41 protein-coding genes (2 of these 41 cut by a window edge) are annotated in these 57671 nt (G+C 40.1%); 5 read left to right on the top strand and 36 right to left on the bottom strand.

The window, feature by feature from the left end; genetic code table 11:
* From CBG49_RS00280 to CBG49_RS00460, 36 genes are all read right to left on the bottom strand, one after another.
* Window positions 1–349: the 5' end (the start) of a triple tyrosine motif-containing protein gene (locus CBG49_RS00280; RefSeq protein ID WP_088595223.1), read on the bottom strand. 2456 nt of this gene lie to the left of the window's left edge; the window shows 349 of its 2805 coding nt (coding positions 1–349); its start codon is at window positions 347–349; its stop codon lies beyond the left edge, outside the window.
* Window positions 350–703: 354 nt separating this feature from the next.
* Entirely contained in the window at window positions 704–1240 is a 537-nt protein-coding gene (locus CBG49_RS00285; RefSeq protein WP_157668332.1) for a hypothetical protein, read from the bottom strand.
* Between the two features lie 227 nt (window positions 1241–1467).
* Entirely contained in the window at window positions 1468–2055 is a 588-nt protein-coding gene (locus CBG49_RS00290) for a hypothetical protein (protein ID WP_157668333.1), read from the bottom strand.
* A 620-nt stretch (window positions 2056–2675) separates the two neighbouring features.
* A complete protein-coding gene (locus CBG49_RS00300; RefSeq protein WP_088592873.1) occupies window positions 2676–4034 on the bottom strand; it encodes a hypothetical protein in 1359 nt (452 codons plus the stop codon).
* A 3-nt stretch (window positions 4035–4037) separates the two neighbouring features.
* Window positions 4038–4496, bottom strand: coding sequence for a hypothetical protein (locus CBG49_RS00305; RefSeq protein ID WP_088592874.1), 459 nt, complete (start codon window positions 4494–4496; stop codon window positions 4038–4040).
* A 240-nt stretch (window positions 4497–4736) separates the two neighbouring features.
* A complete protein-coding gene (locus CBG49_RS00310; RefSeq protein WP_088592875.1) occupies window positions 4737–5216 on the bottom strand; it encodes a hypothetical protein in 480 nt (159 codons plus the stop codon).
* A gap of 230 nt (window positions 5217–5446) precedes the next feature.
* Window positions 5447–6832 (bottom strand): glucoamylase family protein, encoded by a 1386-nt coding sequence (locus CBG49_RS00315; RefSeq protein ID WP_088592876.1) that lies wholly within the window; start codon window positions 6830–6832, stop codon window positions 5447–5449.
* A 342-nt stretch (window positions 6833–7174) separates the two neighbouring features.
* On the bottom strand, window positions 7175–8047 hold the full coding sequence (locus CBG49_RS00320; RefSeq protein ID WP_088592877.1) for a carboxylesterase family protein: 873 nt from the start codon (window positions 8045–8047) through the stop codon (window positions 7175–7177).
* Window positions 8040–8864: a LamG domain-containing protein gene (locus CBG49_RS00325; RefSeq protein ID WP_088592878.1), complete on the bottom strand. Its 825-nt coding sequence runs from the start codon at window positions 8862–8864 to the stop codon at window positions 8040–8042. Before CBG49_RS00325 ends, CBG49_RS00320 begins: the two co-directional genes overlap by 8 nt.
* 88 nt (window positions 8865–8952) lie before the next feature.
* On the bottom strand, window positions 8953–10491 hold the full coding sequence (locus CBG49_RS00330) for a RagB/SusD family nutrient uptake outer membrane protein (protein WP_088592879.1): 1539 nt from the start codon (window positions 10489–10491) through the stop codon (window positions 8953–8955).
* A 23-nt stretch (window positions 10492–10514) separates the two neighbouring features.
* The gene (locus tag CBG49_RS00335; RefSeq protein ID WP_088592880.1) at window positions 10515–13526 is read right to left on the bottom strand and encodes a SusC/RagA family TonB-linked outer membrane protein; all 3012 of its coding nucleotides are present in this window, start codon (window positions 13524–13526) and stop codon (window positions 10515–10517) included.
* Window positions 13527–13737: 211 nt separating this feature from the next.
* On the bottom strand, window positions 13738–16569 hold the full coding sequence (locus CBG49_RS00340; protein ID WP_088592881.1) for a triple tyrosine motif-containing protein: 2832 nt from the start codon (window positions 16567–16569) through the stop codon (window positions 13738–13740).
* 155 nt (window positions 16570–16724) lie between these two features.
* The gene (locus tag CBG49_RS00345) at window positions 16725–17579 is read right to left on the bottom strand and encodes a hypothetical protein (protein ID WP_088592882.1); all 855 of its coding nucleotides are present in this window, start codon (window positions 17577–17579) and stop codon (window positions 16725–16727) included.
* A 69-nt stretch (window positions 17580–17648) separates the two neighbouring features.
* Window positions 17649–18560, bottom strand: coding sequence for a hypothetical protein (locus tag CBG49_RS00350; protein WP_088592883.1), 912 nt, complete (start codon window positions 18558–18560; stop codon window positions 17649–17651).
* Between the two features lie 124 nt (window positions 18561–18684).
* Window positions 18685–19629, bottom strand: coding sequence for a hypothetical protein (locus tag CBG49_RS00355; protein ID WP_088592884.1), 945 nt, complete (start codon window positions 19627–19629; stop codon window positions 18685–18687).
* 172 nt (window positions 19630–19801) lie between these two features.
* Window positions 19802–21547: a TonB-dependent receptor gene (locus tag CBG49_RS00360; RefSeq protein ID WP_088592885.1), complete on the bottom strand. Its 1746-nt coding sequence runs from the start codon at window positions 21545–21547 to the stop codon at window positions 19802–19804.
* A 64-nt stretch (window positions 21548–21611) separates the two neighbouring features.
* A complete protein-coding gene (locus tag CBG49_RS00365) occupies window positions 21612–24614 on the bottom strand; it encodes a tetratricopeptide repeat protein (RefSeq protein ID WP_088592886.1) in 3003 nt (1000 codons plus the stop codon).
* A 90-nt stretch (window positions 24615–24704) separates the two neighbouring features.
* Entirely contained in the window at window positions 24705–28556 is a 3852-nt protein-coding gene (locus tag CBG49_RS00370) for a glycoside hydrolase family 2 TIM barrel-domain containing protein (protein WP_088592887.1), read from the bottom strand.
* Window positions 28557–29133: 577 nt separating this feature from the next.
* Window positions 29134–30543: an alpha-amylase gene (locus CBG49_RS00375; protein WP_088592888.1), complete on the bottom strand. Its 1410-nt coding sequence runs from the start codon at window positions 30541–30543 to the stop codon at window positions 29134–29136.
* 171 nt (window positions 30544–30714) lie between these two features.
* Window positions 30715–31758, bottom strand: coding sequence for a SusE domain-containing protein (locus CBG49_RS00380; protein WP_088592889.1), 1044 nt, complete (start codon window positions 31756–31758; stop codon window positions 30715–30717).
* A gap of 12 nt (window positions 31759–31770) precedes the next feature.
* A complete protein-coding gene (locus CBG49_RS00385; protein WP_088595224.1) occupies window positions 31771–33393 on the bottom strand; it encodes a RagB/SusD family nutrient uptake outer membrane protein in 1623 nt (540 codons plus the stop codon).
* A gap of 12 nt (window positions 33394–33405) precedes the next feature.
* Window positions 33406–36339 (bottom strand): SusC/RagA family TonB-linked outer membrane protein, encoded by a 2934-nt coding sequence (locus CBG49_RS00390; protein WP_088592890.1) that lies wholly within the window; start codon window positions 36337–36339, stop codon window positions 33406–33408.
* A gap of 68 nt (window positions 36340–36407) precedes the next feature.
* Window positions 36408–36761: a four helix bundle protein gene (locus CBG49_RS00395; protein ID WP_088592891.1), complete on the bottom strand. Its 354-nt coding sequence runs from the start codon at window positions 36759–36761 to the stop codon at window positions 36408–36410.
* Between the two features lie 30 nt (window positions 36762–36791).
* A complete protein-coding gene (locus CBG49_RS00400; RefSeq protein WP_088592892.1) occupies window positions 36792–38900 on the bottom strand; it encodes a glycoside hydrolase family 97 protein in 2109 nt (702 codons plus the stop codon).
* A 129-nt stretch (window positions 38901–39029) separates the two neighbouring features.
* A complete protein-coding gene (locus tag CBG49_RS00405) occupies window positions 39030–40133 on the bottom strand; it encodes a beta-ketoacyl synthase N-terminal-like domain-containing protein (protein WP_088592893.1) in 1104 nt (367 codons plus the stop codon).
* A 27-nt stretch (window positions 40134–40160) separates the two neighbouring features.
* Entirely contained in the window at window positions 40161–41114 is a 954-nt protein-coding gene (locus tag CBG49_RS00410; protein ID WP_193433071.1) for an ABC transporter ATP-binding protein, read from the bottom strand.
* Complete coding sequence (locus CBG49_RS00415; RefSeq protein WP_088592894.1) at window positions 41104–41388, bottom strand: virulence protein; 285 nt, start codon at window positions 41386–41388, stop codon at window positions 41104–41106. Before CBG49_RS00415 ends, CBG49_RS00410 begins: the two co-directional genes overlap by 11 nt.
* A 1-nt stretch (window position 41389) precedes the next feature.
* Entirely contained in the window at window positions 41390–41602 is a 213-nt protein-coding gene (locus CBG49_RS00420) for a hypothetical protein (protein WP_009412850.1), read from the bottom strand.
* A 17-nt stretch (window positions 41603–41619) separates the two neighbouring features.
* Window positions 41620–42642 carry a phenylalanine--tRNA ligase subunit alpha gene (gene pheS / locus CBG49_RS00425; RefSeq protein ID WP_088595226.1) on the bottom strand — a complete coding sequence of 341 codons (1023 nt, stop codon included), beginning with the start codon at window positions 42640–42642 and terminating at the stop codon, window positions 41620–41622.
* Window positions 42643–42855: 213 nt separating this feature from the next.
* Window positions 42856–45111: an aconitate hydratase gene (locus CBG49_RS00430; RefSeq protein WP_088592895.1), complete on the bottom strand. Its 2256-nt coding sequence runs from the start codon at window positions 45109–45111 to the stop codon at window positions 42856–42858.
* Window positions 45112–45118: 7 nt separating this feature from the next.
* Window positions 45119–47332, bottom strand: a complete 2214-nt coding sequence (locus CBG49_RS00435) for an NADP-dependent isocitrate dehydrogenase (protein WP_088592896.1) — start codon at window positions 47330–47332, stop codon at window positions 45119–45121.
* A gap of 2 nt (window positions 47333–47334) precedes the next feature.
* Window positions 47335–48618, bottom strand: a complete 1284-nt coding sequence (locus CBG49_RS00440) for a citrate synthase (protein ID WP_088592897.1) — start codon at window positions 48616–48618, stop codon at window positions 47335–47337.
* Between the two features lie 382 nt (window positions 48619–49000).
* Window positions 49001–49933 carry a hypothetical protein gene (locus CBG49_RS00445; RefSeq protein ID WP_088592898.1) on the bottom strand — a complete coding sequence of 311 codons (933 nt, stop codon included), beginning with the start codon at window positions 49931–49933 and terminating at the stop codon, window positions 49001–49003.
* Between the two features lie 66 nt (window positions 49934–49999).
* Entirely contained in the window at window positions 50000–50752 is a 753-nt protein-coding gene (locus CBG49_RS00450; protein WP_009412857.1) for a patatin-like phospholipase family protein, read from the bottom strand.
* 70 nt (window positions 50753–50822) lie between these two features.
* A complete protein-coding gene (feoB, locus tag CBG49_RS00455) occupies window positions 50823–52820 on the bottom strand; it encodes a ferrous iron transport protein B (protein ID WP_088592899.1) in 1998 nt (665 codons plus the stop codon).
* A gap of 154 nt (window positions 52821–52974) precedes the next feature.
* Window positions 52975–53229, bottom strand: a complete 255-nt coding sequence (locus CBG49_RS00460) for a FeoA family protein (protein ID WP_088592900.1) — start codon at window positions 53227–53229, stop codon at window positions 52975–52977.
* Between the two features lie 135 nt (window positions 53230–53364).
* Here CBG49_RS00460 and CBG49_RS00465 point away from each other — a divergent pair, with 135 nt between their 5' ends.
* The 5 genes from CBG49_RS00465 to CBG49_RS00485 all read left to right on the top strand — a co-directional run.
* Window positions 53365–54618: a sigma-54 interaction domain-containing protein gene (locus tag CBG49_RS00465; protein ID WP_088592901.1), complete on the top strand. Its 1254-nt coding sequence runs from the start codon at window positions 53365–53367 to the stop codon at window positions 54616–54618.
* A 93-nt stretch (window positions 54619–54711) separates the two neighbouring features.
* Window positions 54712–55644 (top strand): YqhG/Tai3 family protein, encoded by a 933-nt coding sequence (locus tag CBG49_RS00470; RefSeq protein ID WP_088592902.1) that lies wholly within the window; start codon window positions 54712–54714, stop codon window positions 55642–55644.
* 89 nt (window positions 55645–55733) lie between these two features.
* Window positions 55734–56372 carry a hypothetical protein gene (locus tag CBG49_RS00475; protein WP_088592903.1) on the top strand — a complete coding sequence of 213 codons (639 nt, stop codon included), beginning with the start codon at window positions 55734–55736 and terminating at the stop codon, window positions 56370–56372.
* Between the two features lie 29 nt (window positions 56373–56401).
* Complete coding sequence (locus CBG49_RS00480) at window positions 56402–57403, top strand: hypothetical protein (RefSeq protein ID WP_088592904.1); 1002 nt, start codon at window positions 56402–56404, stop codon at window positions 57401–57403.
* Window positions 57404–57406: 3 nt separating this feature from the next.
* On the top strand, window positions 57407–57671 hold the beginning of the coding sequence (locus CBG49_RS00485) for an ankyrin repeat domain-containing protein (RefSeq protein ID WP_088592905.1). The gene runs 863 nt beyond the window's last position; only the first 265 of its 1128 coding nucleotides appear in the window; it begins with the start codon at window positions 57407–57409; its stop codon lies off the right edge, out of view.

Genomic DNA, 57671 nt, shown 5'->3' on the forward strand with positions numbered 1-57671 from the left:
TTAATTGGCTGCTTAAAGAGGTGTATTGCAGTTCGTTGAATTTGTTAGGTTGCCAATAGCCAAATTCGGCAAAACCACCGGTATAAAGGGTGTTGCCTTTGGCACTTACTGCACGAGCAATGGCTCCGTTGGGCAAAGGGTAACGCTGCCACACTACCCCATTGAACTCCAAGAGACCTATGTTATTAGCAAAATATATCTTCTTGTTGTCAGCTTGACATATTTTCCAATTTTGGCTTTCCCCCTTGTATTCTGAGGGGGTATAGTTATAGATAGGAGGTAACAATTGTGCGTGTATCATCATTCCCCACCAACCTATCAAAATACATAGAAAAACACGCATACGCATCATAGTTGTTGGTTTTTAATATTTTTAGTTTCCCGCGGATTGTGATGTTTTTTAGGGTTATTGTTAGTTATAGGACAAGGCAGACTTGGCTGACCTGTCTGAGTTGCAATAGTTTATTGCTAATTTAACGTGAGTTTGACGTAAGAAATATTTAATAATCTCCCACGAATTTCACGAATTTTCACGAAATTATGAATGCATAAAAGTCTTTATTTTTTTATTATCTCACGAATTTTCACCTGACGGTGAATTGTTCTGTGAATATATTATGATATAAAGCTGTAAAACGGTGTTTGTTATATTGAACTGACTTTAATTTAAGTGATATTCTTTTCATAATTAGCTACGCAAAAATCACAAACACAATTCATTAGAAAGGAAAATAAACTTTTGTTTTTTATACTTCCACTTAATTTTATTTTTCTTCTTACTCTGCTTCATTTTTATGGAAGAGACTAAAGAATCATCGTATATATATTTCTTTTTTACATCTATCTTTTTTAAATTACAATCAAAATTCTCTACAGAATAGTAATACAATCTTGTAAAAGAGAGCGGTAGAAAAACGTCTAATTTATATAGCTTATTATTTTTGTAATATCTAATAAAATTGAAATTATCGGCTTCATTCAAAGATTTTGAACCTTGCTGAAAATACAGTGTATAAAAACAATGCTTCTCTATAATTACCTTATAAAAACCATTTAGTGGTTGGTTCGTCTGTTTTGAAATATATTTTTTAATCAAATCATAACCCCCTCGGACATCTTGATGATTATAGATTTGTTTTTTTACAATTTCTATATCAGATTGATTTATAGTAATCGTATCTTTTTGTGAATATACAAGATGAGTCAAGAGTAAAATGCATATTGCCATAAGATATTTCATTCCCATTCTTTTTCTATATTTAACGTGAGTTCATCGTAAGTAATTATTTAACAATCAGCAAAATATTTTTAATCTCACACGAATTACACGAATTTTCACGAAATTGAGACACTTTTTAGGGTTAACGTTAGTTATAGGACAAGGCGGACTTGGCTGACCTGTCTGAGTTGCAATGGTATATTGCTAATTTATAATTGTAAATTAGGGTGGTATTATAATAAAAGTTTTTATTTCTTTACTTCTACACCATTTTTGTAATAGACTTTATCAATAACTTGTTCTTCTTGTCCTTTTTCATTGATGATTTTCATATCCTCATTCTTTATTATCCAAAGTCCGTGTTTTTTGCCGTGTTTGTATTTTCCTTTTGCTGTAATAAAGGGGGTATATTCTTTCCATATTCCGTGTTTTTGACCATTTCTATATCTTCCTTCCTCACCTTCCCCCATATCATTACCATACGACCAAAAACCGTGCTTTCTACCATTTTTATAAATTCCTGCTGAATCTATAGAATTATCATTACTTGAGTAAAAACCATCTAATCTATTATTTTTGTAATTTTCAATTTTCACTAAACGCAATATTTTTCCATTAGGTCGAAAGGTCAATAAAACATATTTTTTCTTGCCTTTCATTGTTTTAACATAGAACTTTTCCATTGAGTCTTTCTTCAGTACAAAACCATATTGATTGGTATTAGATTTTATATTTTCTCCAAACTCAAGGTGGTATAATTCCCATTTGTTTTTCAAACTATTGCAAGAACAAGTGAAGACTAAAATGAGTATTAATTTAAGTAATATTCTTTTCATAATTAGCTGTGGTATTTTTTAAGTTCTTCTCTCATTACAAGCCATTGCCAATGATAAAAAAGACTTTTTAGAGTTTTCCACATTGTATAAACAATAAAAGTGATGACATCTATAAAAAAATAAGTTTCTTTTTATATTGGCGCATTCTAAAAAATAATAGGAATAAAAGCACTATTGGAATAAGTACACACATTGGGATAACACCTATCATAGGGTGATATATTAGTATTATAAAAGTGTATAACAAAAATATTGAAAGAATAATACTATCAATAACTATAAATATTTTCTTTTGATTTATTTTTTTGAACAATATTGTTATAGCGGGTAGCGCAATATAGCAAGTAAATAGTACACTCAATAATTCGAACAATGCAGAAAGTCTGTCATCTCTATATATGTAGGGTAAAAAGATGTCTTTAATATTTGTTGGTCCATATTCCATATAATCGGAAAAACTGAAAGATTTTTGTTGTAACCAATATTCTATGACTCCTGTTCTTAATTTTTGCCAATATAATTTTTCCTCCCAATAATATTCAAAAACACTTACATTTATATATAATAAGTGCAATGATAAAAAAAATACGAGAGAAAAAAAGAAATTGTGTTTTATAACTTTATTTATATATAACTTCACTAGAATTAATTTTAATAGTTTTTACAAAATGATTACTTTCCTTAATTAACCTTATTCCTTTTATATGGAAATCTTTTCCGATTTTGGTTTTGCTTCTAAAGGAATTGAATGTACTATTGCTAATATTCAATCTATCATCAGAAGGATTTATATTTTTATAAGAGCCTACTTCATCATAATATTTAAAAATTGATTTACTCCAAACTCCTAAAGGTTGGCTTATCATACTTTTAGGTTTATCGAACCGAAATTCTTCATCTTTAAAATCAAAAGAATCATTTATTTCTTCCCAAATTTTTGTTATATAAATTTCTTCCTTTTCCTTATTGTATTTCCCTTCTAATAAATAGCCTATCCCTAATGTTCCAAAAGAAGCAACATAAGGAGTATTAATATTATCAAAAAAACCAATATTAATACTAAAACGAGAAAAATTTGTGGATTTACTATCAAACTTTCTATCTATAAGAAACTCTTCTTCCTCTCTTTTTTGTAATTCATTTTTTAAATCATTCAGAGCGTATAAACGAAAATCATTTTCTTTTACCTCCTTCAGAATTGGTTTGTTTTTGTATTTTTTAATAAACTTATCAAATTCATTCCTTTTTTCTTTTAGTTCTTTCCAATTGTCTAAGAAAGTATACAAATCATTATCCATAATAATATCTCCTCCTTCCATAAACCAATTAAACATAAAAATACTTCCATATTCCCATTTTTTACTCCACATAATCAGAGGTAAATCCAAAAGAAGTTGCTCATTTTCATTTAATTTATTGTAATTTTTATTTTTAATCAGATCAGCTTTTATTCTTTCTAAATCATTATATAATAATTTGTAGGAATATTCTTTCTTCTTCTCTATAGATACTTTATTCTGTGATATGTAGGGATGTTTTTCCTTATTCTCTATAGATGTTCGGTTCTGTGGTATATATCCAAAATTTTCTTCAGTCAAAAAATCAAATAATACATCTCTATCATCTACTGAAAGACAATTTATAAAGCCTAATTTTCCTATTTGAATTTGGTACATTTGTTTGTTATAATATTTAGAATACTTTTCATCTTTCTCAAAAGAAAAGTTTTGAAGAACTCCTGATTCTTTATAAAATATAGTTATTTTATCTTTAGTTTTATAATTAAAAAAATAAAAACCTTTTTCTAATTCTCCTTCGCTATTTTTCTCTATTTCTATATTGATTTTATGTCTATAACATAATCTTAAAAATCGTAAAGATTCTGGAACGTTAAATCGAATCCCTCCTCTATTAGCAACCCATAGTCTGGCTATGGATTGTTGTCCTGTTTCTTTTAGTGTTATTCTTATCCCTGCCATAGTTTAGTTGTTTTTTTGTTCTATTATTTTTAGTTTGATGTGCTCTATTTCATTATTTTGAAAAATGTATCCTTTGAGAATATCATTCTTTAAATGTTCACCATTATATTCAAAATCTATTTCATTATCAGTTAGGTCTAAATCTGCTTCTTTTCCTGCAAGATTTCTACCTTCTATCACTAAATAGACTTCCTCTCCTATCTTCCCTCTATTTCCCAAAATTTTATCATTGAGGTCTGTAAAATAACTCATAATAATTTTAGGTTCTTCTTTATCAACTGTGCCATATTGTACACCTCCATTTAAACCTTGCATTATTACTTTTTGGGCACTTATCAAGTTTATTTCATCAGTAGCTCTGATTGTTATTTCTTCAGCTTCTTCATAAGAAGTACCACTGCTTATAGTATAAGTGTCACGGACTGTGATGTATATGTTATTAGCTTTCTTAAAAATTCCCATAGTTTCTTTTTTAGATATAATCAAATAAAATTAGATAGCGAATAAATAAAACTACTCAGTGTAAATATTCTTTCAATGGACAAAGTTACGATATTATTCTGAATTTAACAATTTTTTGAGTTTCTCGGAGCTTTTGAAATTCTCGAACTATAGGGCTCTTTCTAATAATTAACTTTGCCAAAGGTGCGAGCCGCACGGGCAAGTGTTTTGCTATACCGAACTAACATTATTTTTATCAAGTTATTCTTTTTTGTAAGGAATAGCTAAGTTTTTGTCAAAATGAATAACGTGAGCTTCTTTTGGAGAAAGTTTTATATGGTTTACCTTATATGATTTAACGCCCTTATAATGAACTTTTGCCAGCATTGCCCTTTTATAAAAACTAATCATATCCATTTCTTGAATATTGTATTGTAAAGAGTCTGATATAATTAATTTATAATTCCTATCTGGGCATAAAGGTGTTTTCAGAAAGATTCTCATCGAACCACAATAGTTGGGGTCAGTTGTTTTATTGTACACCCTTATTTCATTTATATCTATCGTTTTTAGAAAGACATTAAGAGTGTCGTATTCATACAAAATAAAATTCTTTTTGTCTGTTTCATTTGTCCCCCAATGAGTTATCTCGATGATGTTATAAGGGCTACAGTTACTTGTTTTTATTGTTTTACAAGAGGATAATAAGGCAATTATACTTAATAAATACACATACTTCATAGTTATTTCATTTTATATAACTTGAGTTTTGAGAGCTAAATAAGTTGCTGATTTACAAAAAAAATAATACAATTTATTAGCTTACGCGACAAAAGTGCGAGCCGCACGGGCAATTAAGGGTGTGAGCCGCACGGGCAATTAAGAGTGCGAGCCGCACGGGCAATTAAGGGTGCGAGCCGCACGGGCTATTAAGGACTTTGACAAAGGCTATAGTGTGTAAGAAGTTGTGGTTATTGTACCTTAAAATTTAGTTTTTTAAGTCCTTGTTGTACTTCGGAGCAACTCATAAACAGTTTCCATAGGAAGCCTGTACGGTGGTTTTCTATCATTGGGGCAATAGTGAGTTGGTCGATTGCTAAATAACGCTTAGGATACCAAACTGCTTGCTCGCTGAAAGCGTCGTAAAAGCCGTATTTACCCCAAATAGTATCACCCAAATCGTAATAGAAATGCTTGAGGGCTGCCATAGATTCTTGGGGTGTATAAGGGAAGCTGGAAAGGGCGGCAGTAGGCACAATTACCCCTAAATCGTTAGTTGGTTGGTGGGCTGAGTAGCCTTTTACTGAATAGCTGGCGGTAAGTCCCCAGCAGTTCGCCCCATAACCTTTATAACCTTTGGGGTTTTCTAGGCAATATTTGTAGTTGATAAGGGTGTGATTGCGATTTAAATCCCAATAATTGGCATAATCATCACTGAGTCCTTTGGGGTTCAACCCTATGTACGAATAGTGTGCCCAAAATAGCGGACCTCCGTATTGTTCTGCTCCGTTGTGTTTGAGAATCAATGGCAGATTATAAGTTACCTGAGAGCTTTTGATAGCTCCTCCACGTGCCCAACCGTTGTGATAAGCCGAAGCAGGAATGGTGTGGGTTGGCGAAGATGCTGCCAAAATGTAGGTAATCAGGCATTCGTTATAACCTTTGAGCGGGAAATTCATCTGCCAATCGTAATTGGGACTCCAATGCCAATAGAGCACATCTTGTCCGTTGAGATACCAGTCCCATTCCATTTCGCGCCACAGTTTATCAATGCGCTGAGCTAAGGCTTTTTCGGCATCATTGCCATCCTTAAAATACTGACGTACACAGAGCAAGCCCTCCATCAAGAAGGCACTTTCCACGAGGTCGCCACCATTGTCTTTTTGTCCGAAAGGTTTGGTTTTACCCGTACGACCGTCAATCCAGTGCGACCATACACCGTGATAACGGTCGGCTTTCTCCAAGAAAGTTATGATTTTTGTAAATCTTTCTACTGCCTCAGCACGAGGGATAAAACCGCGTTCTACCCCTACTAATAGTCCTGCAATACCAAAGCCCGAACCTCCCGTAGTGATGATATGAGCATCATCGGAAGGGACATCTATATGATTGCGTTCAGGGGCTAAACCCGAATTAGGTTCTGCTCCCTCCCACATATAGTTGAGGTGCGCACGCTGGATATAATCTAAGAAAGCCTCATCGGAAGCAAATTCCATTGGGCGGTTCTTTTCGGTAGGCGACTGAGGAGTAGGTTTTTCTACCACCTTTTTATTGTCCTTACTACAACCGCAAGAAACGAAGAGCAGGAGGAAAGCTAAAAGTGAAAAGTGAATCGTGAAAAGTTTGTTTTTGTTCATAATAATATTTTTAAGATTTTAGTAAAAAACTTGTTTTTTGTAAAGAAAGTACCTGAAAAAGTTATATTTGTATGGGCATTTGCAACATACCCATCCATCACTGACTTTCCTACATAACACACTCCAAGAATAATTGATTATCACGACTACAAAGAAGGTGTCCGAAAAGTTTTATTTATGTGGGCGTTTGCAAAACGCCCCTACATAACATACTTCAAAAATTATTAATAATCAGAGTAGTCAACTTTGCCAAAGGTACGAGCCGTACGGGCAAGAAACTTTGGCAAAGTGTAGCGACAGATTTTAGTGAATCGTGAAAAGTTTATTTTTTCTATAAGGATATTATTTCTTTTTAAAAGTCCATTGCAAAAAGTCTGGAGTATTGAAAGCGGGGTGCCAAGCGTTGTGATTTGCTCCGTAAAACTCTATATATTCAGCTTTTTTGCCGGTAGTTTTCAGGGCTTTATAGGCTTCACGCGAGTAGGTTACAGGAATTACATCATCTATATCACCGTGATAGAAACGGAATTGAGTTTTTCCTTTGAACTCACGCATACGCTCTATATTAGTCGCCCCACATATCGATACAGCTTTAGCAAAGGTATCGGGGAAGCGATACACCATATCCAAAGTAGCAATCGCACCCATCGAAATGCCCATAATATACACTCGTTTAGGGTCGATAGGGTAAGTAGCCAAAGTCTCGTCTAAAAGTTCCTTCACCAAGCGTAAGTGTTTAGTGATAGGTACTTCTTTAGGCAGCGGATTAGCCGTATTCTTATACCCTTGGTCGGGGCGTTTTTCAAGCGACCAATACGCACCCTCAGGGCACTGCGGAAAGAGTACAAAGCAAGGGTATTTATCTCGGTTCGCAGGATTGCTAAACACTGTACCCCCATTGCGCAACTGACTCTCATTATCGTTCCCTCTTTCGCCTGCTCCGTGTAAGAAGAGCACTAAAGGGTATTTCTTGCCTTCTTTTAGTTGCTCGGGCTGCAAGAAACGATAAGGCATTGTATCTTGTTGCGCCGTGATGTAGCGCTTTTTAGCAAAGACTTCATTTTGAGCAGAAAGAGGTAACGAAAGAAAGAAAAGTAATAAGCATAGCCCTAAAAGTTTTGTATTCAGTCCCCGAACCTCCAAAGAGGGATAAGCCATAAAGGAGATTGAAGAAAAAGGGTTATTTTTTATGTAAATATCATTCTTCTTATTCATTATACAAGGCTTTTATCTGTTCATCGGTAAGGGCTTGATTATAGAAAGCAAAGTTGTCTAACTTGCCAGGGAAGGACTGTGCCCAAACTTGTGCTTTAGTAGACGATTGAGGAGGGTCGGTTTGGAAAGCATAAGTACCTAACACCAAATCGCCCGTATCGCTGTAAACAATTCTCCCCCAACCTGTAAGGGCACGCGTAAAGACAATTTCTCCATTTTTGAAAATGTGTAACATTTCCGTTTTGTGGTTGTAACGGAAGGTCATAAACACCCAATCACCAATAGTACCAGGAATTTTGGTCTCTACCCAATTTTCTTTAGTACCATTGAAGAGGTGCATTTTAAAACGTCCTTCGCCAGCAGTACTGTTGCCATCTAAGAAAATATCGAGGTTACCCCAGAACTTTTTAGTATTAGGAATTGAAAAGATACCTGTACCTTTATTTACTTGAGGGGAGTTCATCCAGAAAGCTACTGTAAAACTACCAAGGTTAGCTATTGTATCTTTCAGAGATATATCGCCTGCAAAACGCGCTGTGCGAGGGGAGATAAAAACATAAGTACCTTCACCCCCTTGGTAGGCTTTGCCTTTTTTGCCGTCTGTATAGGTGACATTGCCCTTAGGGAGCGTAGGAATCTTGTAAGTACTCACATTTTTTGCATTGCCCTCAAAGGTAAACAAGAGCTTTTGAGGGTTGTACTGAGGTATTACCTCCTCAGGATAATCGAAAGGCGGGTCTTGGTCTAAATCTTGATAACAGTTAGTAAAAGCTGTAAGACCTGCCATAAAGCTGATATAAAATATATATTTTTTCATTTTTAGATAAGAGATAAGAGGTAAAAGGTAAAAGATGACGTGATGTTACCTGACAGCTGACACCTAATACCTGACACCTGTTAGCTAATTAATAATTAGGATTTTGGATAAGTACTCCGTTGGAACGGTCGATTTGCGCTTGAGGTAAGGGCAAAAGGCGGTGTTTGGTTTGATAAGCGGTTTTGCCCGCGTTGTGCAGGGTTTCCACATCAATATTCCAACGCACTAAATCGTAGAAACGATCGAATTCCATAGCGAGCTCTATACGGCGTTCGTGACGAATAGCGTCGCGCAAATCGCTTTGAACGGTGGTTGTAACGGCAGGTAAAATACTGTTATTGCCTGCTCGTGCTCTTGCTCGCACTTGCTCTAAGTAGACGAGCGCTTGGGCACTGTTGCCGAGTTCGTTAGCGGCTTCGGCAGCCATTAAAAGTACATCGGAATATCGAATGAGGCGAATATTGAACCAATAACCAAAACGACTGTATGACCTACGCAAAGCAGGGTCGGTATAGGCTTTTTTGTTGTAATATTTATTTACTACGCCTGCTTGTGCAATTGGTTTTTCGTCGTAGGGGGTATTGGGTTGCATCGCATTGGCTTCGGTTTCGCTTTTGGCAAAATAGAGCAAGGTTTCATCTTTGCGAGGGTCGCCTAGTTCAAAAGCATCGGCTAAAAGCTGGGTAGGGCAGTTCCAGCCCCAACCTAAATCCCATTGCCCAGAGCCCCGCACGCCTTGTACTTGAGCAAACGAACTGCCTACTTGGTTGGATTGAGGATAGGTGGCATTGGCAGTGCACTGTACTTCTAAGATAGATTCGGGAGCGTTTTCGCCACTTTCGCGGAACAACTTATTGTAGGGTGTACTAAGGTTGTAAATTCCTGAATTTATCACATCGGTAGAGGCGTTGTACATTGCTTGCCAATTAGAGCGCATCATATAGGTTTTGGCGTGCAACGAACGGGCAGCCCCCCAAGTAAGTCTACCGATGTAGATAGGACTCCACGAGCGAGGGAGTACGCTTTCGGCAGCAGTGAGGTCGGCATCGATGAGTTCATAGATTTTATCAACGCTTACCTTAGGTTTATTGGCATCTTCATCTTTATAGATACGGAAATTGATAAGAGGTACTTCGCCAAAGGCGCGCACTAAGTTAAAATAGGCAAAGGCGCGGAAAAAGTGTGCTTCACCGCGGTTTATCTTATCGGAATCGGTGAGAGTACTTTGGTCAGCCTTGTTGATTTTGTCGAGCACGGTATTGGAGAGGTGAATGACTTCGTAGTTAGCGGAATAGTATTCGTTAATTAAACCATTAGTCGCTACATAATTGAAATTATCGAACATATTGCCGTGATCAACTCCATCGCTGGCAGTAGAGCCTTTTTCGGCATCTTCACTGCGGAAACTGTGGATTGCCAAAGCAGGAATACCCGCTACCAGAGCAGATCCTCTCAGTTTTCCGTAGAGGGTGAATATATCGGCTTCAAAAGAGCCTGATACATTCCCTTGGTCGCCATCGACCCATTCGCCTTGTGGCTCTTGGTCGAATTTATTGCAATGGGTAAAGAGGGCGAGGCTCGCTGCCATCCATCCTATTGCTATGATATGATATATATTCTTTTTCATAATTGTTAATTATCAATTGTTAATTAAAATGTAAGGTTCACCCCGTAGGTAACAATCATTGGCATAGGGTAGGTGCCGGTATCGATACCGAAAGCCAAAGCTCCTCCACCTATTTCGGGGGTATATCCTGTGTTTTTATGCCAAGTTTTGAGATTTTGTACGTTGGCATAGAAGCGCAATTTCTGTACTTTGAAGCGTTGTACTACTTCTTGTGGCAAGCTATAGCCCAATTGCACGTTGCGGAGGCGGAAAAAGCTACCGTCTTCAATGTAATAAGAGGAGTTTTCACGGTTGATAGCGCGACCGTTATCTATAATAGGCTCCCAATTGGAAGTGCCTTTGCCGTGCCAACGGTTTAAACGGTGGGCTTGGTAGTTGAGAATTGCATAGCCTACTTCGCCCCAACCGCGGTAGATTTCGTTGCCGTAAGCTCCCATAAATTCGGCAGTGAGGTCGAAGCCTTTGTAGCCGAGATTTACACTAAATCCATAAGTGAAATCGGGGGTAGGGTTACCTATCATCGTGCGGTCTTTGCTATCGATTACACCATCGCCGTTCACATCTTCAAATTTGAGATCACCAGGTTTTACGGTAGCGATATTGTTGGTAGGTGAGGTGTCGATATCTTCAAAAGTTTGATACACGCCCTTCACTTTATAGCCGTAGAAGTGCCCAATAGGGTAGCCTTCCAACGTGCGCGCTACGTTTTGATAGCCTTCGTAAAGCGCATCTTTTTCTCCTCTACCAAGTGAAAGCACTTTGTTATCAATTGTGGTGATATTGGCATTTACACCATAGCTAAAACCACTTTCTTTGCGTTGGTCTTGCCAAGAGGCTGAAATCTCCCACCCTTTATTTTCAATTTCGCCGAGGTTTTCCAAAGAGTTTTTTGCTCCTGCTAAGCCACTGAGTAGCACGATAAGGTCTTTGGTTTTCTTGTGATAGTAAACAGGTTCTACACTGAGGCGATTGCCCAAGAATCGGAACTCGGCACCAGCTTCCCACGCATAGGTCTTTTCCCAACCTAAGTTTTGCACTAAATAAGCAGGTGCATAGCCCGTAACGATACGGTCGCCGAATACAGCACTGCCCGAATTGGTGAGCAGAGGGTAAGTAGGATAGTTACGTCCGCCAGTGTTTTGGTTACCTAAAACGCCCCAAGAGCCTTTAAGTTTGAGGTAATCTACCACTTTTTGGTTTTTCATAAAGGCTTCTTCGCTGAGCACCCAGCCAGCCCCGAAGGAATAGAAGTTATCCCACGTATTGCCTAAGCGGTGAAATACGGAGGCACCATCGCGGCGGAAAGAAGCATTGAGGAGATAACGGTTGTCGTAATTGTACAAACCACGTACTAAATACGACATTGTAAAACGCCGATACTGACCAGAACCATTGCTCATATTGCTACCCCCAATTGATGACAACCACCACTTATCGGTATTTTCGGGAATGCCAAACACTATATCGTTAATATTTTGATAGCGAGAGCCTGATATCGAACTGTGTTCGGTGTAATTGGTGGTAAGCCCTCCCATAAAGGTAAGGTTGTGTTTTGCCACTTGTTTTTTGTAGGTAAGGATATAATCCTGCTGGGTGGCAATGGTGGTGGATTTACTCTGATTAATCGTTTCGCGTTCGTTGAGGTTTTCTTTCTTTTGGGTATCGGGGTTATAGACCCAGATGATAGGGGAATATTCGCGGTTTTCGCCTATGCGGTAATCCATAGAAAGGGTAGCCTTAAAGGTGAAGTTTTTAAGGAAATCGAGTTCACCATATACATTGCCCGCCAAACGGTGATTCAAACCTTTGTTGTGATTGGCACGTGTTTCGACATCGATAAGAGGATTCCACACTTGGGCACGCTGGAAGTTAGGCATTATATTTAGCAAACCCGATTGAGTGTCGTAAGGGGCTACAATAGGAGCTGCTTTTAGGGCACTTGCTACCCCTTTGGCATCGATAGGGAGGGTGCGAGAACCATTGGCTTGAAAGCCAAAGCGCAGATAATCGGTTACGTTGTAATCGCTGCTGAGGTTGAGGGTGAGTTTAGAGAGCTTTTCGTGCTTGATAGAGCCCTCTTCATCGGTATAGCCAGCGCCCATATAGAAGCGTCCTTTTTCACCAGAAGTGGCGACACTCACATTATGATTGTACACCCAGGCACGCTGGAAGATTTGGTCTTGCCAATCGGTATTGGCTTGATAGTGCGTATAATCAAACGGTGTAGCACCTTTATTGGCCATATCCTCGTTGTAGAGAGTTTTAAAGCCTTCGGCATCAGTCATTGCAATACGGTCGTTGATGACTTTTAATCCTACGGAAGAATTGATGTTTACGACTGTTTGTCCTTTTTTGGCTTTCTTGGTGGTAATGATAATCACCCCATTAGCCCCACGAACCCCGAAGATTGCGAGAGATGAAGGGTCTTTAAGGATTTCCATAGACTCGATATCCTGCGGGTTGAGGTAGTTGATATTATCGGTAAAGAGCCCATCGACTACGTACAGAGGTGTATAGCCGTTGATAGAGTTTGTACCGCGGATACGTATTTCGGGGTCTTGCCCTGCCCGCCCTGTATTGACAATTTGCACCCCAGCTACCTTCCCTTGTATAGAGGCTAAGGGGTTGGTAGATGGACGGTCAGCAAATTCATCGGTTTTGAGGCTAGCGATAGAGCCCGTGAGGTCTCGTTTTTGAGCTGCCCCATAGCCTATAACAACTACTTCTTTGAGTTGTTGCGTATCTTCTTTGAGCGCAATCTCTAAGTAGTGTCGTCCGGCTACTACTTTTACATTTTGGGTTACCATACCTATGTAGCTAATTTCTAATACATCACCTGGAGAAACTTTATCAAGCGCAAAGTTTCCGTCGAGGTCGGTTGAAACGCCACGGGTTGTACCCTTCACAATTACATTGGCTCCTGGAATAGGGTTTTTAGTCCCTGCTTCAAATACTTTTCCTCTCACCATATTAGGTTGTGCGTAAGCAACAAGAGAAAGAAAGGTCATCAGGAAGAAAAACAATAGCTTTTTCATTTCCGTACGTTTATTAAATAAAATTTGTCGCAAAATTCCTTATTCTTTCTTTTATATGCAAAAAAATGGGTTCGCTTTTACTACTACAATGTTAAAATAATTTGTTAAAGGACTACGTCATTACTACTACAACGATTTGTAACTAATTTATAGTCTTTTGGTTAAGAAGGATTTTTTAGGTAAGAGATAAGAGGTAAGAGGTAAGAAAATATTAATTGAATTGAGCGAAGAAATCGTAAAGATTATCTTCTTCGGCTAATTGGAGCTTTTTGCGCAAGCGATATCGAGCGGTTTCGACACCGCGCAAGGATATATTTTGCATTTCGGCAATTTCCTTAGAGGTATAGTTGAGCCTGATGAGCACTGCCATTCGCAAATCGGTGGGGGTGAGTTGCGGATAGAGTTCTTTCAGTTTTTTGAAGAAATCTTTGTGAATGAGGTCGAAATTTTCTTGGAATACCTGCCATTGGTCTTCTTGAGAAATATTATCGCGTATGTGTTGTAAAATGAGGTTGCTTTTGGCTTTGCTCACTCTTTGGCTATTTAGCAGTGTTTCGAGCTCGGTGACGAGATTGGTAAGGAATTCGTTGCGAGTGATGTTCATCATCGTAGCTTCGGCAAGCGATTTGCTCTTATAGTCTAACTGAGCAATGAGCACTTGGTTTTGTAATTTGGTTACTTCCTGCTCACGAGCTTCTAACAAACGCTGGCGGCGCAAGCGTTCGCGCAAGTAAGAACGCTCTTTTTTCTTCATTTTATAACGCAAGTACAAGGCGGTAACAAGTGCACCAGCGCCTATAAATCCTGCGAAATAGAATATATAAGCCCACACGGTTCTATACCAAGGAGTAATTACCGCGAAGGGAAAAGTATAATGCGATAGGGTTTCACCTAATTCGTTGAGTACCTTTGCTTTTAGCTGATAGTGGCCTGAAGGGAGGTTTTGGTAATTCACTCTAAAATCATTAGCCACTTCACGCCAATGTTTGTCGTAGCCCTCTAACTGATACCACAACTGACAGTGTTCTTTACTGAAATTAGGATACTGAAAATCGAACTGAAGGTTGTTTTTGCTATAAGGAATAGCGATATTAGGGGTGATATTTTCGAGGGTATATAAATCGGTTGAGCGGTTATAGGTACGTAAACTTTTTAAAGTGAGGTTGGTTGGCAGTTTTACGCGAGGTGCTTTTGGGGTATACAGGGCGATGCTACCGTCTAAACAGAAATATGTATTACCTTCAGGAGTTACAAAGGCAGTAGCACGTTCCTCACTTGCGGGGTGCTGCAACTGATTGAAGGCTATTTTTTCTTCTATTTTATATACGCCGTTAGCGAATGCTACTAAATAATAATCGGTGGGGGTGATAAACCAAAAGCGATTGTCGTTCACGGGCACTATATGGTGGGTAGTTGCGAGTTGGGGCAATTGCTCATTGAGGAGGGCATAAGGCAATACATTTTGCTTGTCGTCGTTATACTCAAACCACTGTTGCCCATCGGTAAAGATGATTTTTCCGCGCAATTTCAGCAATTTCAAGGCTTCTTTTGTTTTGAGTTGGTTGTAAGTTACTTTGCGTTGCACGCTTTTGAGGTCTTCGGTAAGAGAGAGTTTACTCACTCCTTTATAGGTATGGTTCGTCCATATATTGCCAAAAGCATCTATTTCAACGCGATAGGTAAGGTCAAAATAGCCATTTACGATATGAGAGGGCACCCATCGATTGGCAGCATCTTTTTTATAAATGGTAAGCACAGAATAGGATGAGCCTACGAGTACTTCCTGACCGTGAATAACGCCTTTTTTTAAGTCCATTCCTCCTACTCCTACATTATCAAGAGGTTGTAAGTGATTACCCATCAATTCCGACACCCCTTTATTATGCCCTACAAATACTTGATGGTCAAACTGCTTGATAAACCACACTTGGTTAGAGAAGTCAGGGATTTTGGAAAGTACCCCCTCCTTAAAGGTATAGACACCTTTGTTAGAAGCTAAATAATAGACATTGTCTTTCAGCACCATATCGCTAATGAGTTCTACCTCGCCATTGAGGTTTAAATATCGCAACCTACTTGGGACTTCAATCATAGCGACACCATTGTCTAAAGCTACCCATAGGTTGTGCTGGGCATCTTCGTAGAGCCCCAAAACAGTGTTGTTATTGAGTCCGTTTTTCTTGTGGATATGGCCGAAAATTTTTCCGTTATGAGGATTGATGGCGTATAAACCTTCGGTGAGTGTTCCTAAAATGAGTAGGTTGTTAGCAGTGAGCAGTGCGCGGTTGATGCGGAGCGAGGGAAAGAGCGCATCCATTTCGGTAGGGAATTTGCGCAATTCGTTTGTAGCGGTGTTGTAGCGGAAGAATCCGTTTTTATTGGTAATCAGTAATAATTCGCCTTGATAGGGGATAATTTCGACTATTATCCCACCGAGTTGTTCGGGGGAGAGTTCTAAATTGAGTTTTTGAGTAGCATCGATGCGGTAAAAACCAGCGTTCATACCCTGCATATAGAGTTTATTGCCGTAGGGGAACATTGCAAAAGGGGCGGGTTGAGGGGTGAAGGCTTGTACGTGAGAGCCGTCGTACACGAAATAAGAAGAGAAGGTTTGGAAATATATTTTATCTTGGTATTTAAAGATTTGCCATACTTCGTCGTTGTGGAATGTATAGTTTTTGAGTTGGTCTTTCAGAGAGGTATATACCAATTGATTTTGGGCGTTACGTTGGAAATAGCCGAATTCTTCAAAAGAGCCTACATATACGCGCAAGTTAGAGATGCTGCTATCGGCGAATACCGAACGAGCAATTTTTTTTTGGGGGAGGTAGTACAATTGCCATACTTGTCCGTCGAAAGTAAGCAGGCCTTGGTTATTGGCGACATATAGTATACCATCCTGACACTGACTCACTTGCCAATTTTGCATACCTGCCTTATATTGAGTTTGAGAGTAGTTGTAGATAGGAGGCAGGAGCGAAAGGTTTTGACTTTGGGTAATAGTGCTAAAGAATGTAAAGAATAAGATAATGAAGCGTTTCATATCTATTGCGTATTAGTGAGCGACAAAGGTAGTAATAATTTTTCAATTTAGCAATTTTAGGGGTTAGGGGATATAAAAAACTTTGCCAAAGGTACGAGCCTCATAGGCAGGAAACTTTGGCAAAGTTTGTAAGGAATTTAATTGTCACTTAGTTTTTAGTAAGTAAGGGTTTGGGTAGCGGTACCTGCTACAGATTTTATAACTATTTGTGTAGGTTTGTTTACATTATTATAGCCATATTCAGCAACTCCTGCTTTATTAGGGAAATTCTTCTGAGCTACATATCTAAACCTTCTGTCATAGTTTATACTCATTTCTACGGGACTTATTGATCCTACTTCAGGGGCTATAATTTTAAAGGCAGGATGCGCATTATAGTTAAGACCTGTAGTATAAGTATAAGTAGCAGTCCAACCTAATGACTTATCTTCTAACAGATTACCATTATCGTCGAAAGTATAAGTATTTGTATTAGTAAAAGTACCTCCTCCATTATCTCGAACTTCTACTTTTGTAGCTATCACTGTATTGTTAACATATTCATATTGAGTAGTTGCAACAGTACCAGCTCCTTCAAATACTAATTTAGCTACTCTATCGTCAGTATCGTAAGAAAAAGTAGAGGTAAAAACACCTCCATACTGACTCATTAGAGTGCGTTCTACTTGTTTCTTTTTGTTATAAGAAAGTTTTAATATAGTAGGAACAGTTCCTGCTTTTTCTTCTTTTACTTCAGTAAGATATTTGTTATTATCGTAAGTAAAAGTGAAAGTTTTAAGACCTTTTTGGGTATTTTGTAAAGTAACTGTTCTAAGCAAGAGGTCTGTTACAGTATAAGTAATGGTAGAGGTGCTTCCGTTTTCTTCTGAAACAATAGTTTTAGGGTAGTCAAAGCCTACGATATAAGGGCTTGCGGGCTCAATACAGGGTCCTGGAGGTGTTTCGTCGTTGTCTTTTTTGCAGGCTACAAGAGTGAGTGCAGCGGCTGCTAATAGTAATAATTTTTTCATTTGTGAGATGTGTTTAAGTTAAAAAAGTAACCCCGTGAGGAGATAGCTCACGGGGTATATAGGTATTTGTTAGTAATAAGTGTATTTGATAGTAGCGAAAGTACCGCCTCCAGCATATTTTTTAAGCACTGTTTTAGGTTTGTTAGTTCCTTGTTTTTCAGTTACTTCATATACATAGATACTACCTCCACCAGAAGTGAGGAAGTTTTTAGATGATTTTACAAAAGCATCATCAACTCCTTGTCCAAGTTGAACACTACTGTGTCGTACAAAAGCTTCTACAACAGCTACCCAACGGAAGTACTCAAAATTGAAATCGTTTAGTAAAGAGGTATCGTAGTTAAAAGAATACTCACCTGTTTGTGTTTTAAGTTCTTTTACGTTGCCATTTTCATAAGTGTATGAATAAGTTTTACCTTGAGGATCTTTCACTACCAAAGCGTTATCAGTATAAGTAAAGGTAGCTGTCCATACGCTACCACCTTCCCAACCATTAAGGTTAGCTCTTACTGTTTTAGAAGTGATACGACCTTTGTTGTCTACTACTACATCATAAGTATCGGACATAGCATCGCGAGATCGTTTGAAATTTACAAGTTTGTTGTTTTGATAAGTAAAATCATACTCTGTTTTTAAGTATCCTTGTCCAGATACATTAGTTTCTAAAGTATACTTTTTAAGATTTTTACCTTCGTAATCAAAAGTTCTTGTTATGGTACCTTCTGTTGATACTTCTACCCAAGCTTTTAGTAGATTATTTTCTACTTTAAAAGTAGTAGTACTTGTTTCTTGACCTGTAACCTCAATAGTTTTTACAAATCCAGCAGGTACAGGAGTAGGTACTTCGGTTTGGGCCCCGTTATTTCCGTTGCCATTACCATTTCCGTTGCCACCACCATTTTGAGATGTAGGCTCGTCGTTGTCTTTTTTGCAGGCTACAACAGTGAGTGCAGCGGCTGCTAATAGTAATAATTTTTTCATTTGTGAGATGTGTTTAAGTTAAAAAAGTAAGTATTCAAAAAGTTTTTGTAAGGGCGTTTGCAAAACGCCCTTACAAATGTGATACAAAATATCATCTATTTTTTAGATAAACTCTACGAAAAGATTAGTAGTTGTAAATAGTTGTTTCAACTACAGTTTTCATATTAGCACCTACCTGTTTCTCATAGGTACATACTCTTTGGGTAACATTACCATCGGCATCATAAGTATAGGTGTAAGTTCTATTTGGATCATAGCCTTTTACAACTGTTTCTTTTTTAAGATTATTAGGTGAGGAAACGAATTTATACTCATCAGCATAACCATTCAAGTACTCATCTTTAAAGAATTTGAACACCCCTTTGCTTTGATAGTTAGGTTTATCATCATATTCAAGGGTATATTCACTCTCTATTGATGAAGGCACTTCTAATACTTTTGTAGAAACAGGGTTACCTTTAGCATCTAAAACATAGATGTAATGCCTATCTTTATAGTTAGGATCAGCATCTTTTTGAACTATCTTGATTTGATTTGCCACTGAGTAGTCATAGGTATAAGATTTATCTTCGTGAGGATCTTTATAGGTACTTGAAATAATTTTATTTTGAGCATTATAATCAAAAGTTCTCGTTAAGGTACCTTTAACAATGGTTGTTAGTTGTCCCTTGCTATTGTAAGAGAATTTTTGAGGTTGCTCTCCACGTCCTTCTATTGAAGTGAGATAGTTCTTGCTGTCATACGCTAATGTGTAAGCAAAATTTTCTCTGTGATTAGATTCACTATCATCAATATTCACAGCTACTTTTTTTAGCAATGAATTCTCAACAGTGTAAGTTACTGTGTTAGTAGCTGTTATTCGTCCACCTACAGTAGTTATTTTAGTGAATGATTTAGGATACTTAAAGTTCACTGTAGTAGGAACTGAACTTTGGTCAGCTGTTACAGTAGGAGTTTGAGTTTGTGGTGTAGGGCCTGGTGCTGGAGGAGGAGTAGGATCACCGCCATTGTCTTTTTTGCAGGCTACAACAGTGAGTGCAGCGGCTGCTAATAGTAATAATTTCTTCATACGTGTGTAAGTATTATAATTAAACGGGGCAAAGGTAACGTTTATTTTTTATACCACGTGTTAAATAAAAGTTAAATCTATCGTTTTTTTTCATTGAGCGATAAAAAACTTTGCCAAAGTTACGGGCTGTGCGGGCTCGAAACTTTGGCAAAGTATGTGATTTTATTACTTGTTATTCTCCTAATTTAAAGATGTATTTGATTCCTGCAAAGGCTTGGATGCTTTGCGATGGGTAATACAACCAGCGGTCGTAACGCTGACCAGCAAGATTATTGGCTTTTAGGAATACTTGCCAATTCTTATTAAAGGTGTAATCGATATGGAAATTCAAATCTAAGTAGCCACCGAGAGTGATTTTCTCGGGCACAGCACTTCCTATTTGATAATCGAGGTCTTCACGGGTACCGGTGTAGAACAAATCTATCCCTGTGAAGAGGTTAGGTAGGATTTTGAAATCGGTGTAGAGGGATACGCGTACGTTAGGGAGATTCCAAGCGGTTTTATCACGCTGGGTACGAGCTTTGTAGTTGTTGTACTGACCTGTAAAATTGAAAGTAACTATATCCTTCAAATTACCACCTATTCCTGCCAAGAACTCGAAATCGCTTACCTCATCGTACAACAAGTTGAAAGAGTTATAGTACTGATATGGCAAGGCTTCTACCCCTAATTGAGGGCGCTCGCTATTGGTGGTAAAAAGGGGCATTTCTTTATATTGACGATAACTTCCTTTTACGCGATATTGCAAATCACTACCTACTTTACCATTTACGCCTACAAAACCATCAACTTGTACGTTTGTAGGTTTGATTTCTTGCATAGGTGCGAGATACGGATTGGCTTTGGTGAGTTTCTCAACGGTGTTTTGCTGCAAACCTCCGCGCACGCCAGCGTGCAATATAGCGCTATCGGTGAGGTTGTAAGAGGCTTCGACATCGGGGTAGGCTTTGAACTTGTTGTCTACTGATTTATTGGCATCGGCATACATTAACGATACGCCTAATTTTACATTGAGGTTATCGATGACTAATTGGTAAGAAGGATTGACTCCAAAGAGCATCCAGCGGTTGGAGATATCGTTGATGAGATTATCTTTGCGGGTAAAACTACCTTCGTAATAATCGACGAGTACATTGGCGTTGATTTTCTGTTCATCGGTGAGAGGAACTTCAAAGGAAGGTTGAGCTTTTACATTGGTTTCCTTGCTTTGGAAATGGTCGGAGAGCCCACGAATAGCGAAATCAATCCCTTTGAAATAAGGGTTCGTCCATTGCAAATAGCCTCCTAATCCATAATCGAAATAGATTTGGTTTACTTCATCTACCTTACCTCGCAAATCGGCATCAGTAAAAGTGTTTTTACGGATTCCGTACCAATTGTGCAAACGTCGAGCTACATCGGCATTGAGCCCCCACAGCACATCTTGACTTTGGTAGTCGTAACGCAATTCGGCTGAGGAGTTGGAATAGTTCATATCGGGGACTACCTCATCGGCATCATCGGAAGAAGAGAGGTGGTTCAGCAAGAAAGAAGCACGCCCATTGTCGTTCACGTGATAGTTGAGATTGGCATCGGCATAGAAGGTATTGAGCATTCCTAAGCCGCCTGCTATATAGGAATCTTGATAATCTTCGCGCACTACTTTCTGTTTTACAGCAGCAGCGCGCCCTTTATCGGGTACGAAAGTGGAGGCAACGGGTACGGAATAAATCGTATAGTTGATTTTTTTCTTCTTTACAGTAAGCGAATCTTTAATTTTAGCATCTTCGCGTTTTTTATCGGCGTCGGCGATAGTAGGGGCATAGGATTTTACTACATCTACCACCTTAGTAGTGAGGCTATCTTTACGGCTTTGGGCTACTGTTGTAGCAGAAGCTAAAGCTAAAAGTATGAGTGTTATATAGGTAATTTTATTCATCTTTTGTTTGTTTTTTTAATTGTTGTTGTCGGACGAGTTGGACGGGGCGAATTGCCATTCGCCCCTACTTTACTGATGAGTTGCTTTTAGCGGCTTCGGCTTTTACAGCGGCGAGCTCTTTTTTAGCTTCGGCAACCACTTCGGGGAACTCTTTGAAGTTTTTCAATACGCTTTCTAAGATGTAAGAGGCTTGATAAGCATCGTTGAGTCCGCGGAAGTTTTTAGCCATCACGATAAGGCTTTTGGCAGCGAATTCTTTATGTCCACCATAATCTTTGGCGATTTTCTGTACGACCTCATTAGAGGCTTTGTAGTTACCATCTTTATTTTTGAAATAAGCATCGTAGTACAAGGCTTCGGCGGCAAGGCTACCGGTAGCAGTTTTTTGTACTTCTTGGTAATACTTACGTGCCTGCTCGTTGTTTCCTGCTTGGGCATAGGCGCGGGCGAGCACTATATAAGCATCGTTTTTGATGCGGGTATCGATAGATTTTTCTTCTAATACTTTATTGGCATATTCTATTGCTTTGTCGTACAATTTCTCGTTGTAGCACACGCGCATTAGGTTGCTTTGCGCATAAGTTCTATTCTGTGCGATGGTAGCGGTTTTTTCGAGTTCCTCAAGATAAGGTTTGGCTTTGAGGTAGCTACCTGCATCAAGCAATATTTGGCACACGCGAGTGAGGGCTTGCTCGCCATACTCGTTAGAACCGCTTTTAGATACATTTTCATAATAGGTAAGCGCTTTGGCTTTCTGTCCGCTATTGAAATAGAGTTGCCCCAAGTAGAATTCGGCGTTGGTGCGGCGTAGTCCATTAGGGAAATCTTTGAGGTATTTCTCGAAAGCGGTGATAGCTTCTTTGCTGTTGTTTTGCAAATATTGGCGTTCAGCAGCTTCATAAGATGCACCTTCCAACTCAAGGTCGGTTACTTCAACATATCCTAAAGTTTTTGCCCAAGCGGCATATTCGTTCACTTTACCCATATCAACATAAATGAGTTTGGCTGAAGCGACCGCTTGTGATGCTTCATTGGTGTTAGGGTAATCCTTAGCAATAGTTTTGAAAAGGGTAAGCGCTTTTTGGTCTTCACCTTTATTATAATACACTAAACCTTCACGCAACATTGCACGAGGCACGAGCACATTGCCTTTGTACTCCTTGATGAGCTGCTGATAGTACTGCACTCCTTTTTCGGTAGCTCCTTTTGACACATAGGCGTTTGCCAACTCAAAGAGGGCATTAGGGCGCAAGTTAGAGCTTTTGTAGTTTTTGATAAAGCGCTCTAAATCTTCAATTTTGCTGGGCAATCGATCGACAAAACCGTAACTAATTGCTTTTTGGTAAGCTGCATAATCTTGGTCGGCTGATTTTGTTTCAATTAGCTTGTTGTAGCCTTCCATTGCAGGCCAGTATTTTCCGGTTACGAAATACGAATCGGCTAAGCGGAGCATAGCATCGTGTTTCCAAACATTATCTTTAGGACTTTGTTTGAGGTATTTTTCGAAATTGACGATTGCTGAAGCGTAGTTGTGTTGATTGAACTGTGAGTATGCTAATCCGTAGAATCCTTTGGGATATTCTTCGGTTTTGGCAGCCGCTGGATTGTTTACAAACTGAGTGTAGTAAGTTTCTGCAGCTTTGTAATCTTTTAGCTGATAAGCCGATTCACCAGCCCAATAAGACGCACGTGCTGAAAGACTTCCGCTACCGGCAATGGCTTTGGTGAGATACTGCAAAGCATCGGTGTATTGGAGTTCGTTGAAGAGTTCCAATCCGCGATAGAAGGCTACTTTTTTGTAGGTTTCTTTATCTTTAGGGTCGTTAGATTTTTCTAACAGACTGATCGCTGCTTGGTAGTTACCAGAAGAGATATAGGAATCGACTAAAAGGGATTGTATTTCTTCTTTATTGTCGTTAGGATAGGCTTGTGCATAGGCTTGCAATACATTAGGCACACTCTCATAAGGGTTCCCAATTTCGTAGCTGAGGCGGGCGTAATTCAAGTGCGCATCTTTTTTAATTTGCTTATCGAAATCCATTTGAGAGGCGTTGCGGAAAGCGTTGAGTGCCTGCTGCTTTTGGTCGGTTTTGAGGTAACATTCGGCTAAGTGATAATAAGCGTTTTGGGCTACATTATCATTACCTCCTACAATTTTGTTAAATTGCTCGATAGCAGCCTTGTAGTCGTTATTTTTATAGAAAGCATATCCTAAATAGTAATAATCGGTATTGGAGAATTTGCCTTTTTTGCCTTTGTAGTTTTGCAAATAAGGGATAGCTTCTTTATATTTTTTCTGATTGAAATAACTTTCGCCTATAATTTTGTTGAGTTCTGATACTTCTTGAGCGCTCTTGGTTTTGGCGAGCTGTTTTTTTCCTTCTTCAATAGCCTCGTCGTAAAGGGCTTGTTTGAAGTACATATTGGCTTGGAAGTAGGATACATTTTTGCTGAGAGTTGCATCGTCTTGCACCTCGCGGAAGTAACTTTCGGCTTTTGCATAATCATCGGAGTCATAGGCTATATACCCCAGATAATACTTGGCATTATCGGCGTATAGAGGGTTGTTCTGCACCGACTCGAAATAAGGTTTTGACTCGGCTTGTTTGCCTGTATGGAAGAGGCAGTAGCCTTTTTGGAAGTTGAAACGCGCTTTTTCGTCGCTTGATACATTGAGTTCATCGATAGCTTCATACCACTCCAAGGCCTCGGCATAGTTACCTTGCTGGAAGTAGAGATTTGCCATTTGCAAGTAAGCTTCGCTACTCATAGGCGACTCGGGGTGATTGACGATGAAGTTGTTCACTAAGGCATCGGCGCCATCCTGATTGAGCAATGCAGCAATAGTGGCTACATAGTATTCACTTTGAGCGCGGATTGCCTTATCGGGGTTGGCGGTTTGCTCTTTGCGGAAGAGGTTTTGCGCAGGCTCATACAACTTGCGATTGTAGAGTTCTACCGCTTTTTGGTATTGCGATTGAGGGTGGGTAATGATTTCGGTTTCTTGTGCCCATAACCACTGACCGAAAGCCATCAGTGAGAGCACTGAAAAAAGTGTTTTTTTCATAATGTTTTACTGTTTAAATATTTAGGAAAAAGGAATAGATGCGGCAAAGATAGTAATAATTTGGGAATTAGGCAAATTAGGGGTTAGGGGTTAGGGGGTTTTACTTAGAATCTGTAGTTCTGCGCCACTTACGTAGTCTTGTCCGTATTGTTCGCTTAGGGCGGTGAATCGCAAATAGCGGGCTTTTACGGGTTTGGCGAAAATGGCTTTTTGGGGTCTGCCGTCTTTTAGCGGGAAAGTACCTTTGTAGATTTCTTCCCAATGTTGCCCGTCGTTACTTACCGACACACTAAAATCCTTTACATCACCGGTTTTGTACTCATCACTGCGGGGTAAGTAACTAATACCTATTATGAGGGTTTCTTTCAGCAGCTCGAAATCTACCCAATGGGGATATTTTGCGACGGTGACACTATAGGCGCTGTGCCATATAGTACTAGGGTCATTGTCAAGCAGATGGGTTGCTTCACCTAAGCCTACTTCCTCACTGCTGGCAAAAATTACTTTCATCGGCACACTTTTATCTTTTTCTAAGTTTGTTACAAAAGCAGGTGCAGGAGTACTGGGGCTCACCTGTGCTTGATCGGCTATTTTTTCATTTTCATCAGTTCCTGAAGTGCGGACTTTTATAGGGCGTATGATAAAGCCGAAATGCGTAGGGCTTGCTGTTACTCTATCGCGGATGAGCGGAGTGGGGCCACAACTGTTACCACCTACCCCCGTAGTGGCAGCGCTGAGTTGCAGATAAGTAGCATCGGACTCAGGCAATTGGTAAGGATGCCCTGCCAAAGTGAGTTGCTGAGGTGAGTGAGCTAAAGCTGAAAAATCCATTGTAGGATTGGCTACCAATAGCACTCCTATTTTGTTATCATCGTTTTTAAGCGCTACCCAACGCGTATCTTGATGATGCCCCATATCCTGCGGTTTGGGGAAAGAAGAACCGCCTTCTGGAAGAGGAGAAGTTACCTCATCATTGTATATTCCTACAAAAGCTCCTGTTTTGCGGTCGGAATAGTTATCTTGAGTACCACGACCGTAGTAAGTGGTATATCTAAATTTTTTAGGTAATTTGAGCTGATAACCTATTTGTGGTAATATAGCTGTTGGCACATTGGAGGCGATAGCCGCTTGTAGCTCAATAGAGCCATCGGGGTAGACAGAGAACACTTGGTTGGTAACAAAGCGGAAATCGTCATTATTAAAAGGTTTATTGGTAAATTCCTCAATATGATGGTCGGCTGCACTAGGTTTACCTACGAGTTGTGCCCCATTAGGCGCTTGTGATTGTACGGTGAAGGCAAAGCTATAACTGCCATTGGCGTTTTTGGTTACTTTGTGTGATAAGGCTTTATGTTGCAGATTGTGTAATCCTTTGGCAAACCACTGCTGGTACGCCCACACATCGTTGTTTAGAAAAGCACGAAAGGCATTGAGTTGAAAATCACTATTTTCTACAATAGGTTGTTCGCCATATTGCAATTTGGCAATGGTGCCTTTTTCAAAATCGAATTGCACAGAGAAGTCTTTACCTGCAAGGGTTTTCTGGTCTTTGCTAAGAGTGAGTTTTTCTCCTTTGGTTACTGAAGCAATAGGTGATTTTTCTACTTTCTTTTCAGGCCAATGGAGTTGTTCAGCTGCTTGTACAAAACCTTTTTTAGCCCAAGGCATATCTTCAGCGAGTTCAAACTCAAAATTGATATAGTAATCGGCATCTTCTTCAGGAAGGTAGTGTATATTTACTCTGTCACTTTTTTGTGGAGGAATAGCGTCTATTGAAAAGTTTCCTTTTTTTATTTCAAAACCGTTTTTGTAGAGTTTCCACACACCTTTTAAATGTGATAAAGTGCGGAAGTAGTTTTTATTAAAAATTTCAAAGATAGGAGGAGACATTATATCCTCTTTAAGAAATGGGGCATATTTAGAAACCGCTACTTCTTGATAGACTTTTTTCACTTCGGCGAGTTGTGGTTTCGGTTTGCGATCGGCGAAAATGAGTCCGTTCATCACAAACTGACCGTCGTTAGGGTAATCGCCGAAATCACCACCATAGCCCTCATAACGAATGCCGTTTTTTGTATAATTATAGATTGATTGGTCTACCCAATCCCAAATTGCACCACCACAGATGTAGTTGCTGCTATCAATCGCTTTCCAATAATCGGCGAGATTGCCCATAGCGTTGCCCATAGAGTGGGCATATTCCGAGATGTGGAAGGGGTATTTGATATCCAATTCATCGGTAGCAGCTTTCTCAACCCACGCTACCGATGGGTATTGGTTAGAGCCCATATCGACGATACTGTTGTTGCGTTCGTACTGCACAGGGCGGCTTTTATCGATGGTTTTCAGGTGGTTGTAAGCTGCTTTGAAGTTGTCGCCAGGGCCTGCTTCATTTCCTAAAGACCAAATCACGACAGAAGGTGCGTTGTAAGTAGCTTCTACCATTTCGGTTACGCGGGCAACGTGTGCATTTTCCCATTCTTTGGGATGTGAGAGCGATTCCTTGCCATAATGATATTCGTGTGACTCGATATTGGCTTCATTTTCTAAATAGATACCATACTTATCGCATAGGTAGAACCAATAAGGATCGGGAGGATAGTGAGAATTGCGCACGTGGTTGATGTTGTTGCGTTTCATCAAGAAGAGGTCTTCTTGCATTTGCTCGTGAGTGAGCGTGTGCCCTTGTGCGGGGTGTGTTTCGTGACGATTTACGCCTTTGAGTTTGATTGGCTGACCATTGAGATAATAGACTTTATCTTTAATCTCTACTTTGCGAAAGCCAAAGTATGATGAGACCGTTTCAACCACTTTGCCTTTTTTATCTAATAATTGAGCGACGAGTACATAGCGATGAGGAGCTTCGGCTGACCATAATTTAGGTTTTTCCACAGCTATAGTAGTGGTGGTTTTACCGAGTGTTTTTGGCGTTAGCACACTTAATGAGGTTTGTGTTTGAACAGCTGTAGGGATTACATCATCTTCATACAGTGCGACTTCATACATCACATAGCGCAATTGATAGTGTTTTGCTGTTTTGGCACTGAGGTTGCGTACTTCAGTATTTATATTTAGTTGCCAAAGGTTTTCATCTTTTGTATCGGTAAGGATGTTCAAATTGAAGATTTGTACTTTTGGGGTAGCGCGCAGGGCGACAGTTCTAAAAATCCCTGGTAAGCGGAACATATCTTGAGATTCGAGGAAAGAGCCATCGGAATTGCGGTACACTTCTACGGCTACTTTATTTTTGCCTTTTTGAAGATAGGGGGTAATATCAAACGAGGCTACATTGCGAGAGTTTTTAGAGAAACCTACATATTTGCCATTGATCCACAGATAGAAGAAAGAGTCTACCCCATCGAAATCGATAAATATTTCGCGTCCGTTCCAGTTGGCAGGGACTTCAAACTCGCGCACGTAGGAACCTACTTCATTGCGATAATCGTAGGTTGTCCAATCTGTTGGAGGCGTGCGCATTACTCCTTTGCGCCAATCGTCGACCTTGCGTTCGTGGTAGAAAATCACGGGTTGGTTCACATAGATAGGCAGACCATATTTCAGCGATCCGTTTTTTTGGATACCATAGACATTCCAATTAGACGGTACGGGAATAGCATCCCATTTTGAGGTATCGTAATCGGTTTTATAGAAGTCTTTAGGGCGCTGCTCTGGGGTTTTGCACCAATGGAATCGCCATTGCCCATTGAGGGATTGCCAATAGGGAGTATACTCGGGCAATACTTGTGTGGCTTGTTTTTCGTTGTTGAACGAAAAGAAGTAGGCTCGCGGATATTCCTTGTTAAGGGATAGGTTTTCGGGTGATTGCCACTCGTCACCTGTAGGGACAACAGGGTTGCCATAAGCGAAGCCTGCTAAGGTTTTGTGTTGGGCAGTAGCTGAAATGGTAGCGACTAATGTAAAGGCTAAAAAGTAGTTTTTCATTTGTTGTAAGTTTGTTGAAAGCCCCCGAACCCCCGAAGGGGGACTATCCGTAAAAGTGATTGTATATCAGTTGTGGGGGAGTATCCAAAATGTTTTTTGTGTGGGTGTTTGTAAATAGTTTATTGTGTGAGTGTTTGTAAAAAGTTTTGTATATGGGCGTTTGCAAAATGTTTTGTATATGGGTGTTTGCAGCACATACCCAGCTATCGCTGGCTTTCCTACATAACATACTTTAAAAGTGATTGATTATCAGGTTTATAGACTTTGTCAAAGTTTTGGGACTTTGACAAAGTTTATGATGCAAAAGCGATTTTTAGACTTTTCGGACAGCCTCTTTTTAACTCCCACGAATTTCACGAATTTTCACGAATTTTGGAATGTATAAAACTCTTTACTTTATATTATCTCACTAATTTTCACCTGACAGTGAATTATTTTGTGAATATATTACGATACAAAGGTGTAAATCAATATTCTGTTATATTGAACTGACACTAAATAAATATTTTTAAGTAGTAGTGAATAAAACAGCGAACTACTTGTGATGAGTAGCTCGCTGAGTGTAAAACTAAAAAATTTATTGGCCGACAGACCAAATAGTATAGCTGTTAGCGGGGACTTTTAGGGTTACACGCCCTTCGTTATTGGTAGCGAAGCGCTCGGTAGAGTTACCTGTATAGTCTATTAAGATTTTGCCTTTGAAATGGGTGGTAATGGTACGCTCGGCAGGGGTGTTGCCATTGTTGAGGAACAACACTAAACCAGGACTTTTGTCTTTACCCAAACGCGAGGCTACATACTCGGTATTAGAGGCTAAGTGGAATTTTTCTTCGCCTGCTGCTAAACTGCGGTTGATAAGCATCAACTTTTGCAATTTGGTTTTGTTAGTAGAATTTTCATAATCAGTATAGAAAATACAAGGGTAACCGCTGTGGGTAAGGATATAGGCATAAGCCATTAGTTTTTTATTCTTAGGGATGGTATTATCGGGGTGGACATCGTTTCTATCGTCTACATCGTGGTTACCGACGAAAGTTACTGCTTTATCGGGGCGCAAAGTGCGCAACATAGGGTGCTGGTCGCTCATTAAATGGTGCATATCATTTTGGCTATCCAAGGCTTTTTCTACGGCATAATAACAAGCAAAATCGAAGGCTGAAATGCCGGAAGCATCTACCCAATTTTTAAGGGTTTCGGGGTTGCCGTCCCAGAGTTCACCTACCGCAAAACCGCCAACAGATTTCATCCATTCCTTGATGACCCACGCTCCAAATCCTTTTACATAATCGAAACGCCAGCCATCGAATTTCATTGTATTTTTGTAATACTTAGCTACTGATTCGTCTTTTTTCCACAACCAATCTTGTACATAAGGCACTCTGTGTGCAAGATCTAAAAAGAAACCACCTCCTTCATCGGATGTTTCAATAGCATTAGGGTGAAAATGCTCGTAATTGCGATTAAATTTTTCGGAAGCGTTACCGTGAGTTTTATCAAACAGTGTTTTTGTTTTTTCGTTGTTTTTATAAGGGTTTATCTCCTCTCCTCCCCCATTGCAATGATTGATTACAATATCGGCGATTACTTGCAAGCCTTTTTCGTGGGCTTTGCTGATGAGGTTTTCGAGTTCATTGCGTGAGCCGAAGCGTGTTTTGGTAGTGCCGTGTTGGTTGTACTCGCCAAAATCAAAATAATCGGAGGGGTCGTAGCCCATAGAATAGCCCCCAGAAGCGCCTTTGGTGGCAGGAGGCAGCCAAATACGGTCTACGCCATTAGCTTTCCAATCATCGAGTTTGGGGGTAATGGTATTCCACCATTCACCGCGAGGTTCTACATCCCAATAGAAGGTTTGCATCATCACGCGATTACCGTTGTCAATTTTAGTAAGGTCGATGGGTGATACATTTTGTGGGGTAGGCTCGCCTTTATTATCCTTTTTGCAGGATAACAAAGAGCAAATTGCTAATAAATAGATGTATGTTTTCATATTTTTTAGTGTTTAATTATTTTTTGAGACTTAGAGAAACTCAGAGAGACTTGGAGGAACTCAGAGAAATGTTGATTATCAATATAATAAACTTTGCCAAAGTTTTAGGCTTTGGCAAAGTTTAGTGCCGTAAAGGCAATTTTGAAACTTTTAGGTACTCTTTTAAATGGATTATTTTTTTTCTATTTTGTAGGTACCTTTGTTAGTTGCATCGAATGAGAAAGATACGTTATAAGTACCAGCGGCTACTTTGATATTTTTACCTCCAGAGGTAACATTTCCCTCAAGGTCGGTAGCGGGGTCAGTAGTGCTATCAGCACCAAAGTTAGTACCCCAATCACTATTCAAACGGAATTTAATACTTCCTTCAGTTGCTATAACTACATTTTTAGCAACCCAAGAGTTGGTACCACCTTCATAAGTCATTTTAATATCAGGAAGACCACTATTACCCCAATTATTTAAGTCGCCTACAATACCCCAAGAATAAGTTTCGATATTATAAGTAGAATTACTAAGGTTAAGAGTGATTTTGTAAGTACCAGCGGTTACTGTTATATTATCACCACTTGAAGTAAGTTCTTTTTGAGTACCCGCTTTTTTACCAAGATTTTCATTCCACTTATTGTTCTTGCGGAATTTGATTTCACCATTGGTTAATGTTGCATAAGCTACCAAAGTACCATCGGCGGCATTCCACATTTTGATATCTTTATCTTGGTCTTCTTCCCAACCATTAGCACCACTACCTGCTATTCCCCATTCGCTTGGTTTGATTTCATCAAGGAAAGGAGTTACATTCAAAGTATTCTTTTTTGAAACAATACTACGTTGGTCACTAAGGGCAGCTTTTACATACACTGTTACGTTAGTAGCTGTACCTGCAGGGACTTTTAAACCAAGAAGATAGTCGTTCAATTCTTTAGTAGTGAAGGTTAAAGGAGACTGTTTCACAGAGATAGGTTTCACTTTACCTCCATATTCTAAATTGACTGTATAGGTAGGAGCTACAGCTACATTAAAATCTTTTTCTTCCCAACTTACGGTAAGGACAGTAGTGTTTGATTGTGTTTTATCTAACACTATTGTATTAGTTGATAGCGTAGACTCTACTTGAGCATTAGCACTCATTGTCACCTTGTCCTCATCTTTTTCACAAGCTACGAACAAGGTAAGTCCTGAACATAATAATATAGATTTAAATATATTTTTCATAGTATTTCTTTTTTAGTATCCAGTGTTTTGTCTAAGGTTTTCATTAGCAGTGAGCGCATCTTGAGGGATAGGATATAAGTTTCTATAATCAGGAACAGCTACCCCAGAAGCGGCACCACCTTTGAGAGACCAAAGATAATCGGCGGTAGTAAATTTATTGTAACGGATGAGGTCGGTACGGCGCAATCCTTCCCAATAGAGTTCGCGAGCGCGTTCGTCTAAGATAAAATCTAAGGTAAGGTCGCTATTGGTTATGTTGCCAGAGGCGTTACCATAAGCACGAGTGCGCAATTGGTTGATATAGCCTAAGGCAGTAGCTCTATCGCCACCTGCGCCACCGCGTAGTACGGCTTCAGCATAAGTAAGATATACTTCGGCTAAACGGATGAGCGGTAAATCGGTATCAGGGAAGTCCTTAGCAGGGTCTTTACCTACAGCACCTGTAGAAGTAATATTTCTGAACTTAGTAACCGCATAACCAGCCGTTTTAAACTCTTTTATATTTGTATTCTCATAGGTTTGTCCGCCGGTATGGAACATAGCGCGTTTGTCATTCCAAGCGGTAGGTTCGTTATTACCATTGCGTGCAGAAGCATCAAATTTATCGACAAACTCTTTAGTAACTGTAATACCTTGCCATCCACCATTAATACCAATTAAGTTAGGATTCATATCTCCTCCTGTAGCTGCGTGAGTAATAAAAGAGGTTCCTCCGTGAGTTTTGGTGTTCAAACCATCAAAATTTACGACGAGAATAAATTCGTTTTGAGCGCCATTACTATTGTTGTCGGCTAAGAACAACTCATCATAAGCGGTACCATTGTTATTGGCATCGGTAGTATTTAATCTATAGGAAGAGGCGATTACCTTTTTAGCATAGGTAATACAATCGGTGTATTTATCTTGGCCTATATACACTTTGGCATTGAGGTACAAGCGAGACAAAAGAGCTTGAGCAGCGACTTGATCTACACGTCCGTATTCATTGGTACGAGCAGGTTTAAGTTTTCCCTCTAAATCCTTTAGTTCGCTTTCTACGAAGTTAAAGAGTTCGGCACGAGAGTTTGGAGCAGGTTTTAAATCAGCTTTTGATGAGGTAATCAAAGGTGCTTTTCCAAAAGCATCAATAACATTATAGTAAGCATAAGCACGGATGAAGCGCGCTTCGGCAATAAAATAAGCCACTTCGGGGTCGGAAGCTAAGTCTTTAGCGTTATCGATAAACGAATTAGCAAAAGCGATTTGTTGCCCTAAACGGTTGTAATAACCATTAGTGAAAGCGTTAGAAGGAGTCCAACTCATATTGTGAAAATCGGGCACCCCCGCATCAGCCCAACGAATGATAGCTTCATCGGTACTTGACTCTTGTAAATAAAACTGTACACGGGTGAACTGAGTTGAACTTTCGTCTGCATTAGCAAGGTCACCATCTCCAGAAGGTCCCTTTTGTCCTGTAACTGCCATTGAGGCATAAATTTTAGCTAAGGCACTTTTAGCTTCGGTAGCGTTTTTGAACACATCTTTTTCAGTGAAGCTATCGGGGTCAATAGGTTCTTGGTCTAAGTCCTTTAGGCAGGCACTAAGCGAAAAAGCCATCGCAAGTCCTAAAATACTATGTTTGATATATTTTTTCATACTTTGCATATATTAAAAGTTAAGATTCAAGCCCAACAAGTAAGTTTGAGGGCGAGGATAAAAGTTGTTATCAATACCGCCAAACACTTCAGGGTCTAAACCGCTGTACTTAGTAATAGTCAATACATTTTGTACAGTACCATAGAGGCGGACGTACATTTTATCGGTATGAGGGAAGGTGTAACCTAAGGTGATATTGTCTAACTTGAAGAATGAAGCGTTTTCAATATAGTAATCACTTAACCACGCTTGGTCGTTATGGCGTTGGAAATTAGCATCTGCCTGATTTGCTTTAATATTAACAATAAAGCCACTATTAGCTGTAATTTCACCAAGCTGATCTAAACGAGATTGAGTGTTATTATACGCATAATTGCCGATGTTTGCACGAGTAGTGATGTTCAAATCCCAATTCTTGTAGTTCAAATCGGTACCAAATCCCATAGTTATAGGGGCAAAAGGTGATTTGTACAAGTAGCGGTCACCTTCGTCAATTTTGCCATTGCCGTTTCTATCCACAAAAGTATTTTCGATAGGTTTACCTTGAGCGTCGTACACTTGTTGATAAACATAAAAAGCATAAGGGGTTTCTCCTTGTCGGTGTAATTGTACACGGTTACCTGTACCACCTTCTATACCTCCTGTAGGTTGATCGTCGGGCATACGGGTAATCTTATTATCGTTATAAGAGATATTGTAGTTAAAGCTCCAACGGATATTTTTTTCGGTATTGCGAATAGGATTTACTGTTAATCCAAACTCAACCCCTTTATTTTCCATATCGCCTATATTGGCATTTACACGGTTTTTGAAGTTGGTGAAAGGGTCGATAGTGGTTTCGGCAATTAGGTCTTTAGTTTGTTTGCGATATACATCGAGGGTACCTGTGATGAGGTTGTCTAACAATCCAAAGTCGATACCAGCATTGAGGGTATTACCAATTTCCCAACGTAGGTTTTTATTGGTTACCCCAGGGCGGTAAGTTTGATAGAATCTATCACCAAATTGGTAAGAAGCGCCATCTTGGCTACGGGTGTAATTGGTAAGGAATAGGTAGTCGCCCAAACCATTTACGTTCCCTACTTCACCATAACCAAAACGCAATTTGAGTTCGTTAAGGGTTTTGTTGTCTTTGAGGAATTTTTCGTTGCTCACATTCCAAGCCAAGGCAACTGAAGGGAAGTAGCCCCAACGGTCGTCTGGGTTTAGTTTAGAAGAAGCATCGGCACGGAGGGTAGCGGTAAGGAGGTAACGATCTTTATAGCTATAGTTTGCACGACCAAAGAATGACATTAACACGTTTTTACTTTTGTTGATATTAGGTACAATTTTGTTATCGCCAGGGTTTACAAAGTAATCTTTTTGAGTACTATTATCGTCAAATTCAAAAGATTGATAAGAGTGTCCTACCATTAGCCCAATACTATGTGTATCTTTGATGTCCTTCATATAGTTTACATAAGCATCAAACAACTTATTAGTTGCTTTATTATCATAGGTATTAGTACTTCCTGCAAAACCAGTAGTGGCAGTAGGCATACGGCGGTCGATAATTTTATCGCCTTTACCATTACTGTAGTCTAAACCAGCATTCACGGTAGCGGTAATATCTTTAAAGAAAGGTAAAGTATAATCAACTTTTACATTACCAATAAAGCGAAACACTTTAGAACTATCGTCGGTAAAGTTCAATAACGCCATAGGATTGGTTGCAGCTAAGTTAGAGCGATTTTGTGTAGCTGGGTCAATCCAAGCGTGGTATCCACCGTATTTAGCGGGACCTCCAAACACTGATTGGGTAGGGTCATAGAGAACCGCTGAACTTATAGCTCCTTTTTCGGCAAAACGGTTTTGCATATAAGTACCATTGGCATTCAATTCTAATTTCAATGATTTATCAAAGAAAGTAGGGTTCAAGCTAATTTTGGCATTGGTACGTTTGAAGTTATCGGTACGCAACACCCCATCGGCATACGAATGCCCTATAGATACACGATAAGGCAAAGTTTTGTAGGCGCCAGAGAGCACTAAAGTACTATTACTCATAGGGGCTACTTGGTAGATTTCTTTTTGCCAATTGGTATTAGCATTGCCTAAGAGCGCTTCGGCAGCAGGGATATTCAATCCTTTTACAGTTTGGCGGTATTGATCGGCACTCATCACATCAACATATTTGTTTACATCTTGTAGTGCGATGCTGGTGTTGAAGCTAATCTTCATTTCTTGGTTTGCTTTTCCTTTTTTGGTGGTAATCATAATCACCCCATTGGCAGCACGAGAACCGAAGATAGCGGTAGAGGATGCGTCTTTCAATACAGTCATACTTTCGATATCTTCAGGGTTGATAGAGTTGAAGATACTACGAGAACCGCCCACGCCGCCATCGTTCATTGGCACGCCGTCAATTACAATTAGCGGGTTAGAAGTTAAGGACAAAGAGCCATTACCACGTACGCGAATGGTTTGTCCTTCACCGGGAGCACCACTTGCAGAGGTCATCTGTACCCCTGCTATTTTACCTTGGATAAGCTGGTCGGCATTTACGGCAGGAGCTTTGTTAAAGTCCTTATCGGTTACTAAGTTTACAGAACCTGTTAAGTCCTTTTTTCTTACAGCTCCATACCCGATAACTACTACGTCGCCGAGTTGTTGTACATCTTCTTGGAGGGTGATGTTCATCACTGCTTTAGCGGCGACTTCTTGGGTTTTGAAGCCTACAGATGAGAAGACAAGGGTAGCGCCTTTGTCGACTTTTAGTTCGAATTTACCGTCGAAATCGGCGGCAGTACCGTGAGAGGTACCTTTCACGAGCACACTAGCGCCCATTAGGGGTTCGCCAGTGCCATCTTTCACTGTTCCTTTTACAGTGATTTGTTGTGCGTAACCGAAAGCTACACACAAGAAAAACATTACTGCATAAAGTAGTTTGTTCATTTTTACTTTCATACGAATAAAATTTGAAAATTTGAGAATTTGAAAATTAGCAAATTCCTATACCATTTATTTGTAATTCGCTAATTCACTAATTTTCTTTTCATTGTTCCTATAATACTATTTATTATATACATAATATTCAACAATTCCTGTTTTTCTACTTGAGTATCAGGATAATCCCTTGAATATAAACATATATCTAACCAATACATTGTTTCTTCGGCTTCCTTAGCTGCAATTTTAAACTTATGGATAAAGTCCTGCTGACTTTCTGCATTCTGAGCCTCTCTCACATTAGCTCCTATAGAAGTGCCAGACCTTAATAATTGGTTCGCAATAGCATATTTTCTATTCTCCTCCAAAACATTACAAAGCTCAACAATTCTAAGAGAAAACTGAAAAGTCTTTTCTAAAATCACATTAGGCTTTTGCATAAACAATCATTGGTTAATTTTCTAATTTTGCTAATTTGCTAATTCTCTAATTTGTATAGCATAGCCACCGCCTTGAGCAGCTGTGAGTTTTAATTTGGTTTTAGCATTTACTTTTTGTTTGGTGATTGTATATGCCTTAGGATTGGTTTTCCAATTGGCATCTTTGGCATCGGCATAGATGGTAGCCTCATACTTCTTACCTTTGTCGAGGAAGTTGAGCAAGAGTTCTGAAGTATGTCCGCCTTCGTGAGCGGTGCAACCTACATACCAATTGTTGCTGTGTTTATCTTTACGCGCAATGGTGATATAACGTCCTGGTTCTGCTTCAAGATATACGCTTTTTTGCCAATCTACGGGCACATCTTTGATGAATTGGAAGGCATCCATATATTTTTCGTAGTTTTCAGGCAAGTCGGCTGCCATTTGTAGCGGACTGTACATCGTTACATACAAGGCTAATTGGCGTGCCAAGGTACTGCGTATTTGGCTGTTGTTGTTAGGGTTTACATACTTCAATTCGGTCTCGAAGATACCAGGAGTATAGTCCATAGGTCCTCCTTGCAAACGAGTGAAAGGCAAGATAGTGGTGTGGAATACTTTGTTACCACCAAAAGCCTCGTACTCAGTACCGCGAGCTGATTCGTTGCCTATCATATTTGGGTAAGTACGGCAAAGGCCTGTAGGGCGTACTGCTTCGTGCGCATTCACCATTATTTTGTATTTAGCAGCTTCTTTGATTGCATAGAGGTAGTGGTTAATAGTCGATTGGCTGTAGTGGTGTTCACCCACAGGGAGGATGTCGCCTACATACCCGCTTTTCACTGAGTTATAACCATATTTGTTCATCAACTCGTAAGCGGCTTTGATGTGGCGCTCGTAGTTGCGGGTAGATCCAGAAGTTTCGTGGTGCATCATCAGTTTCACGCCTTTAGAGTGTGCGTAGTCGTTCAGTGCTTTAAGGTCGAAGTCGGGGTAAGGAGTTATAAAGTCAAACACATAGTCCTTTTTGTGTCCGAACCAGTCTTCCCATCCTATATTCCAACCTTCCACAAGCACTTGGTCGAAGCCGTGTTTTGCTGCAAAATCGATGTATTTGCGCACTTCTTCGTTGGTAGCGCCGTGGGTACCATTAGGTTTGGTTTTGGTGTAATCAACGGTATTGAGGTCGATAGTAGGGAGGTCGTTAGTATAGCTCCAAGAGTTTTTACCGGTAATCATTTCCCACCAAACACCGACGTATTTTACAGGTTTAATCCAAGATGTATCGGCAATAGCACAAGGTTCGTTGAGGTTGAGAATCAAGCGTGACGCCAAGATTTTACGAGCGTCATCACTCACCATAATCGTACGCCAAGGACTGTGACAAGGGGCTTGCAAATAGCCTTTAGCTCCCTGTGCATCGGGGGTGAGCCAAGATTGGAAGGTGAAAGTTTTGTCGTCGAGATTGAGGTTCATCAAGGAATAATCAACCAAGGCAGCTTCGTGAAGATTGATATACAAGCCATCTTTGGTTTTCATCATTAAAGAAGTTTGTACGCCGGTAGGTGAAAAAGCGAACTGAGACACGTTCTCGGTTACGGCTTGTTTCATCAGTCCGCGAATTTCGGAGAGTTTGCTTTCTGTATAGTCGTATTCTTGAGTATCGTAATCGCCAGGAATCCACCAAGCGGTATGGTCACCCGTCATCGCAAACTGAGAGAGCTCTTCTTCTACTACAAAATAGGTAAGTTCTTTTTGAGAAGGGAATTCGTAACGGAATCCGACACCTTCATTATACACACGAAAGCGAATATTCATTTTTCGGTTGGTTTTCTCTTGTTGCAATTGCACGAGAAGTTCGTTGTAGTGGTTTAGAATTTCGCTTTCTTCCCCCCATACGGGTTTCCACGTTTCTTTAAAGGTAGATTTTTTAGTATCTACTACTTTAAAGTTATTAGTTAAAGGTTCAGCTTTTTTAAGAGTAAAACCTAAAGTACTTTCGTTTATCACTGGTTTATTTTTGTAGGACACCTTATACGAAGGAGTTCCGTCACTTTTCAGTGAAAAAGAGAGTATCACACTGCCATCGGGAGAGCTTTGTTGCTGTGCCATAGAGAGATGGATAGCAAAAATGCTCATCAACAAAATTATTTTTCTCATCTTTTTATTACTTTATAGTGTTAAAATCGGGCTCAAAGTTACGAATATTTTCTTTATACGCAAATTTTTATTCACTTTTTTTTAACAAAAAAAATAATACTTAGATGTTAATGATTATATATTAAGGGGTTATAATTGTTTAATTACAAGTGCGGTGTTGCTGCCTCCGAAGCCTGAGGCTGTTTTGAGGAAGTAATGCACCTCTTTATACTCGGTTGTTCTCAGTACTTTTATAGGATGAGAAACGCCAAGTGTATCGAAATTGAGGCTTTTTAGAAGGGTTTTATAACGGGCTAACTCTATAGTAAGCAGGGTTTCAAGTAGCCCTGAAGTACCGAGTGTATGCCCAAAATAGCCTTTGTAACTATTGAGAGGAGCAGAGAGGAGATTGGCGCGCATAAAGGCAATACTTTCCATCTCGTCGTTATAGAGAGTACCCGTACCGTGAGCGTTGATCAAATCGATTTGTTGAGGCTGTAGTTTAGCTTCGTCTAAGGCATTTTGCACACTCAAATACAATCCTTCGCCGGTGCGTGAAGGTCCTGAAATATGATTGGCATCGTTGATAGAGCTACTTCCTAAGAGTTGAGCTTTAGCACCTTGCGCTTCTTTACTCACATATACAGCGGCGGTTGCTTCACCTAAGGTAATGCCATCGCGGGTAGCGTCGTAAGGCTTGCAAGGTTTAGCACTCATCGCTTGAAAGGACTGAAAGCCCGAAAGCACAAATTCGCTTATCTCATCGCCAGCTAATACCACAGCACTATCATAACTATCTGTTTTTAGCAGACTATCGGCTACTGAGAGCGCCATTGCTCCTGATACACAGGCATTAGATAACACAATAGGCGTAGTGGTAATACCTATTGCAGTAGCGATTTTTTGGGCAGTAGTTGAAAGTAAAGGAGTAGGATTTCCTTTGGCAAGTGCTGAAATATTGCCTTTGGTCGTGGAAAGAATTAGAGCGGTGCGAGGGGTGATTTTGATATGATGAAGTATAGGAACAACTGCCAAAAGGAGCATTTTTTCCAATCGCGAAAAACCTTCACGCCCCACGAGTTGCTGGTACTTGCTCTCTAAAGCCCCATCGCCTATTTTAGAAAGACAAACATTAGTGAGCTGCCCATAGATTGGATAACGAGCGATGCCCGATTGTTCTCTCAGCACCAAATGAGCGGTGGTAGGGAGGTCGAGTCCTAAAGGAGTAACGATATTATAATGATGGAAATACATTTGGCAATTTGGTGCGATCCGCGCGGGCTATTTGATTTGTAAATGAACTGTAGCGTTTTTAGCAAGCGGGGCAGGGTGATAGAAATAGACTTTTGTTTCGGGAGTAGTAGCTTCTATAAGATAGTGAGCTCCTTGAAAATAGCTATGTTGCACAGAAACCTGCCAATTAGTGGGTTGAGGAGCAAGTGCTATTTGATGAGGCTTGAAGAGTTTGCCTTGATAGGTAGTTACTTCGCCAAAAAGAGAAGCTGTATAGGCATCGGTATCTTGGGCGTAGATGTTGAGAGTGTTGCCGAAATACAACAATTCACCTTTGCGCATTATCGCAGTTTTATCGGAATAAGAAAGGGCATCTTTACCGTCGTGAGTTGCTACAATACAGCTGATATTCTGCTCTTTTAGATAAGCAAAAAGGGTGCGTTGCAAATCGTTTTTTCTAAAATTATCTATCTGACTAAAAGGCTCATCAAGCAACAACAATTGGGGTTCTTGGGCTAATGCCATTGCCAATGCGACACGTTGTTTTTCGCCACCACTGAGGTTTAGGGCTTTTAGGGGAGCAAAGCGCTCCATACCTACTAAGGTGAGAAGCTCCATTACACGTTCTTTTTTGTAAACTAAATCGAGATTGGAGATGAACTTTCCTACGTTTTCAGCAACAGTGTGATAGGGGCCTAAGCCAAAATCTTGAGCGAGGTATTTCATCGTTTTGAAACCAGGGACTAACTGACGTGAAGGCCCCCAGACGCGCTCGTTGTGAAAGAGAACAGAGCCTTGTTGTACGTCTACAAGTCCGTAGATAACTTTGAGGAGGGTACTCTTACCGCAGCCGCTTTCGCCCATCAAGGAAAGGTGTTCGCCTTGTGAGAGTTCAAAGGAGATGTTTTTCAGTAATTCGGGTTGCCCATCGTAGGCAAAAGAAACGTTTTCAATTGACAATTGACGATTGACAATTGACGATGTTTGTGAATTATTTTTCAATTTTAAACATTTGGGTAAAATCTGACCAATTTTTAATTTCAAAAGCTCTGATATCTCTAACAGACTTTCTAAACCAAGAAATAGCATCAAGGGCATTCATTGCTTTGGTCACTACATATAAATTCTCTTCATTGGTTACATACACACTTCCTTGTATCCAATAAAAACCACAATCAGCCAATACTTTACGAATTTCAGTATAAGCAGAGTGATAAGGCGAACCGTAATACTTTTCCAAATCGGAAATAAGCATATCAAAAGTAATAGCAAACATCTCAATTCAATTTTTTAAACAAGTATTCTTTATCAAAAAATTCGCCGAGTTCTTTTGTTTTGGCTGTAATCACAAAACCTACAAAAGGGTTGTCTTCAATATCTATTACTATTCCCTTAAGCCATTCTTTTTCATTAGTGACTTGTGGAGCTATGAGTACCTCCTCCCCTACTTTAAACATAGGTTTATGTATGTTTTTATTCACTGTTGTCATATTTCTATTTTTATGTATTAAAGGGCGCTTTTGAATTGTTCTAAGAAGCGGGCATCGTTCTCGTAGAACATACGGATGTCACCGATTTGGTAGAGCAACATTGCGATGCGCTCAACGCCCATACCAAAAGCAAAACCGCTGTACTGTTCGCTATCGATACCGCAGTTTTTAAGCACATTAGGGTCGGTCATACCACAACCCATAATTTCGAGCCAACCGGTTCCTTTGGTGATGCGGTAATCTACCTCGTTGTTGAGCCCCCAATAGATATCTACTTCAGCACTAGGTTCAGTGAAAGGGAAGTAGGACGGACGCAAGCGGATACGTGATTTGCCAAACATTTCTTTAGTGAAGTACAATAGTGTTTGTTTGAGGTCGGCAAAAGATACGTTTTTATCGATATACAAGCCTTCTACTTGGTGAAACAAGCAGTGAGAGCGAGCAGAGATAGCCTCGTTGCGGAACACGCGCCCTGGGGAGATTGTGCGGATAGGTGGCTGGTGATTTTCCATATAACGTATCTGCACAGAGCTGGTGTGAGTGCGCAAGAGGATATCGGGATTAGTTTGTATAAAGAAAGTGTCCTGCATATCGCGTGCAGGGTGGTATTCGGGGAGATTGAGGGCAGTGAAGTTATGCCAATCATCTTCCATTTCGGGGCCATCGGAAACATCAAAGCTAATATTCGCGAAGATTTTTACGATTTCGTTTTTCACCAGAGAAATAGGATGGCGAGCGCCAATGGGGGCTGGGGTAGCAGGGCGGCTCAAATCGCCGTATACTCCTTTACTCTCGTTGCGTTCTTCAAGACGGTCGCGCCATTCTTGTACTTTAGCTTCAGCTTTTTGTTTGAGTTCATTCACTACCTGTCCAAAAGTCTTTTTTTCTTCATTAGGTACTTCTTTAAAAGCAGCAAAAAAGTCGTTTAGGACACCTTTTTTACCGAGGTACTGAATGCGGAACTGTTCGAGTTCGTCTTTAGTTTTCGCTGTAAAATCCTCAATTTTAGCGATGTGTTCTTTTATTTTATCAATCATCATAAAAGCGGAGTGGTTCATTTAGTCTTTTTCGAGAGGCAAAAGTACAAAATAATTAACAATTAGCAAGTGACAAGTAACAATTTTGAGTTTCGGAAAATTTCTTGTGTAGATTTAGCAAGTGGCATTTAGAATATAAAAAACTTTGCCAAAGGTGTCAGCCGTACGGACGGAGACCTTTGGCAAAGTCGATAATATTTACTAATTCCAAATTTGCTAATTCGCTAATTTATTCAGGGCGCTTCCTGCTTTAAACCAACCTATTTGCTGGGCGTTGTAGGTATGGTTGCAGGTAATCACATCCTTACTGCCATCTTTATGTACAAATTCCAAATGCAAAGGAGTGCCAGGCGCAAAGGCAGTGAGGTCGAGGAAGTTGATCACATCGTCTTCTTGAATCTTGTCGTAATCAGCTTCATTGGCAAAGGTGAGGGCGAGCATTCCTTGCTTTTTAAGGTTGGTTTCGTGAATGCGCGCAAACGATTTTACCAATACCGCTCGTACGCCCAAATGACGAGGTTCCATAGCGGCGTGTTCGCGTGAAGAGCCCTCGCCATAGTTGTGGTCGCCTACTATAATAGAAGGGATACCCGCAGCTTTATAGGCGCGCTGTACTTTAGGCACTTCGTCGTATTCGCCTGTAAGTTGGTTTTTCACAGAGTTGGTTTTACCGTTGAAAGCATTTACCGCCCCTATGAGCATATTGTTAGAAATATTGTCCAAATGTCCGCGGAAACGCAACCAAGCTCCTGCCATCGAAATATGGTCGGTGGTGCATTTGCCTTGCGCTTTGATGAGAAGTTTAGCCCCTGTGATGTTCTCACCGTCCCAAGGAGTGAAAGGCGTGAGTAGTTGCAAACGGTTAGAGGTAGGCGATACTACTACCTCGATATTGCTACCATCTTCGGCGGGAGCCTGATAGCCAGGATCATCAACGGCAAAACCTTTAGAAGGCAACTCTTCGCCATAAGGAGGAGTGAGTTTTACCTCTTCACCTTGGTCGTTGAGCAACGTATCGGTGATAGGGTTGAAGTCTAACCTACCGGCAATAGCCAAAGCAGCTACCATTTCGGGTGAAGCAACAAAAGCGTGCGTATTAGGGTTGCCGTCGGCACGTTTGGAGAAGTTACGGTTGAAAGAATGTACAATCGTATTTTTCTCTTGTTTTTCGGCGCCTTCTCTGTCCCACTGACCGATACAAGGGCCACAAGCATTGGTAAACACACGGGTGCCCAACTGCTCGAAGATGTCTATGATGCCATCGCGTTCAGTAGTATAGCGTATTTGTTCAGAGCCTGGGTTGATACCAAAGGAAGCTTTAGGAGTAATTCTCTTTTCTAAGGCTTGTTTTACCACCGAAACTGCGCGGGTGAGATCTTCGTAAGACGAGTTAGTACACGAACCGATGAGCCCCCATTGCACCTCGAGAGGCCAATCGTTGGCACGGGCTACTTCCTTCATTTTGGATACAGGAGTGCCTCTATCGGGGGTAAAAGGCCCGTTGATATAAGGCTCTAAAGTAGAAAGGTCTATCTCGATGAGCTGATCAAAATACTTTTCGGGGTCGGCATATACTTCGGGGTCGGCGGTGAGGTAAGGCGCAATGGCATCGGCAGCGAGGGCTACTTCTTCGCGCCCAGTAGCAAGCAGATAGCGGCGCATTGCCTCGTCATAGCCAAAAGTAGAGGTAGTAGCCCCTATTTCGGCACCCATATTACAAATAGTACCTTTCCCCGTACACGAAAGCGATTTAGCACCTTCGCCGAAGTATTCCACAATAGCACCCGTACCCCCTTTTACGGTGAGAATATCGGCGACTTTAAGAATCACATCTTTTGGGGCAGTCCACCCGCTGAGTTTGCCCGTGAGTTTTACGCCTATGAGCTTAGGGAATTTCAGTTCCCACGGCATTCCTGCCATCACATCTACAGCATCAGCCCCGCCTACACCAATGGCGAGCATTCCTAATCCGCCAGCGTTTACTGTATGCGAATCGGTGCCTATCATCATTCCGCCAGGGAAAGCGTAGTTTTCTAAGACTATTTGGTGAATAATCCCTGCGCCAGGTTTCCAGAAGCCAATGCCGTATTTATTGGATACCGAAGAGAGAAAATCGAATACTTCTTTAGATTGTTCAGTAGCCACTTTCAGGTCGGTTGCAGCACCTATTTTGGCTTGTATCAGGTGGTCGCAGTGCACGGTGGTGGGGACAGCCACTTTGCTTTTGCCCGCTTGCATAAACTGTAAGAGCGCCATTTGAGCGGTCGCATCTTGACAAGCGATGCGGTCGGGGGCGAAATCTACATAGTCTTTACCGCGCTCAAAAGCACGTGAAGGAGTGCCGTCCCATAGGTGAGTATACAATATTTTTTCAGCAAGGGTAAGGGGTCTCCCTACCACTTGGCGAGCTTTGTCTACGCGTTCAGGAAATTGAGCATAGACCTTCTTTATCATTTCAATATCAAAAACCATAATTCAATTAACAATTAAGAATTAATAATAGGGTTTTACTTCCTTGCATAACTTCGGCTACTTTGGTGAGATCGGGGTGGTAATAACCTGCTAAATCTACCGGTGTGCCTTGTATGCGGGTCAGCTCTTCCACGATAGTCGTTTCGTTGTCTTTTAGGGCTTTGGCGATAGGAGCAAACTCTTTGGCAAGTGCGCTATCTTGAGTTTGTGTCGCTAAAGCTTCTGCCCAATAGAGTGCCAAATAGAAGTGACTTCCGCGATTGTCGAGCGTGCCTACTTTGGCTTGAGGCGATTTATCGTTGTTCAACAGCTTACTCGTTGCCTCATCGAGCGTTTGGGCTAACACTAAGGCTTTGGGGTTCTCGTGTTTTTGAGCAAAATGCTCTAACGAAGCGCCTAAGGCGAGAAATTCTCCTAAGGAATCCCAGCGCAAGTGATTTTCGGCAAAGAGTTGTTCGGCTAATTTAGGTGCTGAGCCCCCTGCACCCGTTTCAAAGAGTCCGCCACCATTCATCAAGGGGACGATAGAGAGCACTTTGGCACTGGTGCCCAATTCTAAGATAGGAAACAAGTCGGTGAGGTAATCACGCAACACATTGCCGGTTACCGAAATGGTATCTTTGCCCTTGCGAGTGCGCTCTAAGGAGAAGAGCATAGCCGTTTCAGGCGACATAATGCGGATATCTACCCCCTCGGTGTCGAGTGTTGCCAAATAGTGTTTTACTTTTTTGATGAGTTGCGCATCGTGAGCGCGGTGCTCGTCCAACCAAAAGACCGCTGGTGTTTTGCTGAGGCGTGCGCGCGTTACTGCTAATTTCACCCAATCTTGTATGGCAGCATCTTTCGCAGTACACATACGCCAGATATCGCCTTTTTCTACTTTATGTGATAAGTACACTTTACCATCGGCGCCTACCACCTGTACACGTCCGCTATGAGGGATTTCAAAAGTCTTATCGTGCGAGCCGTATTCCTCAGCTTTTTGAGCCATTAAGCCCACATTGGCAACGCTTCCCATCGTAGCAGGATTAAACGCCCCGTGTTTCTTGCAAAAGTCGATCACCACTTGGTAGATACGCGCATAAGTGCTATCGGGCAGTACCGCCAAAGTATCTTGAGCCTCGCCTTTAGCATTCCACATCTTTCCCCCATTGCGAATCATTGCTGGCATAGAAGCATCTACAATCACATCGTTAGGGAAATGCAGGTTGGTAATCCCCTTATCGGAATTTACCATTGCCAAAGCAGCTGCTCGCGCAAGCGCTCCCTCAATGTCGTGTTTTAAAGGTTCTTGTTCTTCAGCAGGCAATTGTTCTATTTTCGCCAGAATATCCGAAAGACCGTTACGTGCATTCACCCCTAAGGCTTTCAGTTCGCGCGGGTGTTTTTGGAACAAATTAGCAAAGTACGTTTCGACCGCATAGCCAAAGAGAATAGGATCAGAAACCTTCATCATTGTAGCTTTCAGGTGCAAAGAGAGGAGTACACCCTTGTCTTTCGCTTCGGCAAAGGCTTTTTTATAGAATTTGCAAAGCGCTTCTTTGCTCATAAAAGTAGCGTCTATCACTTCACCCGCTTGCAAAGGAAGCTGCGCTTTCAGCACCTGCACCTCGTGTTTAGGGCTTACCAACTCTATGCGCACCACATCGGCCTTTTGAAGTGTTACCGATTGCTCGTTGTGGTAGAAATCGCCCGCTTGCATCGTTGCGACTTCCGTGAGACTCTCAGCACTCCACGCTCCCATTGAATGCGGGTGCGTTTGTGCGTACTGTTTTACCGATTTAGGTGCACGCCTATCGGAATTACCCTCGCGCAACACAGGGTTCACCGCACTGCCTTTCACCTTGTCATACCGCTGTTTGATAGCTGTTTCGGCTTCATTGGCAGGATTTTCAGGATAATCGGGGAGTGCATAGCCTTGTGATTGCAGTTCGGCGATAGCCGCTTTCAGTTGGGGTACCGAAGCACTGATATTAGGCAACTTGATGATATTAGCTTCCGGACGCGTTGCCAACGCCCCCAGTTCGCTAAGGGCATCGGGTACCCGTTGTTCTGCTGTGAGAAAATCGGGGAAAGAGGCTAAGATACGCCCTGCCAATGAGATATCTTTGGCTTCAAAGTTGATACCCGAAGAGGCACAAAAGTGTTTGATGATGGGCAATAGCGAATGAGTAGCTAAATAGGGCGACTCATCGGTAATGGTATAGATAATGTTTTTCATTTTTATCTTTTATTCAATTCAACAAAAGGTCTTTCGGTGGCACCTACGTATATTTGTCGTGGACGACCGATAGGCTCTCCTCCTTGGCGCATTTCCTTCCATTGGGCAATCCAGCCAGGGAGACGACCGATAGCAAAAAGCACAGTGAACATCTCTAAGTGCATACCTAAGGCTTTATAGATGATGCCTGAATAGAAATCTACATTGGGGTAGAGGTTGCGCGCTTTGAAGTACTCGTCTTCCAAAGCTACTTTTTCGAGATGTTTAGCGATGCCGAGAATAGGGTCGTCAATGCCTAAAGCATTGAGTACCTCATCGGCAGCTACTTTGATGATTTTAGCCCGTGGGTCGAAGTTTTTGTACACACGGTGTCCAAAGCCCATCAGGCGGAAAGGGTCGTTTTTGTCTTTAGCTTTGTTGATGAACTTATCTACATCACCTCCGTCTTTGTGAATTTCTTCGAGCATCTCAATCACCGCTTGGTTTGCCCCGCCGTGGAGACGACCCCAAAGGGCAGAAACCCCAGAGGAAATACTCGCAAACAGACCCGCCTCTGAAGACCCTACCAAACGTACGGTAGAAGTAGAACAGTTCTGTTCGTGGTCGCCGTGGAGGATGAGCAACTTGTTGAGGGCACTCACAATGGTAGGGTTGATTTTGTATTCCTCAGTAGGAATTTCAAAGAAGAGGCGCAAAATGTTCTCAATATAGCCCTTGCTGTTGTCGTAGTAATTCAGTGGTAAGCCCTCGCGTTTGCGGTATACCCAAGAAGCGATAATCGTTACTTTAGCAATGGCTTTGCAGACCGCTTGATACACGTGTTTGGGGCAATGTACATTCACTGGCACAGGGTTGAAAGCGGTGAGCGCACTGGTAGCCGATGCCAATACCCCCATAGGGTGAGCCGAGCGCGGGAAACCGTCCATAATATGGCGCATATCCTCGTGTACAAGGGTGTACTTGTGAATTGTTTTTTTGAAATCGTCATACTCTTCGGCAGTGGGGAGTTCGCCAAAGATAAGGAGGTAGGCTACTTCGAGAAACTCGGCTTTAGCAGCCAATTCTTCAATATTATAGCCACGATAACGCAAAATACCTTTTTCACCGTCGAGGAAGGTAATGGCACTCTTGCAAGAGCCTGTGTTCTTATAACCTGAATCTAAGGTTATCAAACCAGTAAGGGCACGCAATTTTTCAATATTGATTGCTTTTTCATTTTCAGTCCCTACTACAATAGGAAATTCGTATTCTTTCCCTTCAAAAATCAGTTTTGCTGTGTTTTCCATATCAATTTGTTTTTAGTGTTTTTTAATGCTTCTTAAATGTTAAAAAGAGATAAAACTTTGTAGCTATATTTTCGATTTTATCATCTTTTTGCGTGGTAAAGGTAAGAAAAAATAACTGAAAGTAACCTAATGAAATTAGTAGTTTAACAAAACTTTAACGTATTTTTATTGAAAATCAGCGGGTTATATAAAGATGAGATGTTTAAAGCAGTTAAAGTGTTAAAATTTTGAAGATATAACAGAAAAGAAAGAGTCGTATTATTAATTTGATAATTTGGATAGGTGAAAATTGAGGATTTCGCAAAAAAAGGAGGAAAATTGGCTCTTGAAAAGAATAAAAAAAGCGGCTTTTCAAAGCCGCTTTTTATAAGTATATAAATTCTTAATACTCGTATTCAGTAATAGAACTAAGTTCTTTTGGATTATTACCCTCTTGACGATACCTTTTATTCATCGTAGGATAGCCTTTTTCATTATAAGTAAGATCTTGAGTAATAATTGTTTTTACTTCTACTCCCTGATAACCTATATAAGTTTTTTCTGTTTTTATCAAGTTATTTTTACTCATATCAGGTGACAAAAAGTAGATAGGGTCAGTAGTTTTACTTAATTTGTTTAAAGGCATTGGATTGGTATTTGTATCATACAAATATTCAGTTGTTATTTGGTTTTCCACCTTTTTTACTAAGTTTCCATTGGAAAGGGTATAGACAATAGTATTGGTGTGAGTACTTGTACCACTTACCACATTTCCATTGCCATCACGACTAGTACTAATTTCATTTACAGTTATTATATTACTATTGTACTCTAATACTTTTTCTATGTGGCGATTTATCTTTTTCTCCTGCCCATTAATATAAGTTGTTGAAGGATAAATATGAACCTCTTTAGAGAGTTGATCTCCTATGTATGAATATTCATAGGTTTCAGTTTTTGCATCATCATCGTTGGGTTCTACTATTGTTCGTCTCACCAAACGACCTTGTCCATCGTAGTGATAATCAATAATGGAATAATCCTCTGAAGAAGGTTCTCCTGATTTTATTTGTTTAATGAGATTACCATTGTATTCTATTTTTGTATTCTCTGTAGTACCTGTTTGTACTCCATTACTATATTCAGTTTTAGTAAATGATAATATTTTATCATTCTGAATATTATACACTATAACTGTACTTTCATTGTTTTTAGGATAAGTTACAGTTATTTTTTTAGGGAATGCTCCTTCTTGGATTGTTCCGTCATTGTCATCACTTTTGCCACAGCTGGCTAAAGCTACCATTGCCATTAAGGCGATAAAGATTTTTTTCATTGATACATTTTTTTAATTAGACCGCAAAAGTACAAGTTTTAGAGAAATAAAATTGTTAAATAATTGTTAATCTTTCAACTCCGCTAATCTTTTTATTCCCATTTCATAACCGTATTCAAAAGCGTGATCGATCATTTTGGTATCCAGCACCCCTATATTGCTGAGGTTGTGCAACAATAGCAAATCACATTTCTTGAATTTGCGACTGTAGTTGCCGTCCATTGTGATGTTGTAGATGCGTTGCATAAATTGAAAGGAGTTGCTGAGCTCTTTTTCGGTAATCGTTTCCAACGGGTTTACAAAGCTGCCAATGATTTTATCACATTGTTTTTTAATAGGTTCTATCGGGAAGTTATCTAAAAGTCCGCCGTCGCAATAGAGGCTTTCACCTATTCTCACGGGTGAAAAATAGGGTGGCAAAGCAGCTGAGGCTATTAGCGGCTGTATGAGTTCTCCTTGATTGAAATACTGCACTTTACCATTCAACAGATTGGTAGCTGTAACGATTAAAGGCAGTTGGAGTTCTTCAAAAGTGTGGTATTGAAATTCTTTTTCGAAGAATTTAGTGTATTTGGCGCTATCTACCAAACCTACTTTCTTAAAAGTGAGCATCGACCATTTAAATACGGGTGTTTCCTTGAAAAATTGCGCCATATCATCGGGTTTTACCCCACAAGCATAAAGCGCCCCAATGAGAGCACCTCCACTGGTGCCTGAAATAATTGATGGTCGCAAGCCTTTTTCTTCTAAGGCTTTGAGCAATCCGGCGTGTGCCAAAGCGCGCACTCCACCACCTGAAAATACTAAACCTAACTTCATAAGTTGTCAATTATCGCCTTTACGGATTGTCCCCCTTCGGGGGAACGGGGGCAATCTGCTAATTTGCTAATTATCTAATTAATATGAACGCCAGCATCGCACTTATATAAGCAATGCCCGTCATAAACAAAAACTGTAGGGCTGTCCATTTCCAGCTATTGGTTTCTTTGCGTACCACGGCAACCGTGCTAAGGCATTGCATCGCAAAAGCGTAGTAGAGCAATAGTGAAATTCCTGTGCCAAGAGTATATACGGGGGTGCCATCGGGGTGTACTTCCGATCGCATTTTTGCTAAAATCGTGCGTTCTCCTTCTTCTCCCTCGGTATCAAGGTCTTTTCCTAAACTATAAACTGTTGATAGTGTGCTGATAAACACCTCACGAGCCGCAAATGAGGCTACTACTCCTATGCTTATCTTCCAATCGTAACCTAGCGGACGAAATACGGGTTCTATCCCCTTGCCTATATAGCCTAAAAATGAGTATTCAAGACTTTCAGCTTGTATGTAATTTGCTTTTTGTTCTTCCGTCCATTGGTGTGTTTGTGCCAATTGTTCGGCGGTAGCCTCAATGCTGTTGTACTTTTCGCCCATTCCGTGAGAGCCTAAGAACCACAACAATACCGAAATTGCCAAAATAAACTTACCTGCTCCCATTACAAAACCTTTGGTTTTCTCGTATACAGTGAGACATACATTGCGCAGTAGCGGAATTTTATAGTCGGGGATTTCGGCAATAAAAAAACTGCTGTTCTTTTGCATTTTCAGCACTTTATCTAAGATAAAAGCCGAAAGTAACGCCATTGCAAAGCCTAAAAAATACATCGCAAAGAACGTCCACGCTTTGTAGCTAACCCACAGAAAATCACCTTCGGGAATTACCAAATTGATGATGATGAGATACACGGGCAAACGTGCCGAACAGGTCATAAACGGAGTGACGAGTATGGTGATAAGGCGTTCTTTCCAACTCTCGATATTGCGGGCAATCATCACGGCAGGCACGGCACAAGCAGCCCCCGAAATGAGTGGCACTACACTCTTGCCACTAAGCCCAAAACGTCGCATCACATTGTCCATTAAAAAAACTACCCTACTCATATAGCCGCTTTCTTCTAAAATAGCTATCAGGGTGAAAAGTACGGCTATCTGTGGGATAAACACAGTGATGCCTGCTATTCCGGGGAGTACCCCATCGATGAGCAAATTAGTAAGTGCGCCGGCCGGTAATTTGGCAACCAGCCATTCACCTAAAATACCAAACTCGTTCTCTATCCAGTCCATTGGGTAACTCGACCAAGTGAAAACGGCTTGGAAGATAAGCAATAGTATGCCTGCAAACACCACATAACCAAAGAATGGGTGAATGAGAAAACGGTCGAGATGAGCGCGCAGGGTCTGTGCCTTGTGCTGATCTACAACATAAGTTTCTTTGAGAGTTTCGTTGATAAACTGATAGCGGATAATAGTCTCTTTCTGCTGTTTACGGCGTTGTTCACTTTCCGAAGTACCAAAGGGTATAGCCTCCAAACGCGACATATCCACACAAGGAGCAACCAACAATTCTTTGAAGTTTGTAATCGCTTCTTTCAATGCTAAAAGCCCCTCACCTTTGCGGGTGCTGGTGAGGATGACTTTAGTGTGTAACAACTGTTCTAATTTGGAGAGGTCGATACTAATGCCTTTGCGCTGCATCTGGTCAGCCATATTGATAACCAGAATAGTAGGCAGCTGGAGGTCTTTCACTTGGGTGAAGAGCAGCAAGTTTTGCTTGAGGTTGCTCACCTCGCTCACCACCACCACCACATCGGGGAAGTATGTTCCTTGGCGGTTGATGAGGGTTTCTACAGCCACTTGTTCGTCTTCTGAACTCGGGTTGAGGCTATAGGTACCTGGCAAGTCGATGATTTCAGCTTGCTGGTTGTTAGGGAGTTTGCAATGCCCTATTTTCTTTTCTACAGTAATACCAGGGTAGTTGCCCACCTTTTGGTTTAAGCCTGTCAGCGCATTGAAAAGGGATGTTTTTCCTGTATTAGGGTTGCCCACAAGGGCGATTTTAAGATGTGCCATAAGTTCCTCATCCCCTCCGTTCTCCCCCTCCCCAAAAGAGGGAGGAGGAGAGAATCTGTAAAGAGGTTTATTTTTTAGCCTTAAATGTGATACTAATCTAACTATTAATTTTTTATCTTTTTGTCCTCCAATCTTTTAGGCTTCTCCCCTCTCCTTAGGAGAGGAGGACGGGAGAGAGGATTATTGTTTTTGCCATATCTTTTCTAATAGAAAGATAAGCATCATTCATACGAATATAAATAGGGTCGCCAAAAGTCGCCTTTTGGAGTACCTCCACTTCACTGCCTACAAAACAGCCTAATTCAATGAGTTTAAGAGGTATCTTACAACAGTCAAACTCCTGAATGATACCTTTTTCGCCTTTTTTAAGGTCGGCAATGGTATGAGGGTGAGAAGGTACTTTTTCCATAGTAATTACTATTTAGAATTGTTTTAGACGGCAAAAGTAAGAATAATTTATTAATTGACAAATTAGCGAATTGGCAAATTTGCTAATTTGCTAATTATTTGTATCTTTGCAACTCTAAACTCTCAAGTAACAAACGTGGAAAATACACAAGCAATAAAACAGCGTTTTGGCATCATTGGCAACGATCCAAAGCTCAACCGTGCGCTCGAAAAAGCTATACAAGTTGCCCCTACCGATATTTCGGTGCTCATCACCGGTGAAAGTGGGGTGGGAAAAGAGGCCATCCCTCGTATCATTCACTCGCTCTCAATGCGCAAACACGGCAAATATATCGCTGTGAACTGCGGGGCTATCCCCGAAGGTACTATTGATTCTGAACTCTTTGGTCACGAAAAAGGCGCTTTCACAGGGGCAACTGCTACCCGTAGTGGTTATTTTGAAGAAGCCGATGGCGGTACTATTTTCTTAGACGAGGTGGGCGAACTGCCTCTCACTACTCAAGTGCGCCTCTTGCGGGTGCTCGAAAATGGTGAGTTCATCAAAGTAGGGTCTTCAGTAGTACAGAAAACCAATGTGCGCATCGTGGCAGCTACCAATGTACAAATGCAAGAAGCTATCAAAAAAGGACGTTTCCGCGAAGACCTCTATTACCGACTCAGCACCGTAGAAATACACTTGCCTCCCTTGCGCGAACGCAAAGAGGATATCCATCTGCTCTTCCGCAAGTTCGCTTCCGATTTTGCTGAAAAATACAAAATGCCTCCCGTAAGGCTCAGTGAAGATGCTGTACAATTGCTTACAAACTACCGCTGGAGCGGTAATATACGCCAGTTGCGCAATGTAGCCGAACAAATTTCAGTGCTGGAACAACGCCGCGACATCACCGCAAGCCTTTTGCGCTCTTACCTACCCGACGAAGGGACAAATCTGCCTTCAATTGTCCCTGCACAAAACCGCTCAGATAGTGATTTTAGCAACGAACGAGAACTGCTTTACAAGGTGCTTTTCGATATGAAAAACGACCTCAACGACCTGAAAAAACTCACTCTCGAGCTACTACAACACGGCAATTCCCCCCAAGTACAACAAGAGAACGAAGGTCTCATCCATCGCATTTATGGCAACGACACTCGCAAAAACGACCCCACACCTCCCTCTTTTGCTTTTTTACCTGTAACACCTGCCGAAAAAGAAATCCTTCCTCACGAAGTAGTGTACGACTACGAGGAAGCTGCTGAAGAAGAGCGTTTTTCACTCCAAGAACAAGAGCGTGAGATGATACGCAAATCGTTAGAACACAACGATGGCAAACGCAAAGAAACAGCTAAGGCTTTAGGAATTTCCGAACGCACTCTGTACAGAAAACTGAAGCAGTATAATATGATTTAGGGGTCAGGTCTCAGGTTTCAGGGGGCAGCACTATCTCCCCTCCCCCATCCTACTCGTCTGCCCCGTCCGACTTGTCTGACATTTTTTATACTTATGAAAAGAATTATTATCATATTTATTTTAATGGCTTTTATTAGTTGTAGAGATAAGAAGAACGCTAATAATGTAGCCGCTGAATCTACAGATACAGAAGTTGCTATAGCAACTTTAAAAGCATTTTATTCATCTGTTTATAATGGTTCGTTAGATAACCGAGAAGTACTTTTCAAGCAATATGTTTCCAAGCAATTGTTGGAAAAGATTGATGAACTATATGCTGATATGACATTAGATTACGACCCTTTTATAAATGGGCAAGATTTTTTTGCTGATGTTCTCAATAGTACATTAAAAATAACACCTTTAGAAAACAAAAATGAATACAGATGTTGTTTTTTACTATTTGGAGACACTTATGAAAAAGAAACTTGTGTAGACTATTTATTAGAAAAAGATAAGGACGGGCATTTTGTAATTTCTAAAATATTAAATGATGATATTTTAGCGGGGAAAAGAGATGTAATGCCTAGTGATGATGATAGTGATTTAGGAAAGATTCTTTTTAGGAAAAAAATGGATATAAACAAAGATGGCATTGAGGATAGGTTTATTGTTTATGATTCAGGAAATGATGATCTTTTTGTGACCATAAAGATAGTTTTAAGTAATAAAAATAGAGAAAAACTATTTTTTAATAGTAAGATAATTAATAAAACCATTACAAGCGGAGAAGGATTTAGAGATATTTCTTTTGAAAATCGTTTTTTCACTATTGAAGAAAACACCTCTACAGATCCAATACAAATAAAATACACTACTTTTTCAATAGATTATAAAACAAATGAAATTTTTCTTTACAAAGTAGAGGTTTCAAATATTTTCAACAATGCATCTGATGATTTTGATATAATTCGAACTCAAAAAGACTTTGGAAAAGTCTCTTTTGAAAATTATGACCCTGAAACGTTAAGGTTATTTAATTTTTGATAGATAATCAATTAAAAATCCTCTATCCGCTCCCATCCTACTTGTCTGCCTCGTCCGACTTGTCCGATAGCTCTTAAAATAAATAATCAATGAAAAAAATCTTAACAACTATCACATTCTTTGTATTTGCTTTAGCAATTGCTCAAGAAATAAAAAACGACCTCCCTTATATCTCTTTTCAAGATTTATCTGACTTTTCAGAATCTTCAAAAGAGGTCAGTAGAACGATGATTTATCGCTCTGAGAAATTAGCCAAAATATTTGGCTTAAACAACAAGTTTTTTATAGATGGAGGAGGACAGGTGCTTTATGGCAATGTATTAGTTTCAGAATGGGTGGTTTTAAAGAGTTTTTCTGATTACACTTATACTAATAGTAAACAAAGAGAAAGACTCGTACTTATCACTAAAAAAGAAAATGGTAAGGAAGTGATAAAAAGCGTAGTAAAAGTCTTTCCAACAAATGATTATGCTGTCTGTCAGTTAGATAAAAAAGGACATTCTTTTGGAATTGCCATAGGAAAATATCATATTACAAACAATAAAGAGTTTTTTGAGATTCAACATATTTTCTCAATATTGGATAACAAACTCAAAAAAGAGCCTTTAAACAAGTTGATATATGACTGCCCGCCTCCAAGTGATTACAGCTCTTCAGAAGAACCTGATGAGTACTTTTATGGAGTAAAAGGAGGTAAAAAATATGAACGTTATTGGTATGACAACTGATATTAAAAACTAAGAATCTTACTCAAAAAATGATGAAGGTAATAATTTCCTTTTTAAGTTTATTCCTGTTGCATAATTGTTCTTTCCAGAAAGAGGAAAAGCAATCCTTGGATAAAGAAAATTCATCAAAAGATGAAATTTTTATAGGAAAAGAATTTTATGCCGGTGATGAGCTTTCTGATTATGAATGTATAAAAAATAGCAGTCATTTTAAATCTGATAGTCTTTGTTATAGTGTTTACAAACCATTGCACTATCATTATTTTGTTTTTAGTTTAGAAAAGTTTCTTTCAAATGAAGATGTAGAAAAATTCCGTATATTAGACACTGTGCATCTTAAGAGTATTGCTCATATTAATTTTATCCATAATGAGTTAGGAGCGTCTTTATTTTTAGATGATAAAAAAATAAAAGAATGGATTTTTAATAAGACTCCCAATATTACCACTCCTAAGGACATCGTCATAACAGAAGAGGGGATCATTCAAAATGACAATGGGGAGATGATTCAATTTAAAAATATTACTGAGGTCATCAATCACATACAAAAATCTAAGCTCTTTACGCTGAAAAAAATGTATCTACACGACCTCAATCAAGATGGTGATAAAGATATCTTTCTTGTTTTTAAAAATAACAACGATTTAAAGTCTGATGACCATAAGACTTTGGTTGCCCCTGTTATTTTGTTAATTCATCAAGGAGGTGATAAGTACAAATTCTTCCACAATGAAAAAATCTATCCAAGTATGGAAGGTTTTTTCTTCAAGAGAATTGCTTTTAAAGACAATTTTTTCACTATTGAATTAAATACTGAAGTACCTGGAAATTATACCGCTGAAAAGTATATCACTTTTAAATATAGTAAAAATAAGATTGTTCTACACCGATTTGGACATATCACCAATTGGCAGGATGAGAGAAAGCCTTCTAATGTTCAAGCAACACAAAAAGACTTTGGAGAAATCCTTTTTGAAGATTATGATCCTAAAAAAATAAACGAGATAATATATAAATCAAGAAAGATTTAAAAAATGAAAACAACTTTTCTCATATTATACTCATTTCTGTTGTTAAGCACTTGCCAACAACGGCAAGTTCAGTATGACAATAGTGTAGCCACCACAGTCACTGAAACCGTGGAAGAAGATACTTCTAATATCGATGATTTTTGCTTTAATGAAGATGGCTTTCAATACACTCAATTGGGGTTAGCTTGCAAAAATGGTGATTTAGAAGCTGTGAAAACTCTTCTTGCAAAAGGAGCAGATAAACATTCTGCTAAACAAAAAGGAGAGG

Source organism: Capnocytophaga endodontalis, from assembly GCF_002209445.1.
Lineage (GTDB): Bacteria > Bacteroidota > Bacteroidia > Flavobacteriales > Flavobacteriaceae > Capnocytophaga > Capnocytophaga periodontitidis.

Bases quoted from the DNA above. Each gene is read 5' to 3' on its own strand.
- CBG49_RS00285 (WP_157668332.1), bottom strand. From the start codon at position 1,240: ATGAAATATCTTATGGCAATATGCATTTTACTCTTGACTCATCTTGTA.
- CBG49_RS00290 (WP_157668333.1), bottom strand. From the start codon at position 2,055: ATGAAAAGAATATTACTTAAATTAATACTCATTTTAGTCTTCACTTGT.
- CBG49_RS00300 (WP_088592873.1), bottom strand. From the start codon at position 4,034: ATGGCAGGGATAAGAATAACACTAAAAGAAACAGGACAACAATCCATA.
- CBG49_RS00305 (WP_088592874.1), bottom strand. From the start codon at position 4,496: ATGGGAATTTTTAAGAAAGCTAATAACATATACATCACAGTCCGTGAC.
- CBG49_RS00310 (WP_088592875.1), bottom strand. From the start codon at position 5,216: ATGAAGTATGTGTATTTATTAAGTATAATTGCCTTATTATCCTCTTGT.
- CBG49_RS00315 (WP_088592876.1), bottom strand. From the start codon at position 6,832: ATGAACAAAAACAAACTTTTCACGATTCACTTTTCACTTTTAGCTTTC.
- CBG49_RS00320 (WP_088592877.1), bottom strand. From the start codon at position 8,047: ATGAATAAGAAGAATGATATTTACATAAAAAATAACCCTTTTTCTTCA.
- CBG49_RS00325 (WP_088592878.1), bottom strand. From the start codon at position 8,864: ATGAAAAAATATATATTTTATATCAGCTTTATGGCAGGTCTTACAGCT.
- CBG49_RS00330 (WP_088592879.1), bottom strand. From the start codon at position 10,491: ATGAAAAAGAATATATATCATATCATAGCAATAGGATGGATGGCAGCG.
- CBG49_RS00335 (WP_088592880.1), bottom strand. From the start codon at position 13,526: ATGAAAAAGCTATTGTTTTTCTTCCTGATGACCTTTCTTTCTCTTGTT.
- CBG49_RS00340 (WP_088592881.1), bottom strand. From the start codon at position 16,569: ATGAAACGCTTCATTATCTTATTCTTTACATTCTTTAGCACTATTACC.
- CBG49_RS00345 (WP_088592882.1), bottom strand. From the start codon at position 17,579: ATGAAAAAATTATTACTATTAGCAGCCGCTGCACTCACTCTTGTAGCC.
- CBG49_RS00350 (WP_088592883.1), bottom strand. From the start codon at position 18,560: ATGAAAAAATTATTACTATTAGCAGCCGCTGCACTCACTGTTGTAGCC.
- CBG49_RS00355 (WP_088592884.1), bottom strand. From the start codon at position 19,629: ATGAAGAAATTATTACTATTAGCAGCCGCTGCACTCACTGTTGTAGCC.
- CBG49_RS00360 (WP_088592885.1), bottom strand. From the start codon at position 21,547: ATGAATAAAATTACCTATATAACACTCATACTTTTAGCTTTAGCTTCT.
- CBG49_RS00365 (WP_088592886.1), bottom strand. From the start codon at position 24,614: ATGAAAAAAACACTTTTTTCAGTGCTCTCACTGATGGCTTTCGGTCAG.
- CBG49_RS00370 (WP_088592887.1), bottom strand. From the start codon at position 28,556: ATGAAAAACTACTTTTTAGCCTTTACATTAGTCGCTACCATTTCAGCT.
- CBG49_RS00375 (WP_088592888.1), bottom strand. From the start codon at position 30,543: ATGAAAACATACATCTATTTATTAGCAATTTGCTCTTTGTTATCCTGC.
- CBG49_RS00380 (WP_088592889.1), bottom strand. From the start codon at position 31,758: ATGAAAAATATATTTAAATCTATATTATTATGTTCAGGACTTACCTTG.
- CBG49_RS00385 (WP_088595224.1), bottom strand. From the start codon at position 33,393: ATGAAAAAATATATCAAACATAGTATTTTAGGACTTGCGATGGCTTTT.
- CBG49_RS00390 (WP_088592890.1), bottom strand. From the start codon at position 36,339: ATGAAAGTAAAAATGAACAAACTACTTTATGCAGTAATGTTTTTCTTG.
- CBG49_RS00395 (WP_088592891.1), bottom strand. From the start codon at position 36,761: ATGCAAAAGCCTAATGTGATTTTAGAAAAGACTTTTCAGTTTTCTCTT.
- CBG49_RS00400 (WP_088592892.1), bottom strand. From the start codon at position 38,900: ATGAGAAAAATAATTTTGTTGATGAGCATTTTTGCTATCCATCTCTCT.
- CBG49_RS00405 (WP_088592893.1), bottom strand. From the start codon at position 40,133: ATGTATTTCCATCATTATAATATCGTTACTCCTTTAGGACTCGACCTC.
- CBG49_RS00415 (WP_088592894.1), bottom strand. From the start codon at position 41,388: ATGTTTGCTATTACTTTTGATATGCTTATTTCCGATTTGGAAAAGTAT.
- CBG49_RS00420 (WP_009412850.1), bottom strand. From the start codon at position 41,602: ATGACAACAGTGAATAAAAACATACATAAACCTATGTTTAAAGTAGGG.
- pheS (WP_088595226.1), bottom strand. From the start codon at position 42,642: ATGATGATTGATAAAATAAAAGAACACATCGCTAAAATTGAGGATTTT.
- CBG49_RS00430 (WP_088592895.1), bottom strand. From the start codon at position 45,111: ATGGTTTTTGATATTGAAATGATAAAGAAGGTCTATGCTCAATTTCCT.
- CBG49_RS00435 (WP_088592896.1), bottom strand. From the start codon at position 47,332: ATGAAAAACATTATCTATACCATTACCGATGAGTCGCCCTATTTAGCT.
- CBG49_RS00440 (WP_088592897.1), bottom strand. From the start codon at position 48,618: ATGGAAAACACAGCAAAACTGATTTTTGAAGGGAAAGAATACGAATTT.
- CBG49_RS00445 (WP_088592898.1), bottom strand. From the start codon at position 49,933: ATGAAAAAAATCTTTATCGCCTTAATGGCAATGGTAGCTTTAGCCAGC.
- CBG49_RS00450 (WP_009412857.1), bottom strand. From the start codon at position 50,752: ATGAAGTTAGGTTTAGTATTTTCAGGTGGTGGAGTGCGCGCTTTGGCA.
- feoB (WP_088592899.1), bottom strand. From the start codon at position 52,820: ATGGCACATCTTAAAATCGCCCTTGTGGGCAACCCTAATACAGGAAAA.
- CBG49_RS00460 (WP_088592900.1), bottom strand. From the start codon at position 53,229: ATGGAAAAAGTACCTTCTCACCCTCATACCATTGCCGACCTTAAAAAA.
- CBG49_RS00470 (WP_088592902.1), top strand. From the start codon at position 54,712: ATGAAAAGAATTATTATCATATTTATTTTAATGGCTTTTATTAGTTGT.
- CBG49_RS00475 (WP_088592903.1), top strand. From the start codon at position 55,734: ATGAAAAAAATCTTAACAACTATCACATTCTTTGTATTTGCTTTAGCA.
- CBG49_RS00480 (WP_088592904.1), top strand. From the start codon at position 56,402: ATGATGAAGGTAATAATTTCCTTTTTAAGTTTATTCCTGTTGCATAAT.